The sequence below is a fragment of the Streptomyces sp. NPDC001858 genome, from assembly GCF_053594615.1.
Genome location: NZ_JBSFEV010000014.1, coordinates 115,344 through 172,827 on the forward strand (window position 1 = coordinate 115,344; position 57,484 = coordinate 172,827).

47 protein-coding genes (1 of these 47 running past the window's edge) are annotated in these 57,484 nt (G+C 72.7%); 18 read left to right on the top strand and 29 right to left on the bottom strand.

Features of this window, described 5'->3' with window-relative positions:
* Positions 1-18 precede the first annotated feature (18 nt).
* Positions 19-615 carry a TetR/AcrR family transcriptional regulator gene (locus tag ACWCPF_RS21570; protein ID WP_451046673.1) on the top strand — a complete coding sequence of 199 codons (597 nt, stop codon included), beginning with the start codon at positions 19-21 and terminating at the stop codon, positions 613-615.
* Here the strand turns inward: ACWCPF_RS21570 and ACWCPF_RS21575 are convergent.
* Positions 599-961: a winged helix-turn-helix transcriptional regulator gene (locus tag ACWCPF_RS21575; RefSeq protein ID WP_451046674.1), complete on the bottom strand. Its 363-nt coding sequence runs from the start codon at positions 959-961 to the stop codon at positions 599-601. The two genes, ACWCPF_RS21570 and ACWCPF_RS21575, sit on opposite strands and share 17 nt — an antisense overlap.
* A gap of 130 nt (positions 962-1,091) precedes the next feature.
* On the opposite strand from ACWCPF_RS21575, the gene ACWCPF_RS21580 reads away from it, so the two are divergent.
* Positions 1,092-1,742, top strand: coding sequence for an FMN-dependent NADH-azoreductase (locus ACWCPF_RS21580; protein WP_451046675.1), 651 nt, complete (start codon positions 1,092-1,094; stop codon positions 1,740-1,742).
* Between the two features lie 36 nt (positions 1,743-1,778).
* Here ACWCPF_RS21580 and ACWCPF_RS21585 read toward each other — a convergent pair whose 3' ends face one another.
* From ACWCPF_RS21585 to ACWCPF_RS21600, 4 genes are all read right to left on the bottom strand, one after another.
* Positions 1,779-5,297 (bottom strand): S8 family serine peptidase, encoded by a 3,519-nt coding sequence (locus ACWCPF_RS21585; RefSeq protein ID WP_451046676.1) that lies wholly within the window; start codon positions 5,295-5,297, stop codon positions 1,779-1,781.
* A 258-nt stretch (positions 5,298-5,555) separates the two neighbouring features.
* A complete protein-coding gene (locus tag ACWCPF_RS21590; RefSeq protein WP_451046677.1) occupies positions 5,556-8,576 on the bottom strand; it encodes a helix-turn-helix transcriptional regulator in 3,021 nt (1,006 codons plus the stop codon).
* A gap of 172 nt (positions 8,577-8,748) precedes the next feature.
* Positions 8,749-9,468, bottom strand: coding sequence for a DsbA family oxidoreductase (locus ACWCPF_RS21595; protein ID WP_451046678.1), 720 nt, complete (start codon positions 9,466-9,468; stop codon positions 8,749-8,751).
* Complete coding sequence (locus ACWCPF_RS21600; RefSeq protein WP_451046679.1) at positions 9,465-9,647, bottom strand: hypothetical protein; 183 nt, start codon at positions 9,645-9,647, stop codon at positions 9,465-9,467. Before ACWCPF_RS21600 ends, ACWCPF_RS21595 begins: the two co-directional genes overlap by 4 nt.
* 219 nt (positions 9,648-9,866) lie before the next feature.
* Between ACWCPF_RS21600 and ACWCPF_RS21605 the strand changes: the two genes are divergently transcribed.
* The 3 genes from ACWCPF_RS21605 to ACWCPF_RS21615 all read left to right on the top strand — a co-directional run bounded on the left by ACWCPF_RS21605 (position 9,867) and on the right by ACWCPF_RS21615 (position 14,403).
* Complete coding sequence (locus ACWCPF_RS21605) at positions 9,867-10,496, top strand: TetR/AcrR family transcriptional regulator (RefSeq protein WP_451046680.1); 630 nt, start codon at positions 9,867-9,869, stop codon at positions 10,494-10,496.
* 150 nt (positions 10,497-10,646) lie between these two features.
* Positions 10,647-11,420 carry a TetR/AcrR family transcriptional regulator gene (locus ACWCPF_RS21610; RefSeq protein WP_451046681.1) on the top strand — a complete coding sequence of 258 codons (774 nt, stop codon included), beginning with the start codon at positions 10,647-10,649 and terminating at the stop codon, positions 11,418-11,420.
* A gap of 322 nt (positions 11,421-11,742) precedes the next feature.
* On the top strand, positions 11,743-14,403 hold the full coding sequence (locus ACWCPF_RS21615) for a BTAD domain-containing putative transcriptional regulator (protein WP_451046682.1): 2,661 nt from the start codon (positions 11,743-11,745) through the stop codon (positions 14,401-14,403).
* Positions 14,404-14,513: 110 nt separating this feature from the next.
* Here the strand turns inward: ACWCPF_RS21615 and ACWCPF_RS21620 are convergent, their stop codons facing one another.
* From ACWCPF_RS21620 to ACWCPF_RS21680, 13 genes are all read right to left on the bottom strand, one after another.
* Positions 14,514-15,893 (bottom strand): NADase-type glycan-binding domain-containing protein, encoded by a 1,380-nt coding sequence (locus tag ACWCPF_RS21620; protein WP_451046683.1) that lies wholly within the window; start codon positions 15,891-15,893, stop codon positions 14,514-14,516.
* The gene (locus ACWCPF_RS21625) at positions 15,890-16,447 is read right to left on the bottom strand and encodes a phage tail protein (RefSeq protein ID WP_451046684.1); all 558 of its coding nucleotides are present in this window, start codon (positions 16,445-16,447) and stop codon (positions 15,890-15,892) included. Before ACWCPF_RS21625 ends, ACWCPF_RS21620 begins: the two co-directional genes overlap by 4 nt.
* Complete coding sequence (locus ACWCPF_RS21630) at positions 16,448-18,397, bottom strand: putative baseplate assembly protein (protein WP_451046685.1); 1,950 nt, start codon at positions 18,395-18,397, stop codon at positions 16,448-16,450.
* A complete protein-coding gene (locus ACWCPF_RS21635; protein ID WP_103553588.1) occupies positions 18,394-18,807 on the bottom strand; it encodes a GPW/gp25 family protein in 414 nt (137 codons plus the stop codon). Before ACWCPF_RS21635 ends, ACWCPF_RS21630 begins: the two co-directional genes overlap by 4 nt.
* Before the next feature lie 7 nt (positions 18,808-18,814).
* Complete coding sequence (locus ACWCPF_RS21640) at positions 18,815-19,096, bottom strand: PAAR domain-containing protein (protein WP_451046686.1); 282 nt, start codon at positions 19,094-19,096, stop codon at positions 18,815-18,817.
* Between the two features lie 47 nt (positions 19,097-19,143).
* Positions 19,144-21,015 carry a VgrG-related protein gene (locus ACWCPF_RS21645; RefSeq protein WP_451046687.1) on the bottom strand — a complete coding sequence of 624 codons (1,872 nt, stop codon included), beginning with the start codon at positions 21,013-21,015 and terminating at the stop codon, positions 19,144-19,146.
* Positions 21,015-21,839: a CIS tube protein gene (locus ACWCPF_RS21650; protein ID WP_451046688.1), complete on the bottom strand. Its 825-nt coding sequence runs from the start codon at positions 21,837-21,839 to the stop codon at positions 21,015-21,017. Before ACWCPF_RS21650 ends, ACWCPF_RS21645 begins: the two co-directional genes overlap by 1 nt.
* Positions 21,836-22,273: a phage tail protein gene (locus tag ACWCPF_RS21655; RefSeq protein ID WP_451046689.1), complete on the bottom strand. Its 438-nt coding sequence runs from the start codon at positions 22,271-22,273 to the stop codon at positions 21,836-21,838. The genes ACWCPF_RS21650 and ACWCPF_RS21655 overlap by 4 nt, the downstream gene beginning before the upstream one ends.
* A gap of 53 nt (positions 22,274-22,326) precedes the next feature.
* Complete coding sequence (locus ACWCPF_RS21660) at positions 22,327-25,359, bottom strand: hypothetical protein (protein ID WP_451046690.1); 3,033 nt, start codon at positions 25,357-25,359, stop codon at positions 22,327-22,329.
* A 12-nt stretch (positions 25,360-25,371) separates the two neighbouring features.
* Positions 25,372-25,515 (bottom strand): DUF6760 family protein, encoded by a 144-nt coding sequence (locus ACWCPF_RS21665; protein ID WP_351917958.1) that lies wholly within the window; start codon positions 25,513-25,515, stop codon positions 25,372-25,374.
* Positions 25,512-25,997, bottom strand: a complete 486-nt coding sequence (locus tag ACWCPF_RS21670) for a hypothetical protein (RefSeq protein ID WP_451046691.1) — start codon at positions 25,995-25,997, stop codon at positions 25,512-25,514. The genes ACWCPF_RS21665 and ACWCPF_RS21670 overlap by 4 nt, the downstream gene beginning before the upstream one ends.
* Entirely contained in the window at positions 25,997-26,440 is a 444-nt protein-coding gene (locus ACWCPF_RS21675) for a phage tail protein (RefSeq protein ID WP_351917954.1), read from the bottom strand. Before ACWCPF_RS21675 ends, ACWCPF_RS21670 begins: the two co-directional genes overlap by 1 nt.
* Before the next feature lie 109 nt (positions 26,441-26,549).
* The gene (locus tag ACWCPF_RS21680) at positions 26,550-28,124 is read right to left on the bottom strand and encodes a phage tail sheath family protein (RefSeq protein ID WP_451046692.1); all 1,575 of its coding nucleotides are present in this window, start codon (positions 28,122-28,124) and stop codon (positions 26,550-26,552) included.
* Between the two features lie 180 nt (positions 28,125-28,304).
* Here ACWCPF_RS21680 and ACWCPF_RS21685 point away from each other — a divergent pair, with 180 nt between their 5' ends.
* The gene (locus tag ACWCPF_RS21685) at positions 28,305-31,895 is read left to right on the top strand and encodes a hypothetical protein (protein ID WP_451046693.1); all 3,591 of its coding nucleotides are present in this window, start codon (positions 28,305-28,307) and stop codon (positions 31,893-31,895) included.
* A 9-nt stretch (positions 31,896-31,904) separates the two neighbouring features.
* Here ACWCPF_RS21685 and ACWCPF_RS21690 read toward each other — a convergent pair whose 3' ends face one another.
* From ACWCPF_RS21690 to ACWCPF_RS21710, 5 genes are all read right to left on the bottom strand, one after another.
* Complete coding sequence (locus ACWCPF_RS21690; protein WP_451046694.1) at positions 31,905-32,486, bottom strand: hypothetical protein; 582 nt, start codon at positions 32,484-32,486, stop codon at positions 31,905-31,907.
* 150 nt (positions 32,487-32,636) lie between these two features.
* Positions 32,637-34,703: an ATP-binding protein gene (locus ACWCPF_RS21695; protein WP_451046722.1), complete on the bottom strand. Its 2,067-nt coding sequence runs from the start codon at positions 34,701-34,703 to the stop codon at positions 32,637-32,639.
* Between the two features lie 555 nt (positions 34,704-35,258).
* Positions 35,259-35,939, bottom strand: coding sequence for a DUF4255 domain-containing protein (locus ACWCPF_RS21700; protein WP_451046695.1), 681 nt, complete (start codon positions 35,937-35,939; stop codon positions 35,259-35,261).
* Between the two features lie 19 nt (positions 35,940-35,958).
* Complete coding sequence (locus ACWCPF_RS21705; RefSeq protein ID WP_451046696.1) at positions 35,959-39,120, bottom strand: HYR domain-containing protein; 3,162 nt, start codon at positions 39,118-39,120, stop codon at positions 35,959-35,961.
* Positions 39,121-39,265: 145 nt separating this feature from the next.
* A complete protein-coding gene (locus ACWCPF_RS21710; RefSeq protein WP_351917938.1) occupies positions 39,266-39,889 on the bottom strand; it encodes a response regulator transcription factor in 624 nt (207 codons plus the stop codon).
* Positions 39,890-40,049: 160 nt separating this feature from the next.
* On the opposite strand from ACWCPF_RS21710, the gene ACWCPF_RS21715 reads away from it, so the two are divergent.
* Positions 40,050-41,462 (top strand): COG1470 family protein, encoded by a 1,413-nt coding sequence (locus ACWCPF_RS21715; protein ID WP_451046697.1) that lies wholly within the window; start codon positions 40,050-40,052, stop codon positions 41,460-41,462.
* Between the two features lie 78 nt (positions 41,463-41,540).
* Here ACWCPF_RS21715 and ACWCPF_RS21720 read toward each other — a convergent pair whose 3' ends face one another.
* From ACWCPF_RS21720 to ACWCPF_RS21730, 3 genes are all read right to left on the bottom strand, one after another.
* The gene (locus ACWCPF_RS21720; RefSeq protein WP_451046698.1) at positions 41,541-42,302 is read right to left on the bottom strand and encodes an eCIS core domain-containing protein; all 762 of its coding nucleotides are present in this window, start codon (positions 42,300-42,302) and stop codon (positions 41,541-41,543) included.
* Between the two features lie 144 nt (positions 42,303-42,446).
* On the bottom strand, positions 42,447-43,652 hold the full coding sequence (locus ACWCPF_RS21725; RefSeq protein ID WP_451046699.1) for a sensor histidine kinase: 1,206 nt from the start codon (positions 43,650-43,652) through the stop codon (positions 42,447-42,449).
* A complete protein-coding gene (locus ACWCPF_RS21730) occupies positions 43,643-44,305 on the bottom strand; it encodes a response regulator transcription factor (RefSeq protein ID WP_451046700.1) in 663 nt (220 codons plus the stop codon). The genes ACWCPF_RS21725 and ACWCPF_RS21730 overlap by 10 nt, the downstream gene beginning before the upstream one ends.
* Before the next feature lie 120 nt (positions 44,306-44,425).
* On the opposite strand from ACWCPF_RS21730, the gene ACWCPF_RS21735 reads away from it, so the two are divergent.
* The 5 genes from ACWCPF_RS21735 to ACWCPF_RS21755 all read left to right on the top strand — a co-directional run bounded on the left by ACWCPF_RS21735 (position 44,426) and on the right by ACWCPF_RS21755 (position 49,820).
* The gene (locus ACWCPF_RS21735; RefSeq protein ID WP_451046701.1) at positions 44,426-45,694 is read left to right on the top strand and encodes an ABC transporter permease; all 1,269 of its coding nucleotides are present in this window, start codon (positions 44,426-44,428) and stop codon (positions 45,692-45,694) included.
* A gap of 257 nt (positions 45,695-45,951) precedes the next feature.
* Complete coding sequence (locus ACWCPF_RS21740; RefSeq protein ID WP_451046702.1) at positions 45,952-47,343, top strand: ABC transporter permease; 1,392 nt, start codon at positions 45,952-45,954, stop codon at positions 47,341-47,343.
* Positions 47,344-47,351: 8 nt separating this feature from the next.
* A complete protein-coding gene (locus ACWCPF_RS21745; RefSeq protein WP_451046703.1) occupies positions 47,352-48,083 on the top strand; it encodes an ABC transporter ATP-binding protein in 732 nt (243 codons plus the stop codon).
* Between the two features lie 151 nt (positions 48,084-48,234).
* The gene (locus ACWCPF_RS21750) at positions 48,235-49,116 is read left to right on the top strand and encodes a hypothetical protein (protein ID WP_451046704.1); all 882 of its coding nucleotides are present in this window, start codon (positions 48,235-48,237) and stop codon (positions 49,114-49,116) included.
* Positions 49,095-49,820, top strand: a complete 726-nt coding sequence (locus ACWCPF_RS21755) for a DUF1775 domain-containing protein (protein WP_451046705.1) — start codon at positions 49,095-49,097, stop codon at positions 49,818-49,820. The genes ACWCPF_RS21750 and ACWCPF_RS21755 overlap by 22 nt, the downstream gene beginning before the upstream one ends.
* Before the next feature lie 153 nt (positions 49,821-49,973).
* Here ACWCPF_RS21755 and ACWCPF_RS21760 read toward each other — a convergent pair whose 3' ends face one another.
* Complete coding sequence (locus ACWCPF_RS21760) at positions 49,974-50,864, bottom strand: alcohol dehydrogenase catalytic domain-containing protein (RefSeq protein WP_451046706.1); 891 nt, start codon at positions 50,862-50,864, stop codon at positions 49,974-49,976.
* Between the two features lie 126 nt (positions 50,865-50,990).
* Between ACWCPF_RS21760 and ACWCPF_RS21765 the strand changes: the two genes are divergently transcribed.
* Both ACWCPF_RS21765 and ACWCPF_RS21770 read left to right on the top strand, forming a co-directional pair.
* Positions 50,991-51,401, top strand: coding sequence for a winged helix-turn-helix transcriptional regulator (locus ACWCPF_RS21765; RefSeq protein WP_451046707.1), 411 nt, complete (start codon positions 50,991-50,993; stop codon positions 51,399-51,401).
* A gap of 102 nt (positions 51,402-51,503) precedes the next feature.
* The gene (locus tag ACWCPF_RS21770; protein ID WP_451046708.1) at positions 51,504-52,076 is read left to right on the top strand and encodes a MarR family winged helix-turn-helix transcriptional regulator; all 573 of its coding nucleotides are present in this window, start codon (positions 51,504-51,506) and stop codon (positions 52,074-52,076) included.
* Between the two features lie 170 nt (positions 52,077-52,246).
* On the opposite strand, the gene ACWCPF_RS21775 is transcribed toward ACWCPF_RS21770, so the two are convergent.
* Positions 52,247-53,023: a gamma-glutamyl-gamma-aminobutyrate hydrolase family protein gene (locus tag ACWCPF_RS21775; RefSeq protein WP_451046709.1), complete on the bottom strand. Its 777-nt coding sequence runs from the start codon at positions 53,021-53,023 to the stop codon at positions 52,247-52,249.
* A 155-nt stretch (positions 53,024-53,178) separates the two neighbouring features.
* Between ACWCPF_RS21775 and ACWCPF_RS21780 the strand changes: the two genes are divergently transcribed.
* Genes ACWCPF_RS21780 through ACWCPF_RS21795 form a run of 4 tightly spaced genes read left to right on the top strand, consistent with a single transcriptional unit; the run spans position 53,179 to position 57,055 of the window.
* Positions 53,179-53,496, top strand: coding sequence for an amidase family protein (locus tag ACWCPF_RS21780; RefSeq protein ID WP_451046710.1), 318 nt, complete (start codon positions 53,179-53,181; stop codon positions 53,494-53,496).
* Positions 53,493-55,082: a sugar ABC transporter ATP-binding protein gene (locus ACWCPF_RS21785; protein WP_451046711.1), complete on the top strand. Its 1,590-nt coding sequence runs from the start codon at positions 53,493-53,495 to the stop codon at positions 55,080-55,082. The genes ACWCPF_RS21780 and ACWCPF_RS21785 overlap by 4 nt, the downstream gene beginning before the upstream one ends.
* The gene (locus ACWCPF_RS21790; protein ID WP_451046712.1) at positions 55,066-56,094 is read left to right on the top strand and encodes an ABC transporter permease; all 1,029 of its coding nucleotides are present in this window, start codon (positions 55,066-55,068) and stop codon (positions 56,092-56,094) included. The genes ACWCPF_RS21785 and ACWCPF_RS21790 overlap by 17 nt, the downstream gene beginning before the upstream one ends.
* Before the next feature lie 37 nt (positions 56,095-56,131).
* The gene (locus ACWCPF_RS21795; protein WP_451046713.1) at positions 56,132-57,055 is read left to right on the top strand and encodes a helix-turn-helix domain-containing protein; all 924 of its coding nucleotides are present in this window, start codon (positions 56,132-56,134) and stop codon (positions 57,053-57,055) included.
* Between the two features lie 46 nt (positions 57,056-57,101).
* Here the strand turns inward: ACWCPF_RS21795 and urtE are convergent, their stop codons facing one another.
* Positions 57,102-57,484, bottom strand: partial view of an urea ABC transporter ATP-binding subunit UrtE gene (gene urtE / locus ACWCPF_RS21800; RefSeq protein WP_451046714.1) — the 3' portion only. The gene runs 310 nt beyond the window's last position; 383 of the gene's 693 nt are visible here — the last part of the coding sequence; the start codon falls outside the window, past its right edge; the stop codon is at positions 57,102-57,104.

The window sequence follows — 57,484 nt, forward strand, 5'->3', positions numbered from 1 at the left end:
AACGGCAGGAACACTCTGATGGATCCGTCGGACGGCACGGTCGACGAACGGGCCGACGCCGCCCGCAACCGTGCCCGGCTGCTGGAGGCAGCCTCCGCGCTGGTCGCCGAGCGTGGCGCCGCGCACGTGACGATGCACGAGGTCGCCGAGGCGGCCGGCGTGGGGAAGGGCACGCTGTTCCGCCGGTTCGGCGACCGCGACGGGCTGCTGCTCGCCCTCCTCGGTGCGGCGGAGGCCGAGTTCCGGGCGGCCTGCACCGAGGGTCCCCCGCCGTTGGGCCCGGGAGCACCCGCGCGGGACCGGCTGGAGGCGTTCGGCTGTGCGCTGATCGGGCGCATCGCCGCAGACGCGGACCTGGGCGCCGCGCTGGGCCGCCAGGTGCCGCACAACCGCCGCCACGCCTCCGACCCCGGCCGCGCGTTCCACCGGCATGTCTCCACTCTCCTGCGGGAGACCGGAGTCGACGGGGACCACGACATGCTCGCCCACGCCCTGCTCGCCTTCGCGAACTTCGAGACGACGGACTACCTGCACTCCGGATGCGGGGTCCCCGTCGAACGCCTCCAGGCCACCTGGGTGGACCTGGTGCGGCGGTTGCTCAGCCGGCCGTCGTAGCCGCGCAGCGGTCCGCCGCCGGGAGGTGCTTCTCCGCCCAGGCGGCCAGTTGTTTGAGAGCCGGTTCCAGCGCCCTGCCGGCTTCCGTCAGGCGGTACGAGACGCGCAGCGGCGGCCCCTCGTCCACCTCGCGCACGACCAGCCCTGCCGCGCCCAGCTCGGTCAGCCGGTCCGAGAGCATGCGCTCGCTGATGCCCGGGATGGCGCGGTGCAGGTCGGCGAAGTAGAGCGGGCGCTCCATCAGGACGGCCACGACCAGGCCGGTCCAACGCTTTCCGAGCAGCGCGAAGACGCGCGTGATCGTGCCGTCGACCGTCTTGCAGGGGTGTGTGACCGGTTCCGTCATACCTGAAGTCTACTGCGAGACAGGTCGCAGGTGAGAAAAAGTAAGCCCCTGTGTTATCAATAGGAGCAGATGAAATGACAGCTCGCCGTTCCTGGCGTCCCTGTCGCCTACGCTTCTTTGGAGACCCCTCATGGCAACGCTGCTGCACCTGGACACCGCCCTGTGGCCGGAGCAGAACTCCGCCTCCCGCGCGGTCACCGCCGCCTTCCGTCAGGCATGGGAGGCGCAGCACCCCGAAGGCACGGTGATCTACCGGGACCTCAATGCCGATCCGGTGCCCCACCTGAACGCGCTCACCGCCTCCGCGGGCTTCAGCGCCCCCGCCGACCACACGCCGGAGCAGGCGGCCGCCTTCGCCGAGCAGCTCAAGCTGATCGAGGAGCTGGAGAGCGCGGACACCGTGCTCATCGGCGCCCCGATGTACAACTTCACGATTCCGTCCACGCTGAAGGCCTGGATCGACCACGTGATACTCGGGGGCCGCACCACGCGCGTCGAGGACTCCGCGGTCAAGGGCACCCCGGTGTACATCGTGGCGAGCCGCGGCGGTTCCTACGCCCCCGGCACTCCCCGCGAGTCCTTCGAGTACGCGCAGAACTACCTGGAGGCGGTACTCACCGAGATGCTGGGCCTGAAGGTCGACTTCATCGTCCCCGAGCTCACGCTGGCGCGCTCCAACCCGGCGATGGCCGAGCTGATCCCGCTGGCCGACGCGTCCAAGGCCAAGGCGCTCGTGGAAGCGGCCGACAAGGGCAAGGAAGCCGCTCTCAAGGCTTCCTGACCCTTGCGACCGTGACACCCCGGGGCCGTCGGTGGGTCAGCCGATGCGGTACGCCCGGGTGATCGTCTCGCTGAAGGTGTTGCCCGAGTGGTCCGTACCGGCGGCGCGCAGGGACGCCCAGCCGCTCGTGGCGGAGGCCGCGGGGTGGGTCAGCACGGCCCGCCCTGCGGTGCCCTTGACCCGCGTGGGGACGGTCGTCCAGGTCGCGCCGTCGTCGTACGACACCTCGACCTTCACCGTGTCGAGGCCCCGGTGGCGGCGCGGCCCCTGCTGCTGCACCACGAAGGGGATCGTGAACTCCGTGTCCGCCGGGGCGATGCCGTTCTGGTCGGTCGGCGGCTGGAAGCGCAGCACGGTCAGTGCCAGCGGGGCGGTCGCGTCGGCGCCCGCCGACCGGAACGTCCAGCTGGCCTCGATGCGCTGGGAGCGCTGGCCGTGCCAGCTGGTGCTGCGGGTCCCGGTGACGTCGAGCCGGTAGTCGGCCGCTTCGGCGGGCACGGTCCAGAAGTTGTCGAAGTTGTCGAAGTTCTCCTCGTCCTCCCAGGGGCTGTCCAGCTTGCCGACCTCGGTCCCGTCCCGGTAGAGGGTTGCCTCGGCCCGGCTGAACGCGCGGTTGTTGTAGTTGTAGTGGCTCGGGTCGGAGTCCCCCCACAGCGCGAGCGCCGGGGCGATCCGGTTCCCCGTACGGCTCAGGAACTGCCCGTTCGCGGCCAGCGCCGGACCGACCACCGGGTAGTTCCATGTCTCCTTCGTGACGCTGCCCGGCCGGTAGGTCCGCGGGTTGGACTGCTGTCGTCCGAGCGCGTGGTAGGAGGAGCCGTCCGGGGTCATGTACTCCCCCATGAACCCGGTCCAGGTGACATCCGGGTCCGCGCTGTAGTACTCCACCCGCTCGGCGGGGATCGGCACGTTGCGCGTCACCGAGAAGAGATGGGTCTGGCCGCCCGTGTAGCCGAGGATGACCCGGGCCGCTCCGGCGAGCTGACCGGCACGTTTGCCGTACGAGGCGTTCACCTTGGCCAGCCGGTGGAGCGGGATGTCGTAGGCGAGGCGGCTGGGGACGCCGCGCTTCGTCTCCTCCACCAGTGCGTAGACCGGACCCGCGATCAGCGCGTCGACCTCCGCCGGGGCCGCCATGATGGAGCGGTAGACGAAGCGGTAGGAACTGTCCCGGTCCGCGGCCGGGGTCGGTACGGCGGACAGGCGGGTCGTCGAGTAGTACGGGGCCATGACGCCGAGGCTCGACAGTTCCCGGTGGCCGGTGGAGTCGACGGAGGTGTGCTGGGCGTCGTACTCCCGGAACCAGGGCGCGGCCGTGTCGTCCGGCACGCCGATGTCCACCGGCTTGCTCTTGCGGGCGTCGAACTCGATCGTGGTGTTCCGGTCGAGCGTGATCGCCGGCCGGCTCTCCAGGGTGAGGTCGGTGGACCGCCTCGTCACCGGGTCCACGGTGTTGGTGAGGGCGGTGAGACCGTACCTGCCCTTGGGCAGCCTGAGGTGGGCCCCGGGCGTGACCGTGTTGATCCGCCCGAAGGACGAGGCGCTGGTCCGGTCGAGGGGGTCGACGGCGATCACGGACGTGTAGGGCGTCAGCGGTGTGCTGCCGTTGAGGTCGAGGGCGGTGAGGTCGAGGTCGTAGGTCTCCTCCTCGAACTTGGCCGTGACCGTGGTCTGGACGCGGGTGGAGCCGTCGGCGCTCGCCGCCACCAGCCGCCAGGCGTACGAGGCTCCGGTCGCCGGGATGCCGGTGGCCGGGTCGATCGTCACGTCGACGGTGGACTCGCCGCCCGCCGGGACGGTGACCTCGCCGGCGGACAGGCGCAGGGTGTCCGTGGGGGGAGTCGTTCCGGCCGCCGCCGACGGGGTGATCGTCAGGGTGACCGGGGTGTCGGCGTCGTTGCGGTAGGTGACCGTCTTCGTCGTGGCCGGGGCCGCGGTGTGCGGCCAGGTGAACAGCCCCGCGTTCAGGCCGGACGGAGACGCGGTCACCGTCCTGCTGGTCGCCCTGGCCACGTCGATGAGACCGCTGCCCTGGACGTGGACGCTCTGGTCCGGCTGCGGACTCGCCGCGGACTTGATCCCGTCCTTGAGGCGCTCGGCGCTCCAGTCCGGGTGCGCCTGGGCGAGCAGGGCCACGGCGCCCGCCGCCGCCGGTGTCGCCATCGAAGTGCCCGACAGCGCCGTGTAGTTGTCGTCGACGGGGCCCTGCGGGCCCGCGGGGTCGATGTCGCCGATCGAGGTGCCCTTGGCACGGGCCGAGATCACGGCCACGCCGGGGGCGGTGACGTCCGGCTTGACGGCACCGTCCCCGAGGCGCGGACCGCGGCTGGAGAACGACGCGAGCGCGCCCGTGGAGTCCACCGCGCCGACGGTGAGAGCGGCGTCGGCGGCGGCCGGCGCCCCGATGGTGGTGGTACCGGGGCCGGAGTTGCCCGCGGCGACCACGAACAGCGAATCCCCTTGCGCCGACAGGGTGTTCACCGCCTGGGACAACGGGTCCGTGCCGTTGCTCGGCAGCCGGGAACCAAGGCTCATGTTGACGACGTCGGCGCCCTGCGCCACCGCCCACTCCATGCCCTCGATGATGTCGGAGCTGAAGCCCGAGCCGCCGGCGTCCATGACCTTGCCGATCAGGAGGTCGGCGCCGGGCGCCACCCCTTCGTACCGGCCTCCCGAAGCGGCTCCGCTCCCGGCGACGATGCCGGCCACATGGGTGCCGTGGCCGTTGTCGTCCTCGGCGTTGTCGGTGCCGTTGATCAGGTTCCGTTCCGCTGTCACCCGGCCCTGAAGATCGGGGTGGGCGTGGGCCCAGCCGGTGTCCAGGACGGCGACCTTGACGCCCTCGCCGGTATATCCGGCCGCGCGGGCCGCCGGGACGCCGATCTGGGCGTTGCCGACGTCGTCGCGGGTCTCGACTGGCGCGTCGAGCCAGACCTTGGACAGCCCGGACTCCAGCTTCGCCGCTTGGGCGGTTCCCGACTCGCGGACGATGTCCGCCCAGAACTCGCCCGCCTCGTCGTGCCGTTCCGCGACCGCGGTCGCTCCGATGCTCCGCAGCGTCTTTCCGACGTCCGCGCCGTCGGCCTGCGCGAGCGCCGAGGGAGTACGGTCCCCGGTGTGCTCGACGATCAGCGGCAGCGCGTCGAGTCCGGCATTGTCGTACCCGACCCGGGTGAGGGCGGTGATGTCGAACAGCCGGGCGTCCAGGGTGCCACCGGCCACCAGGCCCACCGCGTCCGACGGGATGACGCTGAACTCGCCCGCGTCCTCCCGCTGGTAGAAGACGATGTCCGAACGGCCCTCGCCGGCCTCCACCTCCACCGAGCGCCGGCCGCCGCCGAGTTCGGTGACCTCGACGACGTCGCCGGTGATCAAGGTGACCGACTTCTGTCCGTCGGTCGTCTCCGGCACGGTGTCCGAGGCGCCGGCGGGGGGTGCGGCGGCGAGGACCGCGGCGGTCAGGGTGGCGGCCAGGACGGAGGCGGTGAGGGCGAAGGCCGGGCGGCGGGATCTGGGGCGCCGGCCGGGGCGGGGATGGGGGGTGGGGGGTATCAAGATGTTCCTTTCCGAGTGCCGAAGGTGGGGGACGGAGGCTCAGAGGGGTTCGAACCGACCGTCGTCGCAGCTCTCAGGGAGGGGTTCCTCCTCGTCGGAGGGCTCCTGGGCGCAAGGCGGCCCGGGGTCGCCCAGTGCGTGCCCTGCGTGCTGCTCGCTCTGTTCCTCGGCGTGCGGTGGCTCCTGCGGGTCGACTCGCATGGCACACCAGCCTCGTACGCGACCGGCCGCGCGGCGATCAGTCAGGTGACCGAAAAATTAGCCGTGGGGCGCCGACTCCTCGGATTCCAGGGGCAGTACGCCGGTCTCGACGGCGGCCCGGACCACGGCCGCCCGCGACGACACCCCCAACTTGCGCATGGCGGCGCTGAGTTGGGTGGCCACGGTCTTCGGGGAGACGAACAACGCCTGCGCCGCCTCCCTGTTGGTCATCCCCTGCGCGACCAGCGCCACGACCTGCCGCTCCCGTGGCGAGAGCCGTGGACCGTAACCGCGCGGCCCCCTGCGCCAGGCGCGGGACACCTCCACCCCTTGCTCGCGCAGGAGTTGGGCGACGCGGTCCGCGTCCGTGCGCGCGCCCAGCGTCCACAGCCGCTCCTGCACGGCGGTGAGCTGCGCGAGCGCCGGCCCGGCCGCACCGTGCCGGAGCAGACAGCGGCCCCGCCGTTCGAGGGCCAGCAACTCGTCGTAGGGGCGCGGCAGGGCGGCCCACGCCGACGCTGCCGTCGCGAACGCCTCGGCGGCCGGGGCCGATTCGCCGCGGGCCTCGGCCAGGATCGCGCGGCCGAACGCCAGCGCGGCTGCGGCCGCGGGCGCGTTCCGGCCGTCAGTCCCGGCGGCGTACCGTCGCAGCAGTTCGTCGGCGCGGTCGGTCCGGCCGGCTCCGGCCAGGGCGTCGAGGTGGGCCGGGAGGATGTCGGTGGCCCAGAGCCAGACGTCCTTGCGTTCGATCAACTCCAGGACGCGGCCGGTGACTTCGAGGGCGGCGGCCCAGTCGCCGTCGGCCAGGTGCGATCGGGCGAGTGCCGCCGCCGAGAGTCCGGCCTCCGGCTCGCATAGGCCGCTCTCAGCGAGTTCGTCGACGACCTTCCGCAGCCCTCGCCGGGCCGCCGCGCCGCCGCCCCCGACGAGTGCCAGCACCGCCTGGAGCTGCCGGGCCAGCCGCGAACCGTAGGTGTTGACGTCCCGGTCGGCGGCCAGGGCGGCGACGGTCTCGTCCAGGCCCGTCCACGCTCCGGTGCACCAGTCCAGATGCGCGAACGGGACCCGGACGACGCTCAGCATCCGCCGGTACCCGATGGACTCCACGAGTTCCGCCGCCGCGGTCAGCCGGGACCGGGCGCCGGCATAGTCGCCCCAGACGACCGCCATCTCGCCGGCGTTGAACAGGAACCGGGCGAGCAGTCTGCGCTCGGCCGGGGGCGCGTCGGCCGCGGCTCGCTGGATCTCGTCGGCCGCCCGCCAGCCCTCCTCCTCGCCGAGGAGGAGAAGGGCGGAGGCACGGTTCGTGGTCACCCGGAGCCGGTCGGACGGCGACTCGATCCTCGGCAGCAGTTCCGTCGCCCGCGCGAGCCACCTGCGGTGCCGTGCCGCCGGCCATTCCGGCACCAGCGGCATGGCCAGGACGGACATCGCTGTCGCGGCCAGGTCGGGCCGGTCCCCCAGGTGGGCGACGCCGTCCTCGATCTCTTCGAAGGCCGCGGACTCCTGACCGGCGTCCCGTAGCAGCCGGCCGAGCAGCAGCTTGATCTCACCGCGCTCCTGCCGCGGCAGGTCCGCGCACTCCAGGACCTTTCGTACGGCGTCCAGGACGGCCCGGGCGAGATCGCTGACGTCCCGTGCGCCGAAGACGGCCGCGCCGCCCATCTTGCGGGCGAGGCGCGACCGGTCGGCCGTCGCGAGGTCCGCCGCGCCGAGCAGCCCCAGCAGGGTGACGACGGCGGCTCGGTCGTCGCCGGACTCCAGTGCCACGTCGGCGCCGGCCTCTCCGTACCGGCACCATCCCGCGACGTCGCCCGCCTCGCGGCAGTGCCAGGAGAGCCGGGCGACGGGCTCGGGCCGCCGCCCGCGCAGGCTCGCCACCGCCCGGCCGTGCAGCCGGCGCCGGTCCGGTGCGGGGATCGCCCCGCGCACGGCCAGACAGTCCAGGGCGTGCCGGTAGGCGTACGCGCCGGGTGTCTGCTCGCGCAGCAGCCCCGCCCCGAGCGCTGCCGCGAGCCCGCCCCGGCCGGTCTCGGGCTCCAGGTCGGCGACCGCGCTCAGCAGCGCCTCCTCGGACGGCGCGTCCAGCACGGCGGCGGCCTCGAGCACTCTGCGCGCCGGGGCGTCGAGCCGTTGCACCCGTTCCAGCACCGAGTCCCGCAGGGTCGCGGGGACCTGTAACTCGGTCAGCACCCGGCGGATCCAGGCGCCGTCGCGGTGGACGATGTCCCTGCGGTCGCGCAGCAGCAGGACGCACTCCTCGACGGCGAGCGGGACGCCGTCGGTGTGCCGGTGCAGGAAGGACACGAACTCGGCGGACACCGTCGAGGTGTCGAACATGGACGCGACCAGCTCGTGGGTGTCCGCCAGGTCCAGCGGCCCCAGGGTCAGCCGTACGAGCGTGACGTCGGAGGGCACCCGGGAGGTCAGCCGGGTCAGGAGCGAGCCGTTCGGCACCTCGTCGGGGCGGAAGGAGACCACGATCGACAGGCCGGTGCGTCCGGCGGCGGTGAGGGTGAGCAGCCACTCCAGGGTTGCGGTGTCGGCCCAGTGGGCGTCCTCCACGACCAGCACGCCGATGTCGAGGCGGCCCAGCAGTTCGGTGAGCGCGCTGAGGATCCGGTGTCTGGTCTCGTGGGGATCGTCGAGCGCGTCCAGCGGCGGCGGCAGCCGGTCGGCCCAGTCGGGGAACAGCGGCCGTAACGCCCCGGCGAGCGGGCTCAGTTGGAGGCCGTCGGGCGGAGCGGGGAGGCGGCGGCGGATGCCGTCGACGACCGCGCCCAGGGTGAACGGTTCGGGCAGCGGCGGGCAGGTGGCGATGACCGCCTCGCGCCCGACCGCCCGGGCGACGGCCTCGCGCACGAGCCGTGTCTTGCCGATGCCGGCCTCGCCCTCCAGCACGACGAGCGCCGGCCCGTTTCCCAACGCCTCGCACACGGCGTGGAGTTCGGCCTCCCGCCCTACGAAGTCGGGGGCGGGACGGGGGGCGTACGACGGCGTCCGCCGGGGCTGCGACTCGCCGTGGGGTGCGTCCCGGCCGGCCTGACGCGGATCGTCCCGACTGGGGCGACGTGCCAAACTGCCACCTCCGGGTGCCTGTTCGGGCTCGATCCCCGCACCAGTGCTCACACGGTGCCCGGGCGCACCATTTTGGCATGATCACGCCCAACCTGACAGTACGGATACGGGTGCGGGCCGGGAACCCCGCCGCAGGCCGACCCCCTCGGGGTCGCTTCCCGGCCGGTTCGGCTCAGCGGGTCGTCCGGGCGGCCTCCGCGTAGGCGGTGCGCAGGGCGGAGAGGAAGGTGTCGGCGGGCTGCGCGCCGGAGAGACCGTAGGCCCGGTCGATGACGAAGAACGGCACGCCCGTCACGCCGAATGCGCGCGCCTCGCGGATGTCGGCCTGCACGGCGTCCGCGTACGCGTCGCCGGCCAGCATCCGCCGGGTCTCGTCCTCGGGGACGCCGACCTCGGCGCCGAGCCGCACGAGCGTGTCGGGGTCTTCGACGATCGCGCCCTCGCACAGATGGGCGCGCAGGAGCCGCTCGTGCATCTGGTCGCCCAGTCCGTGGGCAGCGGCCAGGTGGCCGAGGCGGTGGGCGTCGATCGTGTTGGCCGAGACGGCCCGATCCAGGTCGAACGTCAGCCCCTCGGCGACGGCGACTTCGGTGATCTGCCGGGCCATCGCCGCTACCTGGGCGGGCGGGGCTCCGAGCTTCTGCGCCAGCGTCTCGGACACGGGCCGGCGGTCGCCCTTGGGGTGGGCGGGGTCGAGCTGGAAGCTGTGCCAGCGCAGCTCGACGTCCGCGCCGTGCTCGAAGCGGGTGAGCGCCGTCTCCAGGCGCCGCTTGCCGATGTAGCACCACGGGCAGACGACGTCGGACCAGATGTCGATGCGCAGCGTGTGGGGCGAGGTGTCGGGCGAGGTGTCGGCCGATGTGTTGGGCGATGTGTTGGGCGGTGTGCTCACAGGGCGCACACCCCGTCCGTGCAGACGGCCGCGTCGGCCGAACCGAGGTTCACGAGGGGAGAGTCGACCGCTTCCGCGGCCGGACGGCCTTCGGCCGCGTCGGCCGGTCCGCCGGGCAGGGTCTCGACGGGCCGGTTCGCCGTGCCGTCACGGAGAGGCTGGAGAAGGGGGTCTGGCATCAGGCGGTCCAATCGTCGGGAGAGGCGAGGCGAGCGGCGCCCGTCCGGGCCTCGACGGGCTCGGCAGCCGCACTGCGGGCGACCGGCACCGGAAACATCTTGACCCCCGGGCCAAGTTCGCGCCCGAAGATAACATGGAACTTGACCCCAAGGTCAAGTTTCCCTCTCGCAGGGATGCGACCATGGACCCCGCACCCACGCGACGAGGAGGAACGCCGAATGCGGGCCGACGCGCAACGCAACGCGGAGAAGCTGCGCACAGCGGCCGCCGAACTCTTCCGCGAGCGCGGCCTCCAGGCGCCCCTCAAGGAGATCGCCCGCCGGGCCGGCGTGAGCCACGGGACGCTCTACAACCTCTTCGGCACCCGCGAGGCGCTCATCGACGAGGTCGTCACCGACCTGGCGGCGGCCCGTCTCGACGAGGCCGCCGCACAGGCCCTGGCGCACGACGACGCCTGGGCCGGATTCGCGTACTACATCGAGACGCTCTGCGCGTTGCAGGCCACCGACTGCGCGATCGGTGACGTGGTCGCCGGCCGCTACCCGGGCGCCGAACGCCTGATGACCGTCTGCGAACGCTCCTACGCCTCGACCTCGTGCATCATCAAGCGCGCTCAGCGAGCCGGGGCGCTGCGCCCCGACTTCACCCGCGAGGACCTGCTGTTCATCTTCGGCACCAACGCGCTGCTGGCCCGCGCGGCCAAGGACACCGCCCCCGACGCCTGGCGCCGCAGTGTCGCCTTCATGCTCGACGGCCTGCGCACCGAAGCCGCCCGCCCGCTCCCCACCGGCCCGCTGACCTCCCGGCAGATGTACGAGGTGCTGGGCAACCTCACCGGCACCCCCTGACGGGCCCGGCCGTGCACGACGGCCGGACCGCCGACTCCGCCGACGCGGGGTGATCCCCGGCCGCCCCCGCATTACTTCCACGTCGAACATTCAACACCCGCAAAGATTCTGTGTCGTTCCAGGATGTCCTGCGTGGCTACGATCGTCTTCATGACGAAAAGCGCGCGAAAGGCGGCAGCCGATTCCCCGCCCGGCAGCCGGGCGAAGGGGACTTCGGCCGGTCGGCCCTCGGCCCGGCGCGAGCTCGTCGAGAACGAGATGTTCGAGCAGGCGTCCCGGCTGTTCGCCGAGCGCGGCTTCGCCGGCACCCACCTGGGGGACATCGCCGAGGCGATGGGCATCACCCGCCCGGCCCTCTACTACTACGTGAAGAGCAAGGACGAGCTGCTCGCCAGGCTCGTCGAGGAGACGGCCGAAGGGCCGGCGGCGGAGATCGAGGCCCTCGCGGTGGACACCGCCGCCGACCCTGCGGACCGGCTGCGCCGCATCGCCCACCTGATCACCCTGCAACGGGCGACCCAGCCGAGCCGCTTCCAGCTGCTGCTGCGCTCGGAGGCGGACCTTCCGCCGACGGTGGCCGAGGCCCAACGGGCCGCCCAGCGCAGCACCTTGCGCCATCTGGTCCGGGTGATCGACGAAGGCGTCCTCAAGGGACAGTTCCGTCCGGTCGAGGCGCGGCGGGCCGCACTCGCGGTGGCCGGGATGTGCAACTGGGTGGCCTGGTGGCACCATCCGGGCGGCGAACACGGCCAGAACCCGCAGGACACCGCGGACCAGATCGCCGAACTGGCGGTGGCCATGGTGCGGCAGACCAGTCTGAGGACCCCCGGCACACCCGGCCCCCGGGCCGCCCTCACGCTGCTGCGCCAGGACCTCGACTACCTGGAGCGGACCCTGGACGAACAGCCCCGCGCCGACCCCTGACTCCCCCTCGGACGTCTCGGGGCACCCGTCTCCCGGGTGTCGATCGGACCGTCCCTCCGGCCGAAACGACACTCTCTTTGGCATTGGCCGTTTCCGGGCGCTCCCGATGAGGGAAAAGCACGAAAATGACACACCACGGCCACTCAAGTCCCACGCCCCATAACGTGCAAGGCTTTTCGGTACCAAAAAACAGCACAAAAGAAGAAACAGTTGAAATGGGGCACATCTGCCAGAGCGTCCGGGAACCACGGAGATGAGGCGTATGACGAGTCTTTTACCGGCTCAGCACTGGACCGCATTCCGGATACCGGCCTCTGAGGCCATGTCCCGGGGCCGCCTGACCGAGCAGTTCGCCCACTGCTCGGCTGGCTTGGTGGTCGCGCCGCCCGGCTTCGGCAAGACCGCGCTGCTGGCACAGGCGGCCAGGGCGCATGCGGGCCCGGTGACGTGGTACCAGGCCCGGCCCGACGCCGACCAGCGGGAGTTGCTGGCCACGCTCGGATACCCGGCAGACGTACTGGCGGGCGCTGCGGGGCCGCCCGGCGTGGCCCCGCAGACAGCGCGGCGCCGCGATGTCAGGGACGGCGGCGCCATGGGGCGGCTCGTCGTCATCGATGACATGCACCTGCTCTCGGCAGCCGTGCGGACGCTCGTGGTCCGGCTCGGCCAGCTGGCCCCGCCACACCCGCGGGTGCTGATCGGGACCCGCCCCGCCGCCGGCATGTCGACGGCCGCGCTGGAGGCGTCCGGCGCGACGGTGGTGAACGCCGACGCGTTGCGATTCCGTTCCTGGGAGGTCGAGCACCTGTTCCCGCATCTGTACGACACGGCGCTGCGCCCCGGAATCGCGCTGCCCCTGGTCCGGGCCACCGGCGGCCGGGCCGCGACGCTGAGGCTGTTCGCCAGGGCCGTGGCGGCCCGCCCCGACACGGGACAGGAGCAGATTCTGGCCGACGGGATGTTCGGCCGCGAATACCTGGAACGGGAGGTGCTCGCCCCGCTCCCCGAGCGGCTGGGCCGGTTCCTGACGGAGACCTCCCTGCTGAGCCGGCTCACCGCCGACGCCTGCCAGGCGCTGACCGGCCGGGCCGACAGCGCCGAGCTGCTGTGGTCCCTGGCCCATGAGCACGGGGTCCTGCGCGCCGACCCGGACGGACGGACCTATCTCGCCGAACCCCTGCTCCGCGAGTGTCTGCGCGCACGGCTCACCGGCATGCTGACCGACGTCGAACTGGCGCGGCTGCGCGGCCGGGCCGCGGCCCGCACCGCCGCGGACGAGCATCAGGACCCGCCGCCTTCGGCGGTGCGCCGCCGTCCCCGGTCCGTGGACTGGCCCGACCCGCTGCGCATCGTCGTCGCGGGCGCCCCGGACACCTACCTCGACCGCTCCTTCGGGCAGGTCACCGAGGGCGGTTCCGGCAATTCCGCGGCCCTTCTCGTCCAGGGCATCGCCGCGGCCCTGACCGGCGACCGGACGGCCGGGACCACCGTGCGCCGGGCCTTGGCGGAGGCGACGGACGACGCCTTGATCGCGCTGTCCGGGCAGCTGGTCCGGGTGGCGCTGACCGTGCTGTCCGGGGGCCCGGCCAGTCCGGTCCCGTACCCCGAGCTCCAGCGGATCGCCTACGACGCCGAACGGCTGGACCTGCCGTGGCTGAGCCGGGCCGCCCGGTGCCTGCTGGGCCTGGGACCGCACCCCGAGGACGCCGGGCAGCCGGTCGTCGTGCTGGACGAGTGCACCCGGCTCGGCGACGCCGAGGGCGCGGCGCTCGCCGCCCTGGCCGGGTGTCTGCGCTCGGTGCGGACGGGGCGCCCCGGCATCGGCGAGCTGGAGGAGGTCGTGCGACGGTTCCGGGCGCTGGGCTGGGGCACGTTGGAGGCCTGGGGCCGGGCCGCTCTCGCCGTCGTGGAGGTCGCGAACGACCTGCCGGACGCGGGGCAGCGCGCGGCCCAGGCAGAGGCGTTCGCCCGGTCGGCGGGGGTACCGGGGGCACGTGCGCTGGCCATGGGCGCGATGGCGCTGGCGGCGCCCGACGCGGCGAGCCGGTCCGAGTTGCAGGACGCCGCCTGGTCGACGGCCCGGTCCGCGGGGCTGCCGGTGTCCGGGCTGCGCTCCTGGCTCACCGCGCTGGCGGCCCCCGTCGGCCCGGTCGGGGACGGCGGGGCGGCGACGGGCCGTCCCAAGGCCGGCGGACTCCAGGCCGCCTCCGCGTCCGGACGGGGCGTCGGAGCCCGGTCGGCACCGGACCTGACGGTGCGTTGCCTCGGCGGTTTCGAGTTCACCCTGGCCGGGCGCGAGCACGACTGGGCGAAGCTGCGCCCCAGGGCACAGGCGGTGCTGCGGCTCCTCGCGGTGCGCGCCGGGCAGGCGGTCCACCGTGACCATCTGCTGGTCGCGTTCTGGGACGGGGTGACGACGCCGTCCACGCTGCACAACCTCCAGGTGACGGTGTCGAGTCTGCGTTCCTTCCTGGAACCGGAGCGTCCCCGGGGCGGTTCGCGGCTCATCGCGCGGCAGGGCGATTCCTATCGGCTGGTGCTGGCGCCCGGTGATGTGAGCGATGTCGCGTCGTTCGAGCGGGCGGTGCGCGACGGCCGGCGCGCCCGGGCGCAGAAGCGGCCGGAGGAGGCGGCGGACGCGTTCCGCATCGCGCTGGACCACTACGCGGGTGAGCTGCTGCCCGAGGACGGGCAGGCCGAGTGGGTGGCCGCCGACCGGGAACGGCTGCGCCGGGAGGCGGCGAACGCGGCCGTGGCGCTGGCCGAGATCCGGCTCTCCCAGGGTCGGCCCGTGGAGGCGGTGGAGGCGGCCGAACGCTGCCTGGAGGTCGACGGGCACCGCGACGCGGCCTGGCGGGTGCTGATCCGGGCCTGCGACGCCGCGGGGCTCGCGGCCGACAGCGCGCGGGCCCGCAGCGGCTACTCGGCGATGCTGGCCTCCCTGGGGATCCCGCCGTCCGGCGGGCTCTCCCATCCGGTGTAGCGGCGGGCGCCGGAGCGCGCGGCCGCCGGGCCGCCTGCTCCGGAGCCCGTCGTCGGCCGGCCGCCGCCGGCGGGCAGGGCCGCCGCGGCGCCGGGCGTCGCGGGCCGTCGTCATCGCCGGCCGAAGAACTCGACCTCCAGGATGGCCGAGTGCCGCGTCCCCCCCTCGACTCCGAAACTGGACCGGATGATGAACCGCACCGTGCTGACGTTCGTCCCCCTCAGGTCCAGCGTCTGCGGCCCCGGCTTGTCCTCCAGCTTGAGCTGCTTCTTCTCGACGGTGCCGTCCGCTTCGACCAGTTCGACGTCGAGGACGGACGGCCTGGCCTGCTTGAGGAACTCGTCCTTGTTGATCGAGACGCCGATGTGGATGATGACTTTCTGGAGTGTGACGGGCTGTTCGAACCGTGCCTCCAGATCCTCACCCGCGCCCGCGCCGGCCGGCGCCGGCGCCCAGTAGGTGTTGTTCGCCCCGTCGAAGGCCAGGTTCGGCCCATGGTCCTTGCGGTTGCTGGAGGCGTCGGCGAACTTCGGGTTGACGGGGGTGGGTTTGGCGGTCTGGTTGCGGAGGTCGTCGATGAGGCTGCCCAGGTGGGGCCGGACGAAATAGCCGCCGACGAGCAGCAGGACCAGCGTGAGCGGGATCGCGAGGCTCGGCCGGCGCCATGCCCGCACCGGTGGGCGCTGCCCGGCCGCGAGCCGACGCGTCTTTCGGCGGCGGAGCCGGCGCAGCAGTCGCGCCCACCACGAGAGCCGCTCCTCCGTCACCACGGGCGCGGAGAGAACGGCCCCGCAGCGCAGACACAGGGTGCGGGTACGGGGGTTGGCGTGGGCGCACGCCTGACAGATCAGGTCATGGACCGGCGTCCGGGAGCGGGGCACGGTCGCGGTGGCGCCCTCGGCGGGCGGCGCGGGCAGGTCGTCCGGGTCGGGCGCCCGCTCGCCGGGCCGCCGCACGGTGCCGGAGCTCCCGGGTTCCGCCGGAGTCCGGGGCCGGACCGGGCCGGTCGGCGCGGCGGCGACGGCGGGGACGGCCGGCGTCGGCGCGGCCGGCGTCGGCGGGGCACCGGCCGGCGGTGTCCGGGGCTGCGGCGGAACGGACGGCGAAGTCTGCGGCCGGGGCGGGAGGGGAGCGGTCCGGGTGGCCGTCGGCTCCGGCGCGGGACCGGCGGCCGGGGCCCCCTGGACGGACGGCCCGGGTGCGGACGGGTCCGGTGTCACGGGTCCGGGCGCGACCGGAGCCGGCGCAGCGGGAGCGGGTGCCGCCGGCGCCGGTGCCGCCGGCGCCGCCGGCGGGCCGGCGACGGCGGGCTCCGCGACGGCCGCGTGGGGCGCCGTTCCCGTGCTCTGGCCGCCGTTCGCGGCGCCTGCGCCGGCGCCTGCGGCGCTCTGCTCCCAGTCCAGGAAGGCGTTGCAGGACGCGCAGAACGCCGTGCCCGGCGCGTTGTGGTGGCCGCAGTCCGGGCAGACCAGCCCGTCGCCGCCGCTCATGACGCGTCCGCGAGGGGCAGCAGTTCCGTGTCGAACCCGACGTGCGCGGGCACCTCACCGGCGACCAGCCGGCGCAGCCGCTCCGCGCCCGCCGCGTCCGGGTCGGCCACCCGCACCCGTACGGTGACCCGGGGCGGGGCGCCGGGCGGCCCGGGCAGCGCACTGCCCGCCGTCTCGGACCACGACGTGCCGCCCGTCTCCTCGATCTCCGCCTCCGCGCCGAACTCCACCCGTACGGCTTCGGCGAGTCCGCCTCCCGTACCCCGTCGGCGGTGCCGTTCCACCGCCCCGAGGACCGCGGCCCGGCGCTGTCCGTCCGGCCGGCCGTCGGCGGGGCCCGTGGCCACCCATCCGCCCATCCACGCCAGGAAGTCGTCCGGGGCGGTGCGCGGGTCGAGGTGGGCGGGGAGGTTGTCGATGGTCAGCAGCACCGGCGCCAGGACGTCGTCCAGCGCGGCCAGGAACCGCTGGATGAAGTCCTCGCCCAGGTACACGGCGGGGAGCTGGTAGATGAGTGGGTGCGGCGTGGGCAGTCCCTCGACTGTTCCGCGCATTCAGGCCTCCCGCATTCGGAGTTGGTGCTCGTAGGAAAAGACGAGGGCGTGCGGGTCGAGCACGATCTTGGTGACCGGGTCGGCGCGCTGCCCGGTCAGCGGGTCGGCCGGGAAGAGCCTGACGTCCTCGACGAGGTCGACGCCCGGCACCCGTTGGAGGACGGCGTACACCTCTCCGGCGTGGATCGGCCGTCCGAACGGCCAGCCCTGTCCGCTCGGTCCTCCGGTGATCGGGTTGAAGTACCCGTACAGGGCGGTCAGCGCGGCGGTGCGGACCAGGTCGGCGGCGGCGCCGCGGGCCGCCAGGACGGACGCCACGACGGTGACGCCCTGGTAGTAGGGCGGCTCGACCACCAGCCGGGTGCCGATGGTCCGGCGCTCGTCCAGGTAGTCGGCGAGGCCCCGCAGGGTCTCCCGGGGCGGCACCAGGTCGTCGAAGCGCAGCCGCCCCTGTTCGTCGCTGCGCACGGCCGGCACCAGCAGCAGCCGTACGCCGCCCTCCTCGCCCTCCCCCGCGGGTACGCAGGCGACCCGCGCCGCGTCCGGGGCGACCTCCCGCGCCAGCACCTCGTAGTCGCGCGGGACGACAGCCCGGTACAGGGTGCTCAGCGTCATGGGGCCGCGGACCTTGGCGCTCTCCACGCTCTCCCCGTCGACCCCGCCGACGGCGGCCCGCCGGTTCTCGGCCCGCGCCACGAACGGCAGCGAGGTGCGCAGCACCCGCAGCGTCCCGGTGGCGACGTTGCCCGCGCTGCCGCCTCCGGTCCGGTAGGCGCGGATCCGCACCGGGGCGCCCTTTGCCGGGACGGCGCCGTAGTAGCGGATCGTCCCGTCCGGCTCGCGCACGGCCGGACCGAAGTCGACCCGGCCGGAGTTCGGGTCCAGCGTCAGGTGCCGGTCGCCGGGTCCCGAGTGGGCGAAGTCGTCGACGCGGTGCCACTGCGACCAGTCCGAGCCGTCCGCGACCTCCACGACGAACGGCTCGTCGCCCGGGACGACGGGGGGCCGCGAGACGTGGAAGGACTGGCCGGGCACGCCCTCGGACAGCCCCAGGACCTCGTCCGTCACCGTCTCGGCGTGCACGGCCTCCACGGTCGCGCCGATGGTGAAGGCCTCGGCCTCGCGGATGGTCGGCGACTGCAGATAGGTGGGCTGGTCCGGCTCGGCGGAGATCAGCCGGCAGCGCACCCACCCCGCGGTCTGGCGGGCGATCGTGGACTCCGCGTGGCTGCCCGGCAGGTGCAGCACCACCTGGCCGGGGCGGTTGAAGCCGCCGGTGGTGTCCTCCTCGACGTCGCAGCGCGCCCAGGCCGTGCCGTCCCACGCCTCCCAGCGCAGCGGCGGGCGCCGCGGGTCGACGCCGACGCCGTCGACCCGGCAGTCCAGCCGCAGCACGACGACCCCGGCCGGGACGGGGTTGCTCAGGCCGACGTAGAGGGCGTCGCCGGGGACGGGTTCGTCGTCGTCGAAGCAGGGCACGGCGCGGCCGAGGGCGAGTTCCTGGGTGCGGTCGGCGGCCCCGCCGCCGGCCGGGACGGTCGCCAGCCTGGCCAGCCCGCACGGCACGATCGGCAGCTCGCGGACGGTGGTGAAGACCACCGCCTCCTCGGTCTCGGTGCGCACGGTCGCGACCTCGGTGCCGGCCCTGACCCGGACGGTCTCGGGCTGCGGCGCGGAGAGCCAGAACGCGACGTCCGTGCGGGCGGCGGTGGGCGGATGCAGCCGCACGCCGATCAGATCGAGGAAGGCCAGGTAGTTCTTCTCCGGCACCCGGTTGAGGCGGTAGAGGAGCTGGTCGACCATCGTCGCGAACGCCTCGATCAGGGTCACGCCCGGATCGGAGACGTTGTGGTCGCTCCACTCGGGGCAACGCTGCTGGACGAATCGCTTGGCCTCGTCGACCAGGCTCTGGAACTTCCGGTCGTCGAGATGGGGGCTGGGCAGCGTCACGGGCCCGTTCCTTCCTCGTGCGCGGGGATCACATAGAACGGGAACACGAGGTTGCGGGGGTCGTTCGTGCCGCGCACGGTGTAGCTGATGTCGATGTACAGCACGCCGTCCTCCACCGCGTCGAACCGGACGTCGATGCCCACGACCTCGATCCGCGGCTCCCAGCGGTCCAGGGCGAGCCGGATCTCGTAGGCGACCTGGCCCGCGGTGCCGGCGTCGGCCGGGGCGAACACGTAGTCGTGGATGGCGCAGCCGAACTCCGGCCGCATGGGGCGCTCCCCCGGGGAGGTGGCGAGCACGAGCCGAATCGATTCCTCGATCTCCCGTTCCCCGCGCACCAGGGCGATGCTCCCGGTGGCGTCGGTGCGCGGCGGGAACGCCCAGCCCGCGCCGACGAACTGCTGTCCCATCAGCCGCTCACCCGCCGATCAGGACGGTCGGGCAGCCCGCGATGATCGGCGCCCCGCAGGCGGCGGTGTCACCGATCCGGGCGGCGGGCTTGCCGTTGATGAGGACCGTGGGGCACCCCGGCGGAATGATCACGGACGGCGGGTGCACGGCGGGCGGCGGGAAGGCGCAGGCGTGGCTGGTGCCGACGGTGGCGGCGGGCATGCCCCCGATGAGGACGGTGGGCGCGCCGGGCGGGCCGACCGTCCCCGGGTGGCCGGTGGGGTCGCCGACGCGGGCGGCGGGTGGCATGGCGGTGGCTCCTTCTTTCGGCGGCTTGCAGTTCTTCTTCGTCGTCGTCAGTTGATCCGGACCAGACCCGCGTTGATCGTGCAGGTCGCCCCGCCCTTGATCTCGGTGCGCGAGGTGCCGTTGACGGCGACCTGGCTGCCCTTCACCTCCACTCCCCCGCTGGTCTTGAGCCCGACCTGGCCGCTGCCGCCGTCCACCTGGACGCCGGTCTGCGCGGTCACCTTCACCGACTTGCCGGTCAGTTCGAGGGTGCCGTTGCCCGCGTCCATCAGGGCGCCGTTGCCCGCCTTGACGGTGACCTTGTCCTTGGCGTCGATCTCCACCGTGCCGTCGCTGTGCACGATGATCTTGGTGCCCTTGCGGTCGAGGTCGATGGTGAGCTTGCCGTCGCCGGTGACCATCCGTACGCCCTGCGGGCCGGAGGCGTTGTCGAGCAGTTCGACCTGGTTGCCGCTGCGGGAGGAGAACGTCCGCCGGTTGACGGCGCCGCTGGTGCCGTCGATCAGCTCGCCGCTCGCCGTGGACGGTTTGTCCTGCCCGTTGAAGAGGCAGCCGAGCACGTAGGGGCGGTCTAGCCGACCCTGTTCGAATCCGACGAGGACCTCGTCGCCCACCTCCGGGACGAATGCGGAGGTTCCCTTGCCGTCCTTGCCGCCGCCGCCGGAGGTCTGGGCGCACCGGGCCCAGTCGCTGACGTACTCATCGGACAGCCACGGGAACTTGACCTTGACGCGGCTGAGTTTGTCCGGGTCCTTGGTGTCGCAGACCAGACCGATGACGACGCCCTCCATCTCCGGGATCCGGCCGCCCCGCCCCGCCCCGCCGCCGGCCAGCGCCGACAGGGAGCGTTCCTGCTGGCCCGAGACGGTCACCCAGGTCTCGTAGCCGCGCTGGGCGTCGAAGAAATGCCGGGAGGCGGTGACGGTGTACCGGCCCTCGAACGGGGCGCCGACCCCGGACAGCGCGACCGCGCCGCCGGCCCGGACATCGGGATTGCCCTGGATGACCGCCTCCATCTCGGCGAACGACCCGGCGATCCGCTGCGCCAGCGCCTTGGCGACCTGCTCGACGCGGGCCTGCGCGCCATAGGTGTTGTCGGTGACGAGGTAGTCGGCCTTCCCGAAGGGGCGCGCCGCGTCCGCCGGGCTGATGCCCAGCTGGACAGTGTCCGCCTTGCCGGCCTCCGCGGTGGCGACCAGGGCGCGCTTGGTCTTGGTGTCCCAGCCGCGCACCTGGACCTGGGAGACCTGGTCGGCGGCGGTCACCCCGGCGCGGCAGCGCACCAGGTTCTTGCCGAGTTCCAGCACCAGCGGGTCGCGGTCGGCGCGGGCCGAGGAGCCGGGCGCGCCGGACGCCTCGGTGGCCTTGGTGACATGCAGGGCGCCGTCGATCACATAGACCTGCGCCCCGGCGTCCTCGGCCAGGTCGCGGACGAACTCCCAGTCGGAGACGTTCGCCTGGGCGACATGTTCGAGGACCGGTCCGGAGACGTCGATCGTCCCCGTCCCGAGCCCGGCGCGCTGGGCGACGCGGCGGCAGATGTCCCCGACCGTCATGTTCTGGAAGGCGGCGACCCGACGGCCCCGGAACAGCCGGTGCGCCTTGTCCATGCCGCGGACCACGGTGTACGTCCCGGTCTCGTCGAAGTCCAGCTCCAGGGCGGTCACCTCGCCCTTGAGCAGCGGTTTCGGCGAGCCGCCCGCGCCGGACGCGACCAGCAGCCGCGCCTCGGAGCCGATCTTGATGCCGGCCTTGTCGAGCAGCACCCGGCTGGGGTCGCGGAACCGCAGCACGAACGTGTCGGGCAGGGTGCGGCTGTCGTCGACGTAGCCGTCCACCAGGGTGTTGATGAGGTCGGCGGGGAGTTTCGTCCCGCCGATCTCCACGACCAGGATCTTGGAGACGGTGTCATGGGCCATCAGAAGTCCTTCCGGCCGCCGGCCGCCGCGGACCCGTGCACGGCGAGCTCCGCCGCCCCGCCCGACGCCGTGTCCAGTTCGTCGGCCCCGGGAAGCAGCAGTTCGCGCCCCTCGGCGAGCCGCATCGGATCGTCGATGCCGTTGGCCTCGGCGATGGCCCGCCAGGCCGCCGCGTCGCCGTACTCGGCCCAGGCGAGGCCCTGCAGCGTGTCGCCGGCGCGGATGCGGTGGACCCGGCGCGCGGTGAGCGCCCCCGAGGTGGGGTTCTGGCCGGCCGTCTCTCCGCTGATCTCCTCCATCGTCACCTGGCACACCGCGCGGATCGGCACCCCGGACGTGGTGAACAGCGTGTACTTGACCTGGACCTGGCTGACATAGCCGGGGAAGCCGGTGATGCCGCCCCAGTGGAAGACCACCCAGGGCGGCGACGACCGCTGCGCCTGCCGGGTCTCGTTCGTCGGCACACAGCAGGCGAACAGGCTCTCGACCGCCTTGACGACGCGGGTGTCCTGGGTGTCGCTCGCGTCGAAGAACATCTCGACGGTGAGCTTGCTGGGCTGCGGCCCCTGGTACTCCGGCGGGCCCGCGCTCTTGGCGCCCTTGGCGGGAGTGCGTTTCCAGGACGCCGACTTGCCCAGGCTGAGCTCTTTGGGATTGAACTGGAAGTCGATCCGGCCGCAGGGTCCGCCGGGCGTGAGGCTGCCGCCCGAGGGCGGGGTGCGCAGTTCGAGGTAGGCGTGCTCCAGCTTGGGCCGCGCGTCGCCGCCCCCGGCCGCCGCGGACTTCGCGCCGCCGGCCGCGCTGAACGCCACGGGCCCGCTCATGCCCCGGGCTCCATCGTGAATCCGTGGTGCGCGATCTCGATGGTCTCCATGGCGACCTTGGGCGACTCCGGATTGAACGACGGCCCGGTCCAGCGCACCGGCACCACCTCCAGCAGCCCCCAGCGGGCGACCATGATGTCGTCGCCGGTACGGGCCTCGATGTGCGCGGTCTTGCGGGCGAACCCGGTGGTCATGCTGGCGAACCACTTGGCCACCTTCTGGGTGTCCTTCGTCAGCGGCCGGGACAGCTTGACGTTGGGGTACTTCAGCCGTGTGGGCAACTGCCAGACGTGGCCGTTGTTGCCGCCCTCCTCGCGGGCTTCGAGCACCACCTCGCAGCCGAGCCCCTCACAGGTGTTGAACGACCCCAGCTCGATCCCGTCGATCGTGACGACGAAGCAGACGGTGACCGCCGGGTCCTGGGTCGTGGACATCCGATGCCCTGCCTTTCTGTTCTGTCGGTACCGCGTGCTTGCCGGTGGCTCTGTCAGTGCCGGGTGTTGAGCAGGCTCCCGGCGCGTTCACGTTCGATGCGCAACTCCGCCCTGAGCAGCCTGCTGAGGGGGGCGAGCAGGGCGCGGACGAGTTCGTCCGTGACCTTGGGGGCGCCGGACGCGCCCGACTTCCCCGGAGCGGCGGCCGAGGCCGAGGAGCTGTCGGCGGCGGCCGACGACGCCGGTGGATCGGCCGGTTCGGGCGGCATCGGCGGGTCGGCCGGCGGCGGCTCGGTGACCGGCACGCCGTCCGCGGCACGTTGCACGGCGGGGGCGATGAACTCCACGGAGCCGTCCGACGCCCACCGGGCGACCCCGGCGGCGACCGCCGCGGCCCCCGCGCTGTCGCCGGACGATGCGGAGACCGACGGCGCGGAGACCGACGGCGCCTGTCCCCTAGCGGGCGGGAGCAAGGGCGTCGTCGGGGCCGAGTGGGGCACGGGCGGCGCGTCGACGCCGCCGCGCTCCGTCGCGAGCCGCTGCAGCGGAACCGCGGGGCCGAGGCCGCCGGGATCGTGAAGCGCCCGGGTGGAGGGCTGACCGATGCCGTCGGGAAAGAATGCACCGGCCGGTGAGCTGCCGGGAAAACCGGGGCGGTCGGGCATGCCGTAGGACCGGGCAGGCGGGGCGCTCTCGGCCAGGGCCGCCACACCGGTGCCGACGGCCGACCGCTGCACGACGCCACCGATGTCGCCGGAGGCCGCGCCGGGGTACGCGCTGCCGCCGCCGCTGGCGGTGGGCCCACCGGGAGGGCCGCCGTAGTCACCGGGGTCGCCCGGGTCGCCGAAGCCGTCGGCTCCGGCGTCGGCGGACCGGGCACGGCCTCCGGAGCCGCCCGTCCTTGAGCCGGAGGTGCCGCCCCCGACCCGCTCCCAGCGCACGGGGACCGCGGCCGGCGGCTCGGCGGCGACCGGCGGCTCGGCGGACCGGGCCGATTCCGGCACCGAGAAGAGCGGCAGCGACCGCTGCGCCACCAGCGGGAACACGGGGCCCGCGCCCCGGGCCGGCGCGTCGGCGCCGAACCCCGCCTCGGGAAGCGTGGCCTCGTCCACGGCGTCCAGCCGTCGCATCGGCATGGGCGACGAGGCCGTCACCATGTCGCCCGGGCCCGGCGCCTCGGGCACCACCGTGTCGCTCACGGTGAGCGGTTCGGCGTCCCCGAGCAGCGGCGCCCGGTCGCCCTCCGCGGGCAGGGGCGTGGCATCGGTCGACGGGGTTGCGTGCGGAGATCCGCCGGATACCTCAAGTCGCTGTACCGCGACCGGTCCCGGAGCCGCGGCGCCACCGGAACCGGCGGCGGGTCCGGAGACGGATACGGAGGCGGAGGCGGAGGCGGTTCCGGAGGACGCGTCCGGGCCCGGGCCTGACCCTGGGCCTGGAGCTGTGTCGAAGCCCGAACTTCCGGGGCCGCTATGCGAACTCGGGCCTGGACCGGTGCCCAGACCGGGTACCGGACCGAGGTGCACCGTCTCCGCGCCGGACCCGGTCGCCGTCTCCGGCGAGAGCCCGGTGCCGAGGTCCACCGGGTCCGTGGTCAACGGCGGCGTGTCGCCGAGCAGCGGCGCGGTGCCCTCGCTTTCGGACGCCGGCACTCCGGGCTCGGCCGGGCCGGTGACGAGGTCCAGCACCGTCGGCGGCTCCGGAGTGTGCGGGACGCCCGGGTCTTCAGCGGCCGCCGGTGTCCCAGGGGCGTCCACGCTTCGGGAGACGTGCACGTCGGAGGGGACGGAAGGGGACGCCATGGATTCGATCGGCGGCTTCGCCGGGCCCGGCAGCGGCAGGGCGGTGGGCGGCAGCGCGGCGAGCGGCTCGCCGAGACCCCGATGACGTGGCCGCGGCGGGGACGTGACATCACGCTGCACAACGGGCTGCACGGCAGGCCCTCCGCCGTCCACGGCGCCGATGAGCGGAGCGGTGGGGGCGGCCTGCGGCGCCTGGTCGGCGGCTATGCCGGTGCGCGGTGCGGCGAGCGGGAGCGAGCCCGTGTCCCGGGACACCGTCGGCGGGGCGGTGAGCGGCACTTCGGTTCGCTGGACGACGTCGGTCTCCGCGCCGTGTCCCGCGTGTGTGTCGGGCGCGGCGAGCAGGTCGGCGACGGGCTCGTCCGGGGCGGCCGGGGCCAGCGGGCCCGGGTCCGGGTCCGTGTCCGGCACGGGCGGCGGGGCGACCGCCGCGAGTTCCCACGCCGGTGTGGCCGGTGACTCGGCGATGTTCAGGGGGCGGGTGGGTGCGGAGCCCGCGGGGGCTGCCGGGAGCGAACGCATGCGCATGACGGTCAGCGGAGCGTGCGGTGCCGAATCCCGTGCCGCTGGGCGGGTCAAGGGAACGGTCGTCCGCTGAAGTGGCGTCTGGGGAAGCGGCGCCGGTTCGGCCAGCCGTACGGCGTCGGACGCCGACGAGCCGCGGTCCGCACCCCAGTCCGGGTCCAGGGTCGTGGGCGCGGTCGGGGTCGGCGTCGGGGTCGGCGCAGGGTTCGGGTGGTGCGTCGTGCCGCCGGTCGGGGACACCGACCGGGAGACGACCGGGCCCACCGGGCCGGCCGTGCCGTGAGGGTCGCCGGGCCGGTCCCCGGCCCCTGCAGCGACGGGTGGTGACGCCACGTCGGCCTCGCCCGCCCAGCCTTGCGCGAAGTCGGGATCCTGCGCGCCTCGCGCCACGCCCGACGACGGCTGCGCCTGCGGCCAGAGGCTCGTCCGCTGCACCGGCACGGTCAGTTCCGCCAGCCCGTGGCCGACGCCGGACGGCGCCTGTGCGCTGACGAGATGGCCGAGCGGTCCGGTGACGGTCGGGTCCTGCCAGGTGCCCAGCCGCTGACCGAACCCGCGGGGGTCGGTGAGCAGCCCCATGGGCGCGCTCAGGGTCCGTTGCACGGGTGGCGCGGACCGCCACCCGTCCAGGACCCGGGCGTCCGTCGCCGCGTCCGCCCCGGGTGGCGTCGTCCCGGCGTCGGCGCCCGCTCGCGTTCCGGGCTCCGTGGCGCCCCGCGAGCGATCGCCGCTCCTCGTCAGCCAGGACAGCAGTCCCATCTCGGTGTCCTCTCACCGCCCGTTGAAACGGGCGATCTGCTCGACGTACCGCTGCCGTTCGGGGTGTTCCAGATCGAGCAGCTCTTCGAGCGGCCAGTGGAAGTGATAGGCCAGGTACGCGATCTCCTCGTAAAGGCGCTCGACCGCGTACGTCACGATTCCCCCAGGCGGCCCCCGGCGAGGTCCACGGCGAAGTGTTCCTGGCAGGAGGGGCAGGTGACGGCGGCGCGGGTGTGGCCTTCCGCGTTGATCCGCCGGTAGAAGTCCTGGAGGAAGGCGAGGTCCGAGGCGAACAGGTCTTCCACGATGCCCGCGTGGACGTCCTCGATGGTGCCGATCCGGGTGATCACCCGGGCGACCAGGACCACCGAGAGGTAGGCGGAGTTCTCCCGCACCCGGTCGTCCCGCAGCGGGATGAGCTCGTCCCGCGCGGTGGCCAGCCGCATGACGCCGTGCCGGTGCACGGTGCCGGATTCGTCCACGTACCCCCGGGGCAGTTCGAAGGCGAACTCGGTGCGGAGCGTGTCACGCCCCGCACCGTTCGCACTCTCGCCCGGTCCCCCGGTGTGATCCTGCCCCGGTACGCCCGGGAGCGGCTGTGTCGCCTGCCGCGCCTGAGAGGGCATCGTCTTACGCATCACTCAACGTCCATGCTCTCGTACGTGATCGAGAGCTTCTCGGTGAGGACCGAGGTGTCGCCGGCCTTGAGGGTGCCGATCTCCAGCGACTTCGGCCAGCAGTTGATCAGCTGGTAGCGCTTGATCGCCATGCCCTCGTAGTCGTAGACGATGATCGCGCCGTTCTTGCGGGCGTCGCCCATCTTCCCGAACCGGGACGACTTGATCCACGCCTCGAAGCTGTTGTCCTCGGTCAGACCGCGGGTGACGGTGACCTCGCCGGCCTTGGGGCGGCCCGGCAGCTTCTTGATGGCGTACTTTCCGTCGGTGGTGTTCTGCTTGAGCTCGATGACGTCCTGTTCCATCTTCAAGCCGCTGACCTCGGTGATCTGTTTGATCACCACGCCGTCGAATTCCAGCCCGAAGGAGTGGCCGACCGAGCTGTCGAGTTCCGGGAGTGCCATCCCAGCCTCCATGGGTCGTCTCGTGTGTGGAGCGGCGGGTCTTCCCCCGCCCCGGGACCGATCCGCGGGCGGCCCACTGCCGTCGGGCCGTCACCCGCCTGCCGTGCTGCTACTCGTCGACCGATCCCGTGCCGCCCGACAGCTGGGCCAGCCGGAACACCACGAATTCCGCGGGCTTGACCGGAGCGACCCCGACCTCGCAGATGACCTGGCCGGCGTCGATGCTCTCGGCGGGGTTGGTCTCCCGGTCGCACTTGACGTAGAAGGCCTCGTCCGGGGTCAGCCCGAACAGTGCGCCCTTGCGCCACTCGTTGACGAGGAACGCCGAGATGGTGCGTCGGATCCGCGCCCACAGGGCGTCGTCGTTCGGTTCGAAGACGACCCATTGCGTGCCCGTCAGGATCGACTCCTCGATGTAGTTGAAGAGTCGACGTACGTTCAGGTAACGCCAGGCCGGGTCGGAGGAGAGGGTGCGGGCGCCCCAGACCCGGATCCCGCGGCCCGGGAAGGAGCGGACGCAGTTGACGCCGATCGGGTTCAACAGGTCGTGCTCGCCCTTGGTGATCTGCGTCTGGAGGCCGACCGCGCCCCGCAGGACCTCGTTCGCCGGCGCCTTGTGCACACCGCGCGACTCGTCGTTGCGCGCCCATACCCCGGCGATGTGCCCGCTCGGCGGGACATAGGAGTTACGGCCGACCGACGGGTCGAAAACCTTGATCCACGGGTAGTAGAGCGTCGCGAACTTCGAATCGAAGCCGGCCGTATCCATCCGCCAGTTCTTGATCTGCTGCGGCGACAGTCCGGGGGGCGCGTCCAGGATGGCGACCCGGTCGCCCATCAACTCGCAGTGCGCGATGAGCGCCTGCTGCACCGCGATGACGGTCTCGTCGTCGACGATGCCGCGCTGGTGGGCGCTCATCAGGTCGGGCACGGACACCATCGTGATCTCGTCGATGGCCTCCAGCCCGCCGAAGCCGGTCCGCTGGTCCGCGTCGCCGATGTAGCTGTCGGCCGACACCTCCACCGCGGAGGACCCGGTCGGAGCGGGCGCCGAGCCGGACTTGGCCGCGAGCACGACCGTACCGGTATCGGGCTTCGTCGACGCGGCGGCCCGGCTGACCTCCTCCAGCGCGATGATCTGCGACTTCTCTTTGACCTTGGTGACGACGTTGTCCTTGCCGCGGCGGGTGGAGACCGAGGGGTAGCTCTCCTTCTCCTCGCCGTCCACCTTGATCACCAGCTTGAACGCCTCGCTCGGGGGCGCCTCGCCCTCCGCGCCGGCGACCTCGACGGTGATCTCGCCGGTGACGCCCGGCAGGGCCCGGACCCGGAAGCCGCCGAGCACCGCCTCGGCTGCGGACGCGCCGCCCGCGGTCCCGCCGGCGGACCCGCTCGACAGTTCGCCCGCGACGCCGTTCCCGCTGTCTCCGATGCGGACGACGTAGCAGTTCCCGCCCCCGTTGGCGAAGTACCCGTACACGGCCGACGCCAGATAAGACCCCTCGACGAAGTCGCCGAAGGCACCCACGTACTGGCTCCAGTTGGTGACGAGCGTCGGCTCGTTCAGGGGCCCTTGCGGGGCGAAGCCGAGAAACGCGGCGACCGAGGTCCCCACTCCCTCGATCGGTCGTGCCCCGGCCTCCACTTCTTCGACATAGACGCCCGGGGACAGATACGACGGCATATCCACTCCTCCTTGACCTGCGGTCGAAGCTGAGTCTGACTCCGGCCCGCGATCACCTGGAACGTGTCGTCGTCCGCCGCACGGTGCACAGCCCGCTGCCCGATCAGGCAGGCCGCCCTTCCCCCGCCCGTACCCACCCTTCTCGTGTACGAGTTGCCACGAACCCGAACACTTGCGGCCATGAACGCGGCGCCGGACAAAAAGACCAGCGCGAGGACCAGCGCGGCCCCGGCACGTCCGGCGGCGCCTGCCCCTGCCCAGGCCCGGGCCACGGTCGAGGAACCGGCCTCCCCCGCCATGGCCTCGGGACCGGAGAGCGCCCCGCCGGCGGGCCTCACCCCGCAGCAGTTGCGTCTGTTGCAGGCGGGGGCGGGGAACGCGGCGGTGGCCCGGCTGGTCGTGCAGCGCCAGAGCGCGGGTGCGCCGGTCGCGGACGCCCCGGCGCCGCCGGTGAAGCCGCCGCCGTCCGCGTCGCCCGCCTTCCAGAACCTGAAGTCCGAGGTGCAGGTCAAGAAGACCGCTGCCGCCCGGCACGCTCCCGCGGCGGCGGAGTCGAAGGCCGCGCAGAACGCCGCCGTCGCCCCGCCGGACGACAAGCAGGCGCAGGGCAAGGCCGCGCAGGCCGAGAAGATGAACGCGGCCAAGCCCGGCGTGTTCGACAAGGCCGGGTTCATCGCCGCCGTCAACCAGGCGATCGCCGCGCAGGCGCCGAAGAACCTCGACGAGGCCGACAACTTCTCCGGGTCCGGCAAGGCGGAGGCGGTCAAGGGCCAGGTCAGCGGACAGGTCAGCGAAGGCAAGGCGGCTTCCGCCAAGGAGATCGACACCGCCACGAAGGCGGGCCCGGACCTGTCCAAGGCCCAGGACAAGCCGGTCACCCCGCTCACCCCCGACGCTCCCCCGCCCACGCCCGGTGCCCCGAACCCGGCGGGCGCGGTCCCGGCCACCCAGCCGGACGCGGTGACCGACTTCTCCGGCGGCCCGGCGCAGGTCGACCAGCAGATGGCCGACGCCGAGGTGACGGAGGACCAGCTCGCCAAGGGCAACGAGCCCCAGTTCACCGATGCGCTGGCCGCGAAGAAGGAGGGCGAGCAGCACTCGGCGGCCGCCCCCGGCGCGGCGCGCGGCGCGGAGGCCAAGCAGCTCGCCGCCGCCAAGCAGGGCGCGGCGGCCACCGGCGCGCAGGCCATGACCGGTCTGGCCGCCACCCGGAGCGCCACCGGCAAGCAGGTCGACGGCGGCAAGGGCGCGACCAAGTCCGCCGACGAACGCAAGCGCGCGGAGGTCACCGCCCGGCTGCAGAAGGTCTTCGACACCACCAAGACCGATGTGGAAAACACGCTGTCGGGCCTGGACAAGCTGGTCGACGACAAGTTCACCGCGGGCGAGAAGGCCGCGCGGGACGCGTTCACGGCGGATCACAAACGCCGGATGGACGCGTACAAGGACAAGCGGTACTCCGGCTGGACCGGCAAGCTGAAGTGGGTCAAGGACAAGTTCGCGGGCATGCCGGAGGAGGCCAACCAGCTCTTCCAGGAGTCACGCAAGCTGTACGTCGCGCAGATGCAGCAGGTCGTCTCCTCCATCGCCGACGTCATCGGCACGGAGCTCGGCAAGGCGAAGGACCGTATCGCGAAGGGCCGTGCCGAACTCAAGGCCGAAGTCGACCGATTGCCCGCCGATCTGAAGAAGTTCGGCCAGGACGCCGCCAAGGACTTCACGGAGAAGTTCGACGGGCTGGAAGCCGACGTCAACGCGAAATCGGATCAGCTCGTCCAGGATCTCGCGCAGAAGTACACCCAGGCCCTGAACGCGGTCGACGACGAGATCAAAAAGCTCCAGGACGAGAACAAGGGCCTCATCGCCAAGGCCAAGGACGCGGTCGTCGGGGTCATCCAGACCATCATCGAACTGAAGAACATGCTGCTGGGCATTCTGGCGAAGGCCGCCACGGCAGTCATGAACATCATCAAGGACCCGATCGGGTTCCTGCGCAACCTGGTCACCGCCGTCGCGGCCGGTCTGCACCAGTTCATCAGCAACATCACCGAGCACCTCAAGAAGGGCCTGATCTCCTGGCTGCTGGGCACCGCGGTCAGCGCGGGGCTGGCGCTGCCCGCCAAGTTCGACCTCAAGGGCATCATCCAGCTGATCGGCGGCATGCTGGGGCTGACCTGGGCCAACATCCGTGCCCGCATCACCCGCAAGGGCGTCCCGGACCAGGCGGTCACCGCGGCCGAACAGTCCGTCCCGGTCGCGCAGGCCCTCCAGAAGGAGGGTCCGGCGGGGGCGGTGGACCACATCAAGGAGTCGGTAGGCGACCTGAAGTCGACGATCATCGGGAAGCTGACGGCCTATCTGATCCCCACGGTCATAGTCGCCGGCATCACCTGGATCGTCTCCCTCCTCAACCCGGCGTCGGCCTTCATCCGCGCGGTCAAGGGCATCATCGACATCGTCACGTTCGTGGTGACCCAGGGCGCGCAGATCATGCAGTTCGTCAACTCGGTGCTGGACGCGGTCATCGCCATCGCCGGCGGCGGCCAGGCCGGCGTCCCCGCCCTCATCGAAGGCGCCCTGGTCGCCTCCATCCCCGTCCTCATCGGCTTCCTGGCCGCCCTGTTGGGCGTCGGCAACCTGGCCAACAAGGTCAAAGAGGTCTTCCACGCAGTCGCGAAGCCGGTCAGCAAGGCGATCGACAAGATCGTGGACTTCATAGCGAAGGCGGCGAAAAAGCTCTGGTCGAAGTTCAAGAGCAAGGATCCGAAAAAGAGCGACACCAGCAGGACGAAGGGCCCGGGTGAGCCGAAAAAGGATCCACGGATTCGAGAATTGGTGGCCTCCGACGTCAATGCCAAGATCCCTGACGGCATTTCGGTGGACCGAGTGCGACCCATTCTCCAGTCGATCATGGCCAAGCGTGGCGAGCAGGGCCTCGACATGCTGCAACTCAAGCCATCAGCGTCCCACCCCGGCCAGTTCGAAATATCGATGGCGGCGAGTCCCGTCACGCTCGTCCGCACGGTGCGCGTGGACCCGTCGGATCCATTGGTCAGAGACATAGTCAACGGCACCAGGTACCCAGAGGCGACATTCAGCGTTCCTCAAGATGTGTGGATCAGCGGAAAGATCACCCTTCCCATATCCAACCAAAAAGCGGGGTACGGGGCGACTCACGCGATCGGCACTCTCCACACGCCGACTCGCGTCACCGCGTTCGACAAGTCGGCCAGTGGAGACTCCTTGCACGCCGAAGAGGTGATCTGCAACGACCTCCGAGCGAACTGGGACGGCTATGTAGGCGCGCACGCAAGCGAGTTGGAGGCGGGACAGACCCAACCCACGGCCGTCTTGGTCCTGAAGACGACGCGAAGCCCCTGCGGGCGCTGCGCCAACCAGATCGGTGAGCTTCGCAGCTTTGCCAAGAACCAGAAGCAGTGGGATCTTCAGATAGAGGTTCAGTCGATCGGGCTGTATCACGGCGAGACGGTCGACCCCACCACCGGCAACGCGATCGAGGGGACCGGCGCGAAAGGCCAGACGGTGACGACCGGGCCGGGCGTGGGCATGGAGGGCATGAGGCGATTGAAGGAGTGGGGAATCGCAGTTCGCCCCTTGGACGTCCAGGACCCCACGATTCAGACAGAGTTGGCCAAACTCCCGCTGGCCGATCAACTCAAGGTGGTCAACAAGATCAACGACTGGAACACCAAGCTTCGGGACGCGATCACCAAATTGAGCTCGGTCCAGGTGACGTTGCACAAAATTTAGGGCAACGACTCATTCTCCGGACAGTCGCGCCATGATCTCCAGCGCCATCCTGATTCCGCCGGCAATCTGTCGGACGTCAGCACTCTCGTCGCTTTCATGCAAGGTGACGACATCCGGAAGAAATTGAGTCCAATTCGTTCGCTGCGGCACAATGAGTGCCGACTCCCTAATGTCCGACCGCGGTGAACGCATCCCGGCCGATGAAACCTCGAACACGTCGCCGTCGAAGTCACCAACGGCCACGGCGGCAAGCAGGCGAAAGGCTCTGCGCACTTCCTCTTCTCCGCGGCCCAGGTCGACGGCCGCAACCGCTTCAGCGCGAGAACAACAAGCGAACCCCCGCCTGATGTCATCAGCGACCGCCGTGGCCAGGCCGTTCTCCAGTTCCACGTACTGACATCCCAGGATCAGGTCGTCGACATGGCACACATCACCCTCTCCCGTGCGCCACAGATTCCGTAGAAAATCCTCGTCGAAGTCGGAATCCGATTCCTCTTCGGGGTCCCGCAACTCCCAGCCATGTTCGGCGGCATACCGCGCGAAGGCTTCACTCGGAACCTCACCGACAAATACAAGACGCTGAACTGACATGCATTCCACTTCCCTCAGGAGTAACGCCACCGGATGAGATCAAAGTCGACACTTGTCACGGAAGACCCGCGGAACCCAGCAAATGCTAGGGCACCCGACGCTCCTCTGCCGCTCCATCGAGGACATCGGCCTCGACGCAGCTTCGTTCGGTCACAGGACCAGCAGGTCGACGTACTGGCCGAATTCGCTGGCCAGGGTCAGGCGGCCGAGTTTTTGGTATTCGCGTTGGACCGCGTGGATCAGCTGGCGCATGGTCAGGGGGGAGCCGGCCTCGGCGGTGAGGTAGGCGGCAGTGACGGCTATGGAGCGGATGTTGCCGCCGGCCAGTTCGAAGGAGTCGGCGCAGAAGGGGAGGTCGAGATCGTCGGTGTCGGGCAGGAGGGGGGCCAGGCAGCGGTGCCAGAGGGCGAGGCGTTGGGTGGGGTCGGGGACGGGGAAGTCGACGACCAGGTCGAGGCGGCGGGTGAAGGCGTCGTCGAGGTTGGCGCGGAGGTTGGTGGCGAGGACGGCGAGGCCGTCGAAGGACTCCATGCGCTGGAGGAGGTAGGCGCTCTCGACGTTGGCGTACCGGTCGTGGGCGTCCTTGACCTCGGAGCGTTTGCCGAAGATCGCGTCGGCCTCGTCGAAGAGGAGGACGCCGTTCACCCCGGCCGCTTCGGAGAAGATGCGCTCGAGGTTCTTCTCCGTCTCGCCGACGTATTTGTCGATGACCGTGGAGAGGTCGACTGTGTAGAGGTCCAGGCCCAGGTCCGCGGCGATGACCTCCGCCGACATGGTCTTGCCCGTGCCGGAGTCGCCGGCGAACAAGGCGACGACCCCCCGGCCGCGGGCGCCGCCCGGCCGCATCCCCCATTCGCCGAGCACGCGGTCGCGGTGGCGGGCGCGGGCGGTGAGTTCGCGGAGTTGGGAGAGGGTGTCGGGAGGCAAAACCAGGTCGTCCCAGGCTACGGCGGGTTCGATGCGGCGGGCTAGGACGTCGAGCCCGGCGGAGTTCTGCGCCCGCGCCCCGCGGCGTACGTGGTCGGGGCGCAGTTCGTCGTCGTCCAGAAGCGCGTTCTGGGCCGCGCTTCGGGCCGCCCGGGTGATCTGTTCGGGGGTGAGGAGGAAGGGCGCGAGGAGGTTCGGGATGTCGAGGGCGGCGGGCACCGCGGTGCCGTACGCGGTCTGCCACAGAGCGGCTCGTGCCGTCGGCTCGACGCGCGGGGCGCGCAGCAGCAACGGGGGACGGGTGGACCAGGCGGCGTCCCACGGTATGCGGCCCACGAGGACGACGGGAACCGGGGTGTCCGTCAACTGCCGTAACAGTACGGCCCGTTCACGTTCGCGTTCGCGGTCCAGCGCGTCGACCGGGGCGCAGACCAGACCGGCGCCGGTCAGCCGGGCCTCGCGTACGGCGACGCGCACGGCGTCCACGGGGGCGGGGTCGCGGGCGAGGCGGGCCAGGTCCAGGGCGAGGGCGGGGCGTCCGGCCAGGGCGAGCGCGGTCGCGGCGAGGGCCGGGCCCGCGCCGCCCTGGTCCTCGCGCAGGTAGGCCAGCGGGACCTCGGCCGCGAGGGCGCGGGCCAGCGGGGCGGCGTCGCCCACGCCGGGCACGGGCGGGGCCGGGGTCAGCAGGTCGACGACCCGGGGGTCGGGGGTGTCGTCGCCGAGCAGATGCGCGGTGATCCGGTCCGGTACGCGCAGGGCGCGCCCGAGGAACGGGCGGTCCGGGTCCTCGACGATCAGCAGGCCGCCGGAGAGCAGGGGCGCGGTGGCGCCGAGGCGGGCGCGGGCGGAGGCGTCCGCCGGGGACAGTCCGCACAGCGCCAGAGCCAGGCCGATGGAGGGGCGGCGGCGGGTGACGTCGTCGTTGAGATAGCCGTAGAACGCCTCGAACCGGGCGTCCAGATCGGGCAGCAGGGCGATGAGCAGGATCTCGACGTCGAGGTCGGTCAGGCCCAGGCCGGCGGTGAGGCGGCGCAGGCTGGTGGGCGGGTCGGCGGTGTCGGCCCGGGTCTCGGCCTCGGCGTGCCGGTCGGTGTCCGTGCGGTCGGGGGCGGCGGGCCGGGGCGGGGTGCTCAGGAGGCGGTCGACCGCGTCGTCGGTGAGGTAGAGGCCGCGGAAGGCGTCGTCGGGGTTGGGGTCGGTCTGTCTGCGGGCGGCGACGGCGCGGCGGACGCGTTCCTCGACGAGGACCACCCGGTCCAGCAGGTGGCGAAGGCTGGGGTTCTCGGAGATGGCGTGCTCCTCGCTCCGCTCGGTGTGTGCTGTGTGCTGTGTGCCCGGTGCTCTGTGCCCGGTGCTCTGTGCCGGGTGCTATGTGCCAGGTGCTGTGTGCCGGGTGGGGTACCGCGCCGTGGGTCGGGTCCGGTCCGACCGAATGCGGTCCGGGCCGGTCCAGTCCGGTCGGGCCCGGTCCGGTCGGGCCCGGTCCGGTCGTGTGTGGCGTGGCCGCCGCGTGGTCCCCCGGCTCCCGCCAGGGGGCGCGGTGGCGTGCCGGGCCTGGTACGGCGGCCGCGCGTGCGGCGCTCGGCAGGCGCCGACCGGCCCGGGGTCAGCCGGCCTGGCGTCAGCCGGCCCGAGGCCAGCCCGCCCGAGGCCAGCCGGGCCGGGGTCAGCCGGGACGGGCCGCCGCCGGGGCAGGTCCGGCCGAGCCCGCGCCGGATCCGTGCGGCGGCCGGCGCGGCACTGCCGAGCCCGCGCCGGATCCGTGCGGCGGCCGGCGCGGCACTGCCGAGCCCGTGCCGGGTCGCCCCGGGGGTGCTGGCCCCCGGGGCGGACCGCAGCGCGTGGTCATTCGCGGACGCGCCGGTAGCGGGCCGGCCGGGGGCGACGGGCCGCCGGGTCGTCCGTCGCGTCGGCCTCCCGCGCCGCGGCGGGGCCCTGGCCGGTGCGCCGGGTGTCCTCCAACCCGAGGCGCAGGCCGCCCTCCTCGGTGACCGGCGGCGCCGCCGGAGCGACTCCGGTGCCGACGAGCGGAAGGCTGATCACGAGGTCGAGGGAGGGTTTCAGCTCCCCGCCGAGCGCGCTCCACACGTCCGCGAACGCCCGGTCCTCGGGGGGCGGCAGCGCGATGGTCATCGGCACCGACAGCGGCAGCCCGGCCAGTGAGCCGGTCATGTGCTCGGTGGGCATGGCGTCGCTGCCGAGCAGGCACAGCAACAGGGACGACAGCAGGCGGTGTTCGTCCTCGGGACGCCGCGTCCAGGCGGTGATCAGGTAGGACAGCTTGAAGTAGCGGGGCGGGCGGTGCCGGGCGATGACGGTGCCGCGCTCGTCGTACTCGTTGGACAGGCCGCGGGAGCGGCGGCGCATGTCCTCCCGGATGTCGTAGAGGTACAGATTGACGGTGGGCGCGTTGACCTTGGCCGCCCACTCGCGGGTGGGTGCGTCGAACATGACGCTGACCTGGGTGCCGCGCAGGGCGTCGTTGCGTACGAGGGCGCGCAGGGCGTCGTCCACCTCGTGGATCACGATTCCTCCTCCGGCGAGCTCATCCGCGGCCGATGAAGTCGGGTGGCTGGAGGCTGCGCGGCACGACCAGGACCTGCGGACTGGCGACCGGGTCGTATCCGGGTCCTGTGGCGCTGAGCAGCCGGGGTCCGGTCCGGTCCTTGCGCAGGACGAGGACCTGGGTGCGGAACCCGCCGTCGGCGCCCACCCGTACCGGGACCGTCGCGGCGGTGGTGCCCTGGCTCCACTTCAGTTGTACGACGCTTCCGGCCGGGAAGCCGCGGCCCTCGGCGAGGACGACGTCGCCGAGCCGGGCGACGACGGGTCCGACGGTCAGCACGGGCTTGAGGACGCGCAGCGGGCGCGAGTCGGTGTTGTTGAAGGGGATCGGGTCGGTCGGCGTGCTCGCGACCCGGCCGGTCAGGTTGCCGCTGACGGCCTGGTCGTAGGACAGCCGGGTGGTGACCTGGAGCCGGGCGCCGGCCGCGAGGGTGCAGGGGAGGCGGGCGGTGCAGCGGTCCTGGAGGCTCACCATGGTGACGGGTCCGGGTATGCCGGGGGTCAGGACGACGTTCGCGGCGGGGTCCGGTCCGGCGTTGGTGAGGGTGAAGGTCGCGGTGACGGTGCCGCCGATGAAGGCGGGCTGCGGGTTGACGGCGGCGGTCACGGCGACGTCGGAGGAGGGCGCGGGCGGCACGGGCGGGACCAGGATGACGGTCATGACGCCGGTGTCGCGGCCGGTGTTGCCCGCCTTGTCGGTCGCCGTGCAGATGACGGTCGTCCTGCCGGGCCTGAAGTTCGACCCGGAGGGCGGGGTGCAGGTGGTGGGCAGGGCGCCGTCGACGACGTCCTGAGCGGTGGCGGTGTACGCGACGGTCACGCCGTCCATGCTGAGGGACCGCACGATCCGGTCGTCCACCTGGACGACCGGCGCGGTGGTGTCGACGACGGTGAAGACGGCGGTGTCGGTGCCGGTGTTCTCGTGCGCGTCCGTGGACGTGCAGGTCACGATGGTCTCGCCGAGCGCGAAGGTGGACCCGGTCACGGGCGTGCAGCTGACGGCCAGGGGTCCGTCGACGAGGTCCTGGGCGGTGGCGGTGTACTCGATGACGGCGCCGGCGGGGCCGGTGGCCTCCGCGGTGCGGTCGTCCACGATGACCACGGGCGGGGTCGTGTCGACGACCGTGATGACGGCGGTGTCGGTGCCGGTGTTCTCGTGCGCGTCCGTGGACGTGCAGGTGACGGTGGTCTGCCCGACGGGGAAGGTGGAGCCGGAGGACGGTGTGCAGGTGACCGTCGTCGGGCCGTCCACGATGTCGACCGCGGTGGCGGTGTACTCCACGGCCGCGCCGGCGGGTCCGGTGGCCTCCACCGTCAGGTCGTCGACGGTGACGACGGGCGGGGTGGTGTCGACGACGGTGATGACGGCGGTGTCCTTGCCGACGTTCTCGCGGGAGTCCGACGCCGTGCAGGTCACCGTCGTCGGCCCGATCGGGAACAGCGAACCCGACGGCGGCTCACAGACGACCGGCACCGTCCCGTCGACCGTGTCCTCGGCCGACGCGGGGTACTCCACGACCGCGCCCCCGGGGCCGGTGGCCTCCGCGGTGCGGTCGTCGACGGTGACCAGCGGGCCGGTCGAGTCGGTCACGGTGAACTCGGCCGTGTCACGGCCGGTGTTGCCGGCCTTGTCGGTCGCCGTGCAGGTGACGGTGGTCTTCCCGATGGGGAACGTCGAGCCGGAGGGCGGTTTGCACTTGGTCGGGACGACGCCGTCCACGATGTCCGTGGCCGTGGCGGAATACGTGATCACGGCGCCGCCGGGACCGGTCGCCTCGGCGGTGCGGTCGTCGACGCTCACCACCGGCGCGGTGGTGTCGACGACGGTGAACACGGCCGTGTCGCGGCCGACGTTGCCGGCCTTGTCGGTGGCCGTGCAGGTGACGGTCGTCCGCCCGAGGCGGAAGCGCGTCCCGGAGGCCGGGACGCACGACACCGGGACGACGCCGTCGACGTTGTCGCGCGCGGTGGCCGGGTAGCCGATGACCGCGCCGTCCGGGCCGGTGGCCTCCACCGTGCGGTCGTCGACGGTCACCACCGGGGCGGTCACGTCCTTGACGGTGATGCGGATCTGTTCCCGGTAGGCCGGTTCGGCCGTCGGGCCGACGAGGAACTGGACCGTGCAGGACAGTGTGGAGCCCTGCGGCGCGTTCGGGGCGACCGTGATCCGCTCGCTGAAGGAGGCGGTCTGGCCGCTGGTCACCTGGACGCTCGTCGGCGAGAGGGAGACGCCCAGCGAGGGGTTGCAGTCGACGAGTCGGTGGCCGACCGTGACGGGCAGGTTCGTCAGGCCCTGGACGATGGCGTCCGACACGTCGTCGGCGTTGATGCCCTGGAGGTACTTGCCGCCGGTGGCCTGGGTGACCCTTCGGGCCTGGCCGGACTGGTCGAGCCCGTTTCCGTCGACGCCGACGGCGAGGACCTTGACGCCGCGGCCCTGGAGCGTCGTGATGACGTCGGCGAACCGGTGCCCGTTGCTGGGGTCGTGGCTGGGGGCGTCGCCGACCAGGACGACGATGGGGCTGGCGCCGTCCCGGAACGTGTTCCGGCCGCCGGCCCCGGTCGCCACCTCGTGGAGCGCGTTCCCCCAGTCCTCCGCGGTGTCGCCGCCGCCGGAAGCGGTCAGGGCGTTCACCCCGCGCTGGATGGCGGCGCGGTCGGCGGTGAACGCCTGGTGCAGCAGGAAGAGCCGGCTTCTGGTGCCCACGTCGCCGAAACTGGCCACGGCGAAACGAGTGTCGGACTGCTCCTCGAAGACCTCGTTGACGATCGACGGCAGGTTCCGCTTCACGTTGCCGATGACGTCGTCCATGCTCCCGGTGTTGTCCACCAGCAGCACCACGTCGGGCTTGGGCGGCACCACCGGGGTCCGCACCTGCTTGGCGACGGTGATCGAGGCGCCGGGATTGAGCGACTGCTCCACCAGCGACGGGGTCACCGGGGACGTCGGGACCGGCGCCGTCGGGGCCTTCGCCGTCGGGGCGGACGGAGCCGAGGGCGACGGGGAAGGAGAAGGGGAGGGCGAAGGGGAGGACGACGCCGTCGCCCGGGCCTGCGGCGTCGTGTCTGCGATGTCTGCCCCTACCGCGCCGAGCGCCAGGACCGAGGCCATCAGGCCCGCCCTCAGCCGGAACAACCGCACGACTTCCCCTCCCGATCGGCGTCTGCCCCACCGTCCCCGGCGCCGCTCTTCGACGGAGCGGCTCATGGGACACGCGTTTGGGAAGTGCGGTCTGCCCTTCAGGGCAATCCGCCGCTCCCTCGGCCGCCGGGGCGGCCCGGCCTGTTCAGATCAGCCCCTGCCGCAGCGCATAGGCCACGACATGAGAGCGGTTGCGCAAGTGCAGCCGGGTGACGAGGTCGTGCAGGATGTTCTTGATGGTCCGTTCGGAGTACGCGAGTTTGGTGGCGATGTCCCCGGTGTCGTACCCCTCGGCGACGAGCCGGACGACCTCGATCTCCCGGTCGGTGAGCCCGCTGAAGTTCAGGCCGCGCGGCGCCAGGACCTGGCTCTGCAACTGGCCGACCTGCTCCAGCAGGCGGCCCAGCAGGTCCGCGGGAACGCTGCCCTCTCCCCTGGCCACCGCGTTGATCACCTGCACCAGCCGTTCCGGCGTCGCCTCGGACCGGCGCAGGACGCCCGCCACTCCGCATTCGGCGGCGCCGACCAGCTGCTGGTCGTCGATGCGGGTGGCGACCAGCGCCACCCGGGCGGCGGTCGTCCGCCGGATGTGGCGAAGGGTCCGCAGCGACTCCTCGTCTATGGTGTCGACGACGACCACCACCACTGCGGCGGCCGGTTCCTCCCCCTCCTCCTGCAGCCGGATCTCCGGCCGGGGCCGCAGTTGGGTGGCGACCCCCGCTCTGGAGATCGGGTCATCTGCGCGCAGGCACACAACTATCCGGTCCACACCAGTCTCCCCCCTGGTCGAGCGCATCGCGGCGCGTCGAGCAGTATGCGGGAGGGCACTCCACGCAAAGTCAACAAGGCGTCAATGGGCACCTCAGCTTCCCGAAAGTCTTCCTGTACGGCCCCTCTCGGTCCCGGCCACCGACCTTATTGTGCCGATCATGACAACTGCGGCGAGCCTGGACACGACCGCTGTGACCGCCGAGCCTGGTGGGCTGATCGAAGTCCCGCTTCAGGTACGCAACTCCGGCAGCACGGTGGAGGAGTATCGCTTCGAGGTCGTGGGCCCGGCAGCGGCCTGGGCGACCGTCGAACCAACGAGCCTTTCGCTGTATCCGGACAGCACGGGCACGGCGGTGCTGGCACTGAGCCCGCCCCGAAGCCCGGAGGTGCCGGCCGGGGACGTCCCCTTCGGCGTGCGGGTGGTGCCCACCAGCGCCCCCGACACGACGGTGGTCCCCGAGGGCGTGGTCACGGTCCTGCCGTACGCCGCGATCACCGGGGAGCTGGTGCCCCGCGGGTTCGACGGCGCCTGGCGCGGCCGTACCGACGTGGCCATCGACAACCGCGGCAACATCCCGATGACGGTGCAGCTGGCGGCCCAGGGCGACAGCTCCCGGGTGCGGTTGGGCGTCGCCCGGGAGACCGTCGAGCTGCCGCCGGGCGCGGCCGAGCTGACCCGGCTCACCGCGCGTCCGGCGCGGCGGCTGTGGCGCGGCACTCCCGTCGTGCATCCCTTCCAGGTGGTGGCGAATCCCACGGGCGCCGCGCCGCACGAGTCGGTCGCCCTGGACGGCACCTACCAGCAGGACGCGATCCTGCCGCGCTGGCTGCCGCGCGCCCTGCTGGCGGTGCTGGCCGTGGCGGCGACCCTGGCCATCGTGTGGTTCGCCCTGCTGCGTCCGGTGGTGCGGTCGGCGGCCCGGGAGGAATCCCAGAAGCAGGTGGCCGCCGTGCTGTCGCCCACCCCCGGGGCGACCGGCGCCGCGACCGGCGGAGGCTCCTCCGGTGCGTCGGCCGGAGCGCCCGGAACGAACAGCGGCGGGTCGGGCGGCGGTGCGCCGAGCTCCGGCACCTCGGCCGGCACGAGCGCCGGAAGCACCGGCGGGGGCTCGGGCGGATCGGGCACCGGTGGCAGCACCGGCGGCGGCGGGGGCACCGGGAGCGGCGGAGGCGCCGTGGATCCACGCAGTGCGCAGACCGCGGTCAAGGACTCGGTGGGCGGCGGCTCGACGGCCGACACGGTGTACCGCGTCCCGGCCGGTCAGATCTTCGACCTGACGGACCTCGTGGTGCAGAACCCGCAGGGCGACTCCGGCACCGTCGTCATCGCCGCCGGCAGCCGGACCCTGCTGACGCTGGCCCTGCAGAACTTCCGTGACCAGGACTACCACTTCGTCACACCGATCGCGGTGCCCGCCGGTGGGCGGATCACCATGACGGTGACCTGCAGTGCGGTCGGACAGCCGGTGGGCGGTCCGGTGCCGGCCCAGTGCGACGAGTCGGTGCTGGTCGGCGGAACCCTGCGGCAGGCGCCCAGCCCGAGCCCCTCCCCCTCCCCCTCCGCGGCCTGACCCGGCCGAAGGCCGAAGGGCGGCAGGACCGACCGGCAGCGGACGGCCCCCGGGCACCGGCCCGGGGGCCGTCCGCGTTCAGGCTTCGCCCGCCTCTTCTTCCTCCGCCTCGGCCCGCTGCACGAACAGCCCCTGCACGTCGGCGGGTTGCTCGTCCTCCCCCTCGGCCTCCCGCTGGACCACCCCGGACGACGCGGCAGCGGCCGGGGCCGCGGTCTCGGTCACGGTCGGCGCGGCCGGGGCGGACATGACACGGTCGGCATTCTCGCTGGCCTCCCGCTCATACCGGTCCGAGGGGTCGCTGACCCGGATCCCGCCGGGCGCCGTGGTCCCGTCGACCGGGCCGCTGCGCTGCTGGATCACATGGGTCAGCTCATGGGCGAGCGTGGTGCGCCCGCTATGGGACGACGGGTCGTAGGCATCGCGCTGGAAGACGACGTTGTTGCCGACGGTGTAGGCATGCGCGCCGACCGACTTGGCGGACTCGTGCGCCGCGTCGCCCGTGTGCACCCGCACGTCGGAGAAGTCCGCGCCGAGCCTTCCCTCCATGTCGGAGCGGACGTCGGCGCCGAGGCTCTGCCCGGAGCCGGACCCGACGACGTCGTGCACCGGCGAGCGCTGCGCCGAGGGCGACTCCTCGTCCTGCTCGCGTTGCAGCATCGCGCCCACCGCGCTGTTGCCGACGGCACGCTGCAGCGTGCCCAAGCCGGACGGGCCCAGAACATCGGGGCGGCCTGCGGCTGCCGCTTTGAACAGCCGCGAGTCGTCGGTCTGGGACTGCCGGTGGCCGGCTTGCTGGTGGTCGTCGTCGTGGTCGTGGTCATGTATGTGGTCGGGCATGTTCGCTCCCTGGGGCGTCCATCGGCAGACCTCTCTGACCCTGACACTGCCTCAGCGCGCCCGCCGGGTACAGACATGCGGCTGCCTACGGAAGTGCAGCCGCCACTGCCCGATGAGGCAACCGCCGCCCCTGCCAGGAGCCGATCAGGGAAAGCGGACCGTGACGACGAGGCCGCCCGGGCGACCGGGTTCGGCCGTCGCCTCGGTGCCGTGGGCCTCGGCGATGGAGCGGACGATGGCGAGGCCCAGCCCGTGGCCGGTGGCGCCGACGCGGTCCTGGGCGAGCCGGCGGAACGGCTCGAACAGGTCCGGTACCCGGTCGGCGGGCACGGTGGGCCCGGTGTTGGACACGGTCAGCGTGTTCCCTTCGAGCCGTACCCGGACCCGGCCGCCGGGGTGGTTGTACTGAAGGGCGTTGCGCATCAGGTTGGTGAGCAGGTGGCGCAGCAGCACGGGATCGCCCAGGACCGTCAGCGGCCGGTCCCCCGTCACCGTCACCTCCACTCGCCCTTCCTCGGCCTGCGGGGCGAGCTCGGCCGCGACGAGCCGCGCGGCCGCCGACAGGTCCACGGTCTCGGTCCGCTCCAGGCCCCGGTCGCTGCGGGCGAGCAGCAGCAGTGCGGTGATCAGCTGCTCGGCCTCGCGGTTCGCGGAAAGGAGGTCCTCGCGTACTTCGGCGAGGCCTTCCGGGAGGGGATCGGCGAGGCCCACCTCCAGGCTGGTGCGCTGGACGGCGAGGGGTGTCCTGAGTTCATGGGAGGCGTTGGCGACGAAGCGCCGCTGGCTCTCGAAGGACTTCTCCAGCCGGTCGAGCATGGTGTCGAAGGTGTCGGCGAGGCGGTGGAGTTCGTCGTCGGGGCCGGTGAGCGCCAGCCTCTGGTGCAGGTTCTGCTCGCTGATCCGACGGGTGGCGGCCGTCATCGCGGCGACCGGCCCGAGCGCCCGCCCGGCCAGCCACCGGCCGACCAGTCCGGCGAGCAGTGCCATGACGAGCAGTCCGACGGCCGACCAGAGCACCATCTGCCGCAGGGCGGTGTCCTGCACGGCCTGTACGGTCTGGTCGAACTGCCGGATGTAGGCGGCGGAGTCGTCGCCGGTCGGGCCGGGCGGAGTCAGGGTTCCGTCGGGGTCCGTGGGGTAGGCGCGCCCTGCGGACACCGCGCTGCCGCTCGGCGGGGCGCCTCGGCTGATGGCGATTCCCTCGACCTGCCGGGCCGTCCCGTAGCGTGCGAGCAGCACGACGAAGACCAGCAGCGCCGCGCCCGCCAGCAGGAAGAGCGCGGAGAACGCCACGGTCAGCCGGGCCCGGAACGGCATGCCCCGGAGCAGGGTCCGCGGGGTCAGTCGCACAGCCGGTATCCCTGTCCCTTGTCGGCGGTGATGAGGCCGGAGTCGCCCAGTTTGCGGCGCAGTCGGCTGATGGCGGCCCGTACCGCGCTGGTGCGGGGGTCGAGGTTCTCGTCCCATACGGTGCGCACGAGTTCGTCGTGCGGGACGGCCGTCCCGCGGGCCTCCATGAGCCGGTGCAGGACCGCGAACTCCTTGGGGGTCAGCTCCAGCGGCCGGCCGCCCACCGACACCTTGTGCCGCGCCCGGTCCAGGGTGATGTCCTCGTGTCGCAGCACGACCGGCGGCGGCTTGGGCGCGCGGCGGCTGAGCGTGCGCACCCGGGCGGTCAGCTCGGCGAAGTCGAAGGGTTTGGTCAGATAGTCGTCGGCGCCGAGAGCGGTGAGCCCGTAGACCTTGTCCGTGATCTCGCCGGCCGCCGTGAGCATCAGGATCCGCGGTGGGGCGGTGAGTTCGCGCAGCCGTCGGCACACCTCGTCGCCCGTCATGACCGGCAGATCGCGGTCGAGGACGATCACGTCGTAGTCGGTGAGCAGACACATCCGTTCGGCCTGCGCGCCGGTGGACGCGATGTCGACGGCCATCGCCTGGCGGCGCAGACCGGTGGCGATGGTGCGGGCGAGGATGTGATGGTCCTCGGCTACCAGAACTCTCATGCGCCCCATGAAACCCGGCGGGGTATTGCAGCGGGATAAGAACCGTCGCGGGGACGGCGTGCTTATGTCGCCGCAACGTGCTTATCCCGCTGCGCGGGGCGCCCTGTTTCTGTCGGGGCCATGAACTTCGTCAAGCGCGCCGGGCTCGGTCTGCGCGCCAGGAAAGCCCGGACGGCCGTCCTGTGCGGGATCTTCGTCGTCATCTGCACCCTGCTGCTGGGCGGCTTCCTGCTGCGCGGCGCCGCCGCCCGCCAGGCGGCGCAGGCGCAGCGGACCATCGGTGTCGATGTGACGCTGAAGGGCGACGGCCTCACCCCCGCGCTGGCGGACCGGCTCGGTTCGTCCCCGGAGGTGCACCGCTACAACCCGCTGCTCCCGCTCGACGCGGCGGCTCTCGGCGTCGAGCCGCTGGAGTCCGATGCCCCGCGGCCGCCCGGTGACCGCGCCGGGGCGAAGTCGGAGCCGGTGCTGGCGCTGCACGGCGTACGGGACTCGGAGCTGCTGCTGCCGTTCTCGTACGGCTCGAACAAGATCACGGCGGGGCGTGGGATCACCCCCGGGGACGCCGGCCGCGAGGTCGCCGTGGTCGAACGGCGGCTCGCCGCGAGGAACGGGCTCGAGGTCGGCGACAGCGTCCGGGTGCGGTCCGCCGACGGCAGGCGCGTCGTGCCGCTCACGGTGGTCGGGATCTTCCGGGACGCCAGGCCGGACCCGGCGGGCTGGACGCCGCCGCGGCTGCTGCCCGGCAACGCGCTCTACGTGCCCGTCGGCGCGGTTCAGCGGCTGAGTCCCGGTGCGGCGGGCGTCAGCGAGGCGGTCTTCAGGGTCGGCTCCCCGGCACAGGCCGAGCGGTTGCGCCGCGAGGCCCGGCGGCTGCTCGGCACGGGTTCGTTCGACTTCCGCGTCAACGACAAGGCGTACGACGATCAGGTCCGCCCGATCCAGCGGGTGGGCACCCTCGCCGGGCTGATCGTGCGGATCGTCGCCGTGGCCGGTGCGCTGATTCTCGGGCTCATCGTGATGCTGCAGATCCGGGACCGGCGCGCGGAGTTGGGGGTGCTGCTGTCGCTGGGCGAGCGGAAGTGGAAGCTCGTCGGCCAGCACACCGTGGAAGTGGCCGCCGTCGCCCTGCCCGCCGTGGCCGTCGCCGCCCTGGCCGGTCAGCTCGCCGCCCGGCACGCGGGCGATGCCCTGCTGGACCGGCGGGAGCCCGCCGCCCTGCGGCCCGCGGCCCCGGACACCCCGGCCGAGGTGCCCGAGATGCGCGTCGAGCCCGCCGACCTCGGCCGGGTCGCCGGCATCGCTCTCGGCATCTCCCTGGTCGCGACCGTCGTCCCCGGCATCGGAATCCTCCGCCTCCACCCTCGCTCCATCCTGGCCGCCGAGTAGGCGCTCCGCTGGTAGTGCCGCGATGTGCCGTCGTTTTGCTGCGGCGCCGTCGTGGCTGGTCGCGCCGTTCCCCGCGCCCCTTCGGGGCGCTGCCGACCTCCCCCGACCCGCTCAGCCGCCGCACCGACACGCATCGAGAGAGCCGCGATGCGCCGTCGTGGCTGGCCGCGCCCGCGCGGCGGAGCCGCATATGTCAGCGCCCCGCGCCCCTTCAGGGCGCTGCCGAACCGACACGTATTGAGAGAAACGAGATCGATATGAACTTCGTCAAGCGGGCAGGGCTCAGCCTCTGGTCCCGCAGGGGAACGACCCTGATCACCCTGTGCACCTTCCTGGTCATCTCCGTGATGGTCCTGGCCGGTGTGCTGATCAGGGACGCGACCGCGCAGGCCGGACAGGAAGCCGTGCGTTCCGTGGGCGCCGAGGTCAACCTGTCGATGGACCTGGAGAACGCGGGCGCCGGCGGTCGGCTGGTGGCCCCTCGGATCGAGGTCTCGGTGGTGGACCGGCTGGGTGCGTCGCGGCTGGTCCAGAAGTACAACTACGCGACCTTCGACAGGAGCATCGTCAAGGGCGGCGTCGAGCTGGTCCCCGGGGGTGCGGACGCCTCGGCGGCGGCGGGCATGGGACCCGACGGCACCGCGACCCTCGGCGTCCTCGACTCGGCGCTGCTGCCCGACTTCCGCAGCGGCAACTTCAAGCTGCTGTCCGGAAAGCACCTCACCGCCGCGGACAAGGACAGACGCCTGCTGCTGATCGAGGAGCGGCTGGCCCGGAAGAACGGCCTCGCCGCCGGCGACCGGATCACCCTCGGAGCGAACGAGGGCAGCGCGACCGCCGACTTCACCGTGGCCGGTGTCTACCAGGACCCGCGCCCCGGCTCCGAGCCCGAACCCGAGTACCGGATCAACCCCGCCAACATGCTCTACGCGTCCGTGGGCGGCTTCACCGCGCTCAACTCCGCCGGGAACGCACCCCAGCAGGTCGGGCAGGCGACCTTCCTCCTGCGGGACGCCGGCGACCTGGAGGAGTTCAAGAAGGAGGCCGGGCGGATCGCGGGTTCCGCGCTCGACGGGTTCGCGCTCGACGTCAACGACAAGGCGATCCGCCAGCTGACCGGACCGCTGGACGGCATCACGTCCACCGCCACCCTCGCGATGTGGCTGATCGGCCTCGCGGGCACCGTGGTCCTCATCCTCCTCGTCAACCTCGCCGTCAAGCAGCGCCGCAGGGAGTACGGCGTGCTGCTGGCGATGGGCGAGAGGAGGTGGAAGCTCATCGCCCAGCAGGCGCTGGAGATCGTCGCGGTCGCCGTGTTCGCCGTCGGTCTGAGCGCGCTGTTCACCGAGAGGCTGACCCAGAGCGTGGGCCAGTCGCTGCTCGGCAGGGAGGCCGCCGACGCCCGGCGTGAGCTCGACTCCTGGCAGCCCCCGGCCGACGGGAGCACCGGCCTCGCCGAGGGCAGCGACCCGGACGACAGGCCGGTGGAGAACGCCGACCCCGTCGACAGGATCACCGTCCGTCTGGAACCGGCGACCCTCGCCACCGTCGGCGCCGTCGGCCTCGGCATCGGCCTGCTGGCCACCGCCGTCCCGGCCGCGTTCGTCCTGCGGCTCGACCCCCGCACCATCCTCACGAAGGGCAAGTGAAGGCCACCATGACCGATGCCACCGATGCCACCGATGCCACCGAAACCCTGCCCCCGCCCCTGCTCCGGCTGGACGGCGTCAGCCACGTCTACGCCGACCAGCGCCGCCGGACCACCGTGCTCAAGAACATCGACCACACCTTCGAACGCGGCGTCTTCTACACCGTCCTGGGGCCCTCGGGCAGCGGCAAGACCACCCTGCTCGGCCTCGCCGGCGGCCTCGACACACCCACCCGGGGCACCATCAGCTTCAACGGCCGGGACCTGACGAAGCTGGGCCTCGGCCGCTATCGCAACCGGCACGCCGCCACGATCTTCCAGCACTACAACCTGCTCACCTATATGACCGCCCTTCAGAACGTCACCACCGCCATGGAGATCACCGGGGTGAAGCCGGAGCGGGGCGGACGCCGGGCCCGCGCCCTGGAGCTCCTGGAGCGGGTCGGCCTGGACAAGGACACGGCCACGCGCAACGTGCTGCGGCTGTCCGGCGGCCAGCAGCAGCGGGTCGCCATCACCCGCGCCCTGGCCTGCGACGTCGACATCCTCTTCGCCGACGAGCCGACCGGAAACCTCGACGAGGAGACGGCGGACGGTGTCATCGACCTCTTCCGCGAACTGGCCCATGAACAGGGCAAGTGCGTGGTGGTCGTCACGCACTCCCAGCAACTGGCGGCGCGCTCGGATCGCGTCCTGACCCTGCGCAAGGGCAAGCTGACGGCAGAGGTCCGACCACGCTGACCAGGCGCCGGCCATCGGCGACGCGGGGCGGTGGAGCCGTGAACAGCCCCGCCCACGCCGACGTATACGACCAGGTGGGGAAGAGAACTCGCCCGTGCGGCACCCGGCGACCGGCCGGTGGGCGAAGATGGCAGCCGTGCCGCCTGATCACATGACCGGGCACGAGAGTCGTGCCGGAGCAGGCCGGGCCAGCCACGCGGGAGCGTGCACGCGGGCCGGCCTGTTCGCCGTGCTCGGCACCGTGCTCGCGACCTTCGGGCACCACGCGGTCGCCGACGGCGCGGTGCCCTGGCGGCTGGTGGCCGCTTTGATCGTGGTCCAGTTCGCGGCGGTCTGGCCGCTCGCGCGACGCCGCTACGCGCCGGTCGCCACCATCGCCTTCACCCTGGCGACACAGCAGGCACTGCACCTCGCGCTGTCCTACGCGGACGGCGCGGCCTCGATGCCGATCCCGACGATCCCGACGATCTCCACGATCTCCACGACGATGGCGATGCCGCAGCACGCGATGCACGCCGGACACCTGGCCGCCGCCTCCGGGGACGGCCATTCCTGGCATCACTCGGGAGCCGCGATGACGGCGGTGCACACGCTCGCCGCGCTGGCGGTCGCATGGCTGCTGCACCGGGCGGACGCGGGCATGACGGCGGCGCTCGGCACGCTGCACACGCTGGCCAGGGCAGCGGTGGCGGCCCTCGCCCAGGCGCTGCCGTGGGCGATCGCCGACCCGGAGCGGGCGTTGCTCGGGCTGCCTGCCGGGCAGCCCGGCGCGGTCTTCGCGGTGGCGGCTCGGGCCTGGGACGAAGTACTGGAGTACGCGGTGGTGCGCAGGGGACCACCGCGGCGCGAGCGCCCTCCGGTCCTTCACCGGTCCCGCCCGCCCCGAAGGGCGCGGGGCCGGATTCCCCCGTATCGGCAAGGAGTTCCCCTGTGGCATCCGCAGTGTCATCCCCTGTGTCCTTCGTATCCACGTCCACCCGCCCGACGGCGCGTGCCGGGCGTCGTCTCGTGGTGGCCGGCGCCGTCGCGTTGACGGCGACGCTCGCCCTGGCCGCACCGGCCGCCGCGCACGCGGAGGTCGAGGCCGACCGCCCCCAGGCCCTGGCGGAGAACGTCACCCTGACCTTCGTCTCGGAAGCCGAGTCCGCCTCCGCGGGCTTCACCAAGCTGCGCGTCGTGCTCCCCGCGGGCATCGCCCCCACCGACATCACCCTCGGCGAGGCCCCCAAGGGCTGGAAGCTGACGGTCACCGAGGACGGCTACACCCTCGGCGGCCCGGCGCTCAAGACCGGCGTCGACGCCGAGCACACGATCAAGGTCCGGCAGCTGCCGGACGCGAAGGAGCTGGTGTTCAAGACCGTCGAGACCTACAGCGACGGGGAGATCTCCCGCTGGATCGAACTGCCCACCGGCGGCAAGGAGCCCGAACAGCCCGCCCCGGTCCTGGAACTGAAGGCGGCGGCCCCGGGCGCGAAGCCGGTCGCTCCGAGCCCGACGGCGGCCGACACGCAGAGCGCGGCCCCCAGTGCGCCCGCCGCCTCCCCCACCCCGTCCGCCACCGCCACCGCGACGGAGGCGGACTCGGACGCCACGCCGGCGGCCAAGGAGACGGCCGCCGACGAGGACGACGGCATGTCCTCCGGCGTCCTGGCCGGGGTGATCGTCGCCGTCCTGCTCGCCCTCGGCGGCGGAGCCTGGTGGCTGGTCAAGCGGCGGACCTCGTCGTCCGAGAGCTGACGTCCACCGCCGTCGCTCCGGGGATCCACCGCCCGGGGCGACGGCCGGCGGGCCGCCGTGAAAGTTCCGGGCGCGCGCTGCGGAGCCGCACATGTCAGCACCCCGCGGCCCTTCAGGGCGCTGCCGAACCGCAGCCGACCTCGCCCCACCCGCTCAGGGCACGAGGACCAGCCGTCCGCGTATCCCGCCCTCCGCGAGGCGGGCGTGGGCCTTGGCCGCGTCCGTCAGGGCGAAGGTCTCCGCCACCCGCAGCGGCAGCACGCCGTCGTCCACCAGTCGGACCAGCTCCGCCAGCCGGGCCCCGTCGGCGGCCACCTCGACCGCGGCGGTCCGCACACCCCGCACCGAGGCGGGGTGGGCCCCCGGGATCACCCCGGCGAAGGCGCCCCCGTCCCGCACCCACGCCAGCGCACGTTCGCCGAGCTGCGCCGCGTCCAGGACCGCGTCGGCCGCGCCGGCCGCGACCTCGCCGGTGCTGAAGTGCGCGGCGCCGAGAGACCGTACGAACTCCTCGTCCGTCGGCCGGGCCACGCCGGTCACCGCGAACCCCTGGTGGGCGGCCAGCCGCACCGCGAACGCGCCGAGCGCGCCCGCCGCCCCGGTGACGACCAGCGACTGTCCGGGTTCGAGGGACAGCAGGTCGAGGGCCTGTGCGGCGGCGAGCGCGTTCAGCGGAAGGCCGGCCGCGTGGACGGCGTCGACCGTCGTCGGGGCCTTGGCCACCGCGGTCGCCGGGACGACGACGTACTCCGCGTGCGAACCCAGCTCGGCGCCCATGCCGTGGTGCAGCGCGACGACCTCGTCGCCTGCCTGCCAGTCGGCGCCCGCGCCGACCGCGTCCACGGTCCCGGCGACGTCCCAGCCGAGCCCGAGCCGTCGGCCCGCGCCGCCGAACGCTCCGACGCGCACGCCCGCGTCCACCGGGTTCAGCGCGGCCGCCGCCACCTTGATCCGTACCTCGCCGACGCCCGGCTCCGGCGTCGCCACCTCCGCGATCTCCACGGCCTCGGGCCCGCCGAACGAGGTCACCACTGCTGCACGCATCGCACTCAACTCCCCATGTCAGGCACTTCGCGGCGGTGTCTGCGCCGCTGCACACAACCCTAGGAAGAGTTACTATCCAGGGGATAGTAGTTACCTGAAGGTGCCTACCTACCCATGAGGTGAGCCATGGCGACGAAGACGGCGGCCCAGCAGCGCGAACAGGCCCGGCACGAGTACGACGCGTTTCTGCGCGGCTGCCCCACCAATCAGCTCCTCGACCGCATCAGCGACAAGTGGATCAGCCTGGTCGTCGCCGCTCTGTCGGGCGGCCCCCAGCGCTACAGCGACCTCAGCCGCACGATCGCCGGCGTCAGCCCCAAGATGCTCACCCAGAGCCTGCGCGGCCTCGAACGCGACGGCATCCTGACCCGCACGGTCACCCCGTCCGTCCCGGTCCGCGTCGACTACGAACTCACCCCGCTGGGCAGCAGCCTCGCCCAGCTCCTCACCGCCGTGAAGACCTGGGCGGAGACCCACTTCGACGAGGTCGACGCGGCCCGCGGCCGCTACGACGCCGACCACCGCGACCGCGGCTGAGGCCGACGCCTCCGCGCTGCCGGGCGCAGTGCGGGGCTCGATACAATTTGGACACGAACGACCTTGCGCGATGCGGCCTCGCAGCTGCGAAGGAGTGTGCCTGTGCCCGGCCACCGATCCATCACCCAAGCCGAGAAGCTGGCCGCGGCCAAGCTCGGCGGTGCTCCCATCCGCGCGGAGCGGATGGCCGCCGTCGCCAACATCTACCGCGCCGCCTCGGCGGTCCGTCAGCATCTGGAGAACTCCGTGCTGCGCGGCGCCGACCTCACCTGGACGGCGTTCGTCGTGCTGTGGGTGGTGTGGATCTGGGGCGAGTCGGAGACGCGGCACGTGGCCGAGGAGGCGGGGATCTCGAAGGGGACGCTCACCGGGGTCTCGCGGACGCTGGAGAAGCGCGGACTGGTGCGGCGGGCCGCTCACCCGACGGACGGCAGGCTGGTGCTGCTCAGCCTCACCGAGGAGGGCGAGGCGCTGATGCAGCGGCTGTTCCCCGCGTTCAACGACGAGGAGGCCTTCGTCACCGGACAGTTGACGGACGAGGAGTGCCGCAGCGTCGCCGACGGACTGCGGCGCGTGGTGCTCCAGGTCGAGGAGCAGGGCGAGGAACGCCGACTGGCCCTCCTCGACGGCGCACCCCCGGCACCGCGGCGCAGCGGGCGCCGTCCGCAGAGCTGAGGCCGCGCGCCCGGCGCGCACGCTTCGGCGCTCCGCCGGAAGTGCCGCGGACAGCCGTCGGTCGGCTGCGGCGCCGTCGTGGCCGGTCGCGCCCACGCGGCGGAGCCGCACATGTCAGCGCCCCGCGCCCCTTCAGGGCGTTGCCGAACCGGGCGCGGACAGCGACGGGCTCAGTCTCTGTCGCGGGCGGCTCGTACCAGGGCGTCGAAGAGGCCCTGTTGGGCGGGGTCCTCGTGGGCGGTGTCCTCGGGGTGCCACTGGACGGCGGTGAACCAGCCCGGCGCGCCGGGGAGTTCGAGCCATTCGACCGTGCCTTCGGCGGCGCGTGCGGTGACCGTGAGTCCCGTGCCGAGCCGGCTGATCCGCTGGTGGTGGTAGCAGGAGGCCAGGATCTTCTCGGCGCCGGTGGCCTGCTCCAGCAGTGTGGCGGGCTGGATCGCCACCGGGTGGACGAGGTGCCGGTGCTCGCGGTCCGGGCCGCCCATGTCCTGTTCCAGGGCGCCGCCGAGGGCGACGTCGACGACCTGCAGACCGCGGCAGATGGCCAGCAGCGGCAGGCCCGAGCGCAGTGCGTGGCGGGCGACTTCGAGGTCGAAGGCGTCCTGGCGGTCGTCGACGTCGTACACGGCGTCGTGGGTGCAGGGCGGGCTGGGCCGTGAAGGGCGCCCAGGTCCGGCCGCGGCGCCGTAGCGGTGGGGGGCCAGGTCGCCGCCGCCGGGGAGCAGGACGCCGTCGAAGCGGGCGAGGCGGGCGGCGACGTCCGCGTCCGCGTCCGCGGGGTGGATGCCCGCCGGTTCGCCGCCCGCCCGCCAGACGGCCTCAGAGGAGTGCGTCGCGGCGGCCGTCTCGCTCGCCCGCACCCTCGAAGGCCTCGGCCACGAGGTCACCCCCGTCACCCCGCGCTTCTTCTCCCCGGAGGCGGCCCGGGCGTACATCGAGCTGGTCATCCCGTCCGCGCTGCACCTCGTGTCCTACGAGCGGCCCGAGCTCGCCGAGCCCTACCTTCAGGAGCTGCGCGCCCTCGCCCTGACCCGCAACATCGCCGAGTACGCGCAGGGCATGGCGCTGCTGCACCGGGAGTCGTGGGAGGTGGTGGCGTGCAGTGGGCCGCGACTTCGACGTCCTGCTGACCCCGACGATGGCCTGCACTCCCCCGCCCGTCGGCGGCGTCGTCGAGGAGAAGAACGCCGATCCGACCGGGTTCCGGCTGACCGAGACCCAGATGATTTCCTTCACGTTCTTCGCCAATCTGACCGGCCTGCCGGCGATCAGCCTGCCCGTGCACCGCACCGCCGCGGGCCTCCCGGTGGGGGCGCAGCTGGTGGGCGGCCCGTTCGACGAGGCCACACTGATCCGGCTCGCCGCTGCCGTGGAGCCGGTGTACGCGTGGACCGCCGCGGTCCCGGACGGCCTGCGATGAACGCCCCGCCCGCACCCGCCGTCCAGCGGTCCGTCCGGCCCGATGCCGAGCCCGCCGTCCGGCTCACCGGCATCCACAAGTCCTTCGGCGGCGTGCCCGTGCTGCGCGGGATCTCGCTCGACGTCCGTGCCGGATCCCTGCACGCGCTGCTCGGCGGCAACGGGTCGGGGAAGTCGACCACGTTGAAGATCCTGGCCGGAGCGCATCGCGCGGCGCCCGGCGGCGTCATCCGGATCCACGGCAGGGAGCACCCGACCTCCCACTACTCCCCCGCGCGGGCCCGCGCGGCCGACCTGCGCTTCGTCCACCAGGATCTGGGCCTCGTCCCGGATCTCACCGTCGGCGAGAACTTCGCCCTCGAAGGCGGCTTTCCGCGCCGGTTCGGGACCGCCGTCGACTGGCGGGCGCTGCATCGCAGGACGCAGGAGCAGCTGGACCGGGCCCGGGTGGCCGTCGACGCGCGCACGCCGGTGCGGTCCCTGCGGCCCAGCGACCGCACGCTGGTGGCGATCGCCCGCGCCCTGCGCGACGACGACCCGACCATCACCCTCGTCCTCGACGAACCCACGGCCCGGCTGCCCAAGCACGAGGTCGACGTGCTCCTGCAGTCGCTGCGCGAGTGCCGCGAACGCGGCCAGACGATCGTCTACGTCAGTCACCGGCTCGCCGAGGTTCTGGAGATCGCCGACCAGGTGAGCGTGCTGCGCGACGACGTGGTGACGGCGGACGTCCCCCGGTCCCGCACCGACCGGGCGGGCCTGATCGAGGCGATCACCGGCGCGGCGCTCCCCGAGCCGGAGACCAGGGACGCGGTGCGGCGGCCGGAGAGCGCCGGGCCGCCGCTGTTGCGCGTACGCGCCCTGTCGGCCGGGGCCGTGCGGTCGGCGGAGCTGCGGGTGGCCGCCGGAGAGGTGGTGGGGGTCGCGGGCCTCGTCGGCTCGGGACGCACGTCCTTGCTGCGTGCCCTGTTCGGGGACCTGCGGCTTCGCGGTGGATCCGTCGAGCTGGCGGGCCGGGCGGTCACGGTGAGCGATCCGCCTGCCGCGATGCGGCTGGGCATCGCGATGATCCCCGAGGACCGGGCCGCGGACGCCGCCTTCCTGGACCGCCCGCTGTGGGAGAACATCTGCGCGGCCGGCCTGGGCGAGCACTGGCGCGGCTGGCGCATCGACAAACGCCGCGAGCGCGCCGAAGCCGCCGCTCTCGTCGCCCGCTACGGCGTGAAGGCGGCCTCGCCCGACATCCCGTTCGCCGCTCTCTCGGGCGGCAACCAGCAGAAGGCGGTGCTGGCCCGCTGGTTCCGCGGCTCCCCCCGGCTGCTGCTGCTGCTGGACGAGCCGACCCAGGGCGTCGACGCGGCCGCCCGGGCGGACATCCACCGGTTCGTCCGCAGCCATGCGGCGGACGGCAACGCGGCCCTCGTGGCCAGTTCCGACTTCGAGGAACTGGCGGAACTCTGCGATCGGGTGATCGTCCTGCGCGAGGGGCGGACCGTCGCGGAACTCAGCGGCGCGGAGCTCACCGAGTCCCGCATCTCCCAGTCGGCGCAACAGGATCGGACGGACGAACATGTCGACGCGCCTTGAATCCCCGGACCGGCGGCAGACCGTCACCGCGGCGCCCGCCGAGCGGCCCGCGCCCCTTCGGCAGCGGCTCCTCGGACCCCGGTACGCCCTGACGCTGGTGCTGATCGCCATGATCGTCACATTCTCGGTGCTGCCCGCCTCGGGGACCGCTTTCCGCAGCCCGGAGAACATCCAGGCGATGCTCGCCAACCAGGCGGTGGGCCTGACGGTCGCCCTCGCCCTGCTGTTCCCGATGGCGGCCGGCTACTTCGACTTCTCGGTCGGGGCCGTGACGGCGCTGTCCTCGGTGGTCGCGGCGACGGCGCTGTCCCGCTTCGGGCTGCCCCTGCCGCTCGCCGTGGCGCCGGCGATCGCGTCGGGAGCGCTGGTGGGCCTGCTGCTCGGCCTCCTGGTGGCGGTGTGGGACATGAACGGCTTCATCGCCACGCTGGGCGCCGCCACCCTGCTCGGCGGGGTGATCTTCGCCTGCACGGGAGGACTGCAGATCACCGACGGCATCCCCGCCGGCCTGACCGACCAGGGCTCGCTGGACATCGCCGGGGTGCCGCGGATCGCCGTCCTGGCCACGCTGCTCGCCGCGGCCGCGTGGTTCGTCACGAGCCACACCCCGTTCGGACGGCAGCTCTTCGCCACCGGGTCGAACGCCCGGGCGGCGGAGCTGGTCGGCGTGCGGGTCGTCCGGGTGCGGCTGCTGTCGTTCGTGCTGTCGGGGACGACGGCGGGGATCGCCGGGGTGCTGCTGCCGGCCCGGCAGGGCGCGGCCACCTCCGACAACGGCATGACGACGCTGTTCCCGGCACTCACCGCGGTGCTGCTCAGCACCATCACCCTCGACCTGGGCCGCCCCTCGGTGGCCGGCACCGTGATCGGCATCCTGTTCGTCGCCGTCAGCGTCAGCGGCCTCACCCTGCTCGGCGCACCCGCATGGGTGGGGCCGGTGTTCAACGGTGGCGCGCTGCCGGCGGCGGTGGCCTTCACCCGGCTCGCGGCGGGAGCTGTTCGTTCGGGATGAAACGAGCTACTCTCCCGGCTCAGGAGGCCGATGAGCGATGAACCACGGGCTGCGGGAGCGCATCATCTTCCCGGATGCGCCCGACGACTGCTCCGGGCCGGCCGAACCCGGGCCGACCGTGATCCTCCGGTCGCCCGGGGAGGTCGCCGAACCGGAGACCTTCTCCCTGGGCACGCTGACCTGCACCGCCTTCTCCTCGGGCGGCCCCGTCGAGGTCGAGTCCATGCGGGCGCAGCCCGGGGCGGGCATCGCCGTGGGGCTGGTGCTGGCGGGCGAGACCACGGTCAACCAGGCGGGCCGGTCCGTGGCCCTCGGGCCGGGTCAGTTCACGCTGTACTCCGGGGCGCAGCCGTTCACCATCTCCGCGCCGGTCGCCCACTCCTACCTGGCCATCGCGGTGCCGCTGTACTCGATCGGACGGCAGTCGGTGGGGCTGCCCGAGATCCTCGCGTCCTCCGAACTCACCCGCACCACCAGCGGTTCGATCCTGTCCGCGGCGCTGACCTGCCTGGCCGGCGGCCACACCGAGCTGACGGCTCGGGCCCGGGTCGAGCACGGCAACGCCGTGCTCTCGCTGATCCACGCGGTGATCATGGACCACACGTCGGGAGAGCCGCCGAGCCGGAAGCTCTCCCTGTTCAACCAGCTCGCGCAGTGGATCGAGCACCATCTCCGGGACGAGGTGCTGGACGCGGAACGACTCGCCGCGGCGCACCACCTGTCCACCCGGTACGTCCGCCATGTCTTCGCCGAGCAGCACTCGACCGTGTCCCGGTATGTGCGCCAGCGCCGCCTGGAGCGGGCCTGCGCCGACCTCATCGACCCCCTCCAGGCCTCGCTGTGCGTGGCGGCCGTCGCCCGCCACTGGCGCTTCGACAACGCCTCCGTCTTCAGCCGGGCCTTCAAGACCCAGCACGGCTTGGGCCCGCAGGCCTACCGCCGGGCGAACTCCCGCCTCTGAGCGGCAGGTTCGAAGAAACCTGCCGCTCCGGCCCGCCGCGGTGGCGTCATACGCTGAGCGCCGCCCGCACGGTGTGTTCGGCTCGCGTTCCCGCCTCTCCGGAGGACGTGACCCGGCCCGCCTCCAGGACGTAGTAGCGCTGAGCCGCCCGCATCGCGAAACCCACGTGCTGTTCGACGAGGAGGACGGACAGGCCGCCGCGCCGCGTCAGCGCGAGGATCGTCTCCTCGATCTCGGCGACGACGGACGGCTGGATGCCCTCGGTCGGTTCGTCGAGGAGCAGGAGCCTCGGGCGGGTGATCAGGGCCCGGGCCAGGGCGAGTTGCTGGCGCTGACCACCGGACAGCAGACCGGCGCGACGGCCGGACAGCTCCCGCAGCACCGGGAACAGCTCCAGCGCCTCGGCCACGGCCTCCTTGCCGTCGGTGC

Coding starts and splice junctions, on each gene's coding strand:
- ACWCPF_RS21570 (WP_451046673.1), top strand. CDS start 19: ATGGATCCGTCGGACGGCACGGTCGACGAACGGGCCGACGCCGCCCGC.
- ACWCPF_RS21575 (WP_451046674.1), bottom strand. CDS start 961: ATGACGGAACCGGTCACACACCCCTGCAAGACGGTCGACGGCACGATC.
- ACWCPF_RS21580 (WP_451046675.1), top strand. CDS start 1,092: ATGGCAACGCTGCTGCACCTGGACACCGCCCTGTGGCCGGAGCAGAAC.
- ACWCPF_RS21600 (WP_451046679.1), bottom strand. CDS start 9,647: ATGCCAGACCCCCTTCTCCAGCCTCTCCGTGACGGCACGGCGAACCGG.
- ACWCPF_RS21605 (WP_451046680.1), top strand. CDS start 9,867: ATGCGGGCCGACGCGCAACGCAACGCGGAGAAGCTGCGCACAGCGGCC.
- ACWCPF_RS21610 (WP_451046681.1), top strand. CDS start 10,647: ATGACGAAAAGCGCGCGAAAGGCGGCAGCCGATTCCCCGCCCGGCAGC.
- ACWCPF_RS21615 (WP_451046682.1), top strand. CDS start 11,743: ATGTCCCGGGGCCGCCTGACCGAGCAGTTCGCCCACTGCTCGGCTGGC.
- ACWCPF_RS21620 (WP_451046683.1), bottom strand. CDS start 15,893: ATGAGCGGCGGCGACGGGCTGGTCTGCCCGGACTGCGGCCACCACAAC.
- ACWCPF_RS21625 (WP_451046684.1), bottom strand. CDS start 16,447: ATGCGCGGAACAGTCGAGGGACTGCCCACGCCGCACCCACTCATCTAC.
- ACWCPF_RS21635 (WP_103553588.1), bottom strand. CDS start 18,807: ATGGGACAGCAGTTCGTCGGCGCGGGCTGGGCGTTCCCGCCGCGCACC.
- ACWCPF_RS21640 (WP_451046686.1), bottom strand. CDS start 19,096: ATGCCACCCGCCGCCCGCGTCGGCGACCCCACCGGCCACCCGGGGACG.
- ACWCPF_RS21645 (WP_451046687.1), bottom strand. CDS start 21,015: ATGGCCCATGACACCGTCTCCAAGATCCTGGTCGTGGAGATCGGCGGG.
- ACWCPF_RS21650 (WP_451046688.1), bottom strand. CDS start 21,839: ATGAGCGGGCCCGTGGCGTTCAGCGCGGCCGGCGGCGCGAAGTCCGCG.
- ACWCPF_RS21655 (WP_451046689.1), bottom strand. CDS start 22,273: ATGTCCACGACCCAGGACCCGGCGGTCACCGTCTGCTTCGTCGTCACG.
- ACWCPF_RS21660 (WP_451046690.1), bottom strand. CDS start 25,359: ATGGGACTGCTGTCCTGGCTGACGAGGAGCGGCGATCGCTCGCGGGGC.
- ACWCPF_RS21670 (WP_451046691.1), bottom strand. CDS start 25,997: ATGCGTAAGACGATGCCCTCTCAGGCGCGGCAGGCGACACAGCCGCTC.
- ACWCPF_RS21675 (WP_351917954.1), bottom strand. CDS start 26,440: ATGGCACTCCCGGAACTCGACAGCTCGGTCGGCCACTCCTTCGGGCTG.
- ACWCPF_RS21680 (WP_451046692.1), bottom strand. CDS start 28,124: ATGCCGTCGTATCTGTCCCCGGGCGTCTATGTCGAAGAAGTGGAGGCC.
- ACWCPF_RS21685 (WP_451046693.1), top strand. CDS start 28,305: ATGAACGCGGCGCCGGACAAAAAGACCAGCGCGAGGACCAGCGCGGCC.
- ACWCPF_RS21690 (WP_451046694.1), bottom strand. CDS start 32,486: ATGTCAGTTCAGCGTCTTGTATTTGTCGGTGAGGTTCCGAGTGAAGCC.
- ACWCPF_RS21715 (WP_451046697.1), top strand. CDS start 40,050: ATGACAACTGCGGCGAGCCTGGACACGACCGCTGTGACCGCCGAGCCT.
- ACWCPF_RS21720 (WP_451046698.1), bottom strand. CDS start 42,302: ATGCCCGACCACATACATGACCACGACCACGACGACGACCACCAGCAA.
- ACWCPF_RS21730 (WP_451046700.1), bottom strand. CDS start 44,305: ATGAGAGTTCTGGTAGCCGAGGACCATCACATCCTCGCCCGCACCATC.
- ACWCPF_RS21735 (WP_451046701.1), top strand. CDS start 44,426: ATGAACTTCGTCAAGCGCGCCGGGCTCGGTCTGCGCGCCAGGAAAGCC.
- ACWCPF_RS21740 (WP_451046702.1), top strand. CDS start 45,952: ATGAACTTCGTCAAGCGGGCAGGGCTCAGCCTCTGGTCCCGCAGGGGA.
- ACWCPF_RS21745 (WP_451046703.1), top strand. CDS start 47,352: ATGACCGATGCCACCGATGCCACCGATGCCACCGAAACCCTGCCCCCG.
- ACWCPF_RS21750 (WP_451046704.1), top strand. CDS start 48,235: ATGACCGGGCACGAGAGTCGTGCCGGAGCAGGCCGGGCCAGCCACGCG.
- ACWCPF_RS21760 (WP_451046706.1), bottom strand. CDS start 50,864: ATGCGTGCAGCAGTGGTGACCTCGTTCGGCGGGCCCGAGGCCGTGGAG.
- ACWCPF_RS21765 (WP_451046707.1), top strand. CDS start 50,991: ATGGCGACGAAGACGGCGGCCCAGCAGCGCGAACAGGCCCGGCACGAG.
- ACWCPF_RS21775 (WP_451046709.1), bottom strand. CDS start 53,023: ATGACCAGCTCGATGTACGCCCGGGCCGCCTCCGGGGAGAAGAAGCGC.
- ACWCPF_RS21785 (WP_451046711.1), top strand. CDS start 53,493: ATGAACGCCCCGCCCGCACCCGCCGTCCAGCGGTCCGTCCGGCCCGAT.
- ACWCPF_RS21790 (WP_451046712.1), top strand. CDS start 55,066: ATGTCGACGCGCCTTGAATCCCCGGACCGGCGGCAGACCGTCACCGCG.
- ACWCPF_RS21795 (WP_451046713.1), top strand. CDS start 56,132: ATGAACCACGGGCTGCGGGAGCGCATCATCTTCCCGGATGCGCCCGAC.